Raw genomic sequence first — 56,713 nt, forward strand, 5'->3', positions numbered from 1 at the left:
TTTAAAAAACTGCATGCATCATGTCTTTCTCGATAGTACCCCTAGTCCGGCCAGCCAGCAGGCTATCAGAGCGCTATTTTTTTGCTAAAATAACAAAAACATACATGATTGTCTGTGATGGATTTCATACTATACTCAAGTGCGCCTGTTTTTAGTTTGTATGCTCATTAAAAGATGCGTCGCCTGACCATTTCAAGCGGTTGCTGTCTTGCATATAGCGAATAATAAATAGTGGATGTTTATGCAAGATCTTCTCAAAACTAAAAAATTTCAGTTAACCACGGAGTCCAGCTGGAAACATCTCTGGTCTAAGCCGGTATTTGAGTATCTGCATTCAGATCATTTCAATGGACAACAGTTTCGTAATCTCGAGCATCCTGCTCGGGCGCACAGTCGTTTTGACTTATATAAATGGCTCATTACCCGAAAATCCAAAAACTGGAATATCAATCTCGATGCAGAACGTGCCGAGTTTTTTGCGCGACCGCGTGCATTGCCACAGCAGCGTCCCGATGCGCCTTTAGATGACTGGCAAATCTGGTTTATTGGTCACGCCACTGTGCTCATTCAAATCGGGCCTTATAATTTCCTGACCGATCCGGTCTGGGCTGAATATGCCAGTCCTTCTGCATCCACTGGCCCGCAGCGGGTCATTCCTGCCGGTATTGCGCTAGATGAACTGCCACATATTGATGCTGTGTTGCTCAGCCATAACCACTATGATCATATGGATCTGGCCACACTGGAATGGTTGCATAGCACATTTGAAATGCCAATTTATACCGGACTGGGCAATGCCTGGTATTTGCCAAAGCACTATACCGTGCATGAGATGGACTGGTGGGAAAATGCATTTTTTGAAGAAATCCGCATTGTCTATACGCCGGCACAGCATGCCTCGGGGCGCGGTATGCGTGATCAGAATTGTGCTTTGTGGGGTGGCTTTTCCTTATTGCATGGTCAGGAACATTGTTTCTTTGCCGGAGATAGTGGTTATGCCTCGCATTTTAAAGAGGTTCGCAAGCGTCTGGGTGCGCCCCGAATTGCCTTGCTGCCCATCGGTGCCTATGAGCCGCGTGCACTGATGCGTGCGATTCATATGAATCCGGAAGATGCATTTCATGCACATCAGGACTTGCAGGCCAAATGCTCACTGGCGATTCATTACCGTACTTTCCAGCTCACTGATGAAGATCGGGATGCACCAGAGCATGAATTGCATGAAATTATCAAACATTCTTCCAAGCTGATTAATCCGTTTTACTGCGTACATGAAGGCAAACGGATTATTGTCTAATGGCTTCACGCTGTTCTTGCTTGATGAGTTGAATGGCAAGCACAGAAAGCATCAGCCAAACAGCATTTCACCTATGCCAGAAAATCCAACCAAGACTTTGGCCAGTACCCGCTCAAAGCCCAGGTTTTGCCAGATTGTGATTTCAGCAGGGGACTGAAACAGTATTTTTGGAATCAGTCCTTGATAGAATCAGCGCATTGCCAAGCTTAGCTGAATGTTGCGAAGTGTTTGGGTGAAAACAGGCTCAGAATTCACGAATAGCATTTTCCAGAAAATGGTGTTTATTTTCGCTAGATGGAATCAGGCAATAATCAGTTTTACCAAATAGTTGGTAGCGCTTTAAAGCAACGCCACGATACAGAAAGTCGCGGATAAAACGCGGCACTAAATAGCCTGTACTCATTAAATTCAACGGAAAACCGAGATGCTGCATGACTTTTAACAGGGCAGTGGATTCGGTATAAAGTGTGCCAGCTTGGATGACGAGCATCGTGCTGTAATGTGCAGTGGACATTTGATAATGCTCGAGCAGGGCAACACCTAAAGGGGATTGGGCAGAGACCAGTTTAAACTGTATCTTGTTATCGTATTTAATCAAGAAACGTGCCCAGCCATTACAGATCACACAAACAGCATCAAATAAAATGATGTCGTGTTGTTGAATGATGTCTTCAATATCGTTGCTCATCGTTATATTTTTTCTAGTGACGTATTATTTGTATACTGCTTGATATCACACTAAAAAACCACCCGAGGGTGGTTTTTTATATATCGCTAAGGCAGCTTAAAGCAAGCTGGCTAAGCCTTTGGCTGGATCGGTTTCACGAGCAGCCTGTGCATCTGCCACTGTCATGCCGAGTGCTTGTGCTACGCCTTCGCCATAGGCCGGATCGCAACTATAACAATTGCGGATGTGACGGTATTTAATGAAATCTAGTGCATCACCCATCGCGCCAGCCGTGTTATTAAACAAGGCCTGCTTTTGTTCATCATTCATCAGGTTGAACAGGGCACGTGGCTGGCTGAAGTAATCGTTATCATCTTCACGGAAATCCCAGAAATCGGCAGCACCGGTGATTTTTAGTGGTGGCTCTCTGAATTCCGGTTGCTCCTGCCATTGGCTGAAACTGTTCGGCTCATAATGTGGCAAGGAACCGTAGTTGCCATCCATACGACCCTGACCATCACGACGGTTAGAATTGACCGGACAGCGTGCAGCATTGACCGGAACCTGTGAGTGATTCACGCCGACACGGTAACGCGCGGCATCGGCATAGTTAAATAAACGTGCTTGTAACATCCGGTCCGGCGAGTAGCTGATGCCCGGTACCAGATTGCTGGGTGCAAAAGCCGCCTGTTCCACATCCTGGAAATAGTTTTCCGGATTGCGGTTCAGTTCGAACTCACCGACTTCAATCAGTGGATAATCACCTTTCGGCCAGACTTTGGTCAGGTCAAATGGATGATAAGGAACGGTTTCAGCTTCCAGTTCCGGCATCACCTGGACATACATTTTCCATTTTGGATAATCACCACGTTCGATGGCATCAAACAGGTCAGTCTGGCTGCTTTCACGGTCTTTAGCGATTAATGCTTCAGCTTCAGCATCGGTGAGGTTCTGGATGCCTTGCTGGGTGCGCATATGGAATTTCACCCAGAAGCGTTCATTATTGGCATTGATAAAGCTAAAGGTATGGCTGCCAAAACCATGCATGTGACGATAACCGTCTGGAATACCACGATCCGACATGACAATCGTAACCTGATGCAAGGCTTCAGGCAATAATGTCCAGAAATCCCAGTTATTGGTGGCACTGCGCTTGTTGGTTTTCGGGTCGCGCTTAACGGCTTTGTTCAGATCTGGAAACTTGCGCGCATCCCGCAGGAAAAATACCGGGGTGTTATTGCCGACCAGATCCCAGTTGCCTTCTTCAGTATAGAATTTTAGGGCAAAACCACGGATATCACGTTCTGCATCGGCCGCACCACGTTCACCTGCGACGGTCGAGAAACGCGCAAACATGTCTGTTTTCTTGCCCACTTCCGAGAAGATTTTCGCGCGGGTATATTGGGTAATATCGTTGGTCACGGTAAAGGTTCCAAAAGCACCTGAACCTTTGGCGTGCATACGACGCTCTGGAATCACTTCACGGACAAAGTTGGCCAGTTTTTCATTCAGCCATAAATCCTGAGCGAGTAAAGGTCCACGCGCACCTGCCGTCATACTGTTCTGGTTGTCGACCACAGGCGCACCCGCTTCAGTGGTCAGGTGGGTAACAGGGCATTTTTTAAAATCTTGGCTCATTTTTCCTCTCCAAGTTTTGAATATCTTGTAGCGTTTATCCAGTATTTATAAAATATTGAGTTATCTGCGAAGGGCATCAGGTTTTACTCTATTTTCAATATCTTGATATAAATGCTGTTAGCGCACAAAGTGGAATTCACAGGATATAATTGAGTGATGTTACTCAAAAAATATTTTTGAAGTTAATAAAGTCTAAAATATTGAAAATTAAATGGTTACTTTTTAAAAATAGCCGGTTTTCTACTCTTTGACAATATCAAATTCTCTATATTTTAGATAACTCAAATAATGAATCGGATTAAACGAAAATAACAATCTTCAAGTCCCTCATCTGTTTTTATCAAAGGATCAAACTAATAGATGAATCGTGCTGTTTAAAATAAATCTTATAACTGATTTATTTTAAATGCTTTTTTTGATCAGGTTTTGTCTGTGTGAAAAACATCATGAAATGCTGAATGTAATCAGCATGTTTTCCGGCTATAGTGCTCATTTTTGTATACAGAATATCCTGCTTAAATGGTCTTTATTTTTAAAAAAAGCATTGGCAAATATGCTTGAAAATTGTCCAAAATGGCGTATCATTATTTTCCCACTCGCGTGGAAACTCACTAAAATCTAGTTAAAAGGCGAAAGTACAACATGGCCAAGAAGAAAACAGTCGAGCATGTGGTGATCCATAATTTTGTGGCAAAATACATGCATGAAGTCAACAAAAGTCAGGTTTTTGTAGACCGAAAGAAAAATGCAAAACGTGGCTACAACAAGCACAGACAAGGGCGATATTCCATGGAAGATCGCCCTTTTTTAATGGCAGCTTAAGATCTGTAAGGTGGTTGAGGATGACGCGTTGGCTGTTTGGAGTTGGTTCCAAGTGGAGAGAGCGGGGCAACGGGGCGGTTGCTACGATTTTGTGTATTTTGAGTGGAGCGCCGCGATGAATTTGTTGGCTCATCTCGTATAAAATCATTAAATAATTTATTCAGTCTTCCCTGATTTGGCTGTCCATAATGTGCAGGGTGAGGTTCAGTTCTGGCATGCTGAAAACTGGCAAATTGATCTTTTTGCTGACGATAGAGTTTGGCCGCTATCACAGAGGGATCATTTCGGCCTAAACGCCGTCGCTGGGATGCTGAAATTTCGATGCCCAATAGAGGGGACATTTTAGGCCGATCGGCATAGCCGCTGGCAGGACGTGTATAAGATGAACCGGAATAATCCGCATTTTTCCGGGCCCGCAAGGCAGGTGCAATAATAACAATATAGAACACCGCAATGAGCATGAACAGGATAACCAGAAATTCCATAACCACCTCTACACTCGTCGAGGGACTGGAAAAGTCCCGGATTAGGCACTCACCATACGCGTGGCTGATTTCACCATATCACCCAAACCATGGGTTCTGAAATAATATTCCAGCCAGCTTTTTACCATCAGTGGATTGTCCATTTTTAACACATGCTGTAGCAATTCCTGTGCATCACTCATCGGCACGTGACAAATGGTTTTACGTACCTTCAGGATATTACTCGAACTCATTGACAGGGTATTAAAGCCCATGGCCATGAGCAAAACCGCAGACAGCGGATCACCTGCCATTTCACCGCAGATACTGACCGGTTTTTCATTACGATGACAGTCCTGCACCAGACGGGTCAGGGCACGCAGTACGGCAGGATGTAAATGTGAATAGACATTGGCAACCCGCGGATTATTGCGATCGACTGCCAAAAGATATTGAGTCAAATCGTTAGAGCCAACCGAGAAGAAATCGACCAGTTCGGAAAACTCATCAATCTGATGCAGCACACTCGGCACTTCCACCATGATGCCGAGTTTTGGCTTGTTCACTTTGACCTGTTCTTCTTCCTGAATCGCCGCATGATCACGTTCCAGTAAATAGAGGGCTTCTTCAACCTCACTGACACTGGTCACCATCGGCAACAGAATATGCAGGTTATTCAGTCCGATACTGGCTTTAAGCATGGCGCGAATTTGTGAAGAAAAAATTTCTGGATGGTCCAGGGTAAAACGAATGCCACGCCAGCCCAGTGCCGAATTTTCTTCTTCAATTGAAAAATACGGCAGGTCTTTGTCTGCCCCAATGTCCAGGGTACGCATCACTACCGGTTTATTGGCAAAGTGAGTGAGTTGCTGGCGATAAATCGCGCGCTGTTCTTCTTCGCCCGGGAAGCGGTCGCGTAGCATAAATGGAATTTCAGAACGGTATAAACCAACGCCTTTGGCACCACGTTGCACGCCACGGACCACATCGATCATCAGGCCGGTGTTGACGTATAGTTTTACCGCTACCCCATCTGGGGTAATCGCATCTTTGGTTTCGTACTGACGCAGATCTTTGGCGATCTGTTCTTCTTCTTTTTGAATTTCTTTATAGCGACTGCGCAAACGCCGTGGCGGATTGATGAAGACCCGGCCTTGATGCGCATCAACGATCATTTCTACATCATCCAGGGTATTAATTGGCAGTTCAGTCACACCGACCACAGTCGGAATGCCGAGGGCACGTGCCACAATTACCATATGCGAGTTCATGGCACCTTCAGTGGTGACAATCGCAGCAATTTTATCCACTGGCAGTTCAACCAGAGCTGCAGTGGAAATCTCTTCCCCTATCAGAATACTCTCATCGGTCAGCTCACGATGACTGGCATCAGCTTCCTGTAAACGCGCCAGAATACGGCGGCCCAAGTCTTTTAAGTCTGCCACCCGTTCACGTAAATAATCATCCTGCATCTGGGCAAACTGTGCCACATGACTATCAATCACGATGCGCACTGCACCCTGTGCCCAATGGCCTTCGCGAATGAGCGCCTTGATTTCTGCCGGCAGGGCATTTTCATCCAGCATCCGCAAGAATACGCTAAAGAGGGCGCGTTCTTCGGCCATCAGCGCATCCTGCATCTTGTCATCGAGCGACTGGATTTCTTCACGGACGGAGTTGAGGGCGCTGTCTAATAATTGTAGTTCTTCGCTGATGTCATCGGCTTCACGATCGGGAACGGCGGCCAGATCTGCTGGCGGGTAGAGAATCACGGCACGACCCAGGGCAATCCCGCCTGAACCGGACACACCCTGAAAGGTTTTATAGGCAGGCAGGTTATTTGGCTTGCGGAAGACATCAATATTGCCCACCGCATGGGCATGGGCAATCACGCCAGAGAGCTGCGCGCACAGTGTGACCAGAAATGATTCGGCGGCTTCAGAGAAATCCTGAGATTCTTTATTCTGAACCACCAGCACACCCATGACCTTACGGCGGTACATCACCGGGACGCCCAGAAAAGAGTTATACAGCTCCTCACCGGTTTCAGGCAGGAACAGGAAGCGTTCATGTTTGGGTGCATTGTCCAGATTGACAATTTCTTCACGCTGGCCGACCAGACCCACCAAACCTTCGCCAGTCTGTAACGATACGTGACCTACAGACTCAGCCTTCAGGCCCTTGGAAGCCATCAGCAGATAACGCTGGTTACGTTCATCCAGAAGGTAAATAGAGCAGACATCGACATGCATGGCGTCCGCGACATGCTTGACCATGATATCGAGGGATTCATGCAAACTGGCAGATGCATTGATCTCTTGAACAATACGTCTCAACGTGTCCAGTTGCATATTCGACATAAGGTCTGCTCCGTCTATTCAGAATTTCAGTGATACGTTTATTTATAACAATAGCCGACCAAAAAATCTGCATGATTTATGCGATTTTTTAAGGTTTTTGCTGGGGTAGCTGCTGACACAACTCCACCAGGGCTTTGCGATAAACATCACGTTTGAAATTCACGACTTGACCTAATGGATACCAGTAACTGACCCATTGCCATTGATCAAATTCCGGCGGATCAGACAGATTCAACTGAATATGCTGAACGGGGGCCGTGAGTTTGAGTAAAAACCACTTTTGTTTTTGACCGATGCACACCGGATCGGAGTCCGGTCGTATGTATCGATGCGGCAAACGATAGCGCAACCAGCCTTTGGTTTGCGCGATGATCTGGACGTGTTCGGGCAATAAGCCAACTTCTTCTCTCAGCTCACGATAGAGTGCCTGCTCAGGGGTTTCTCCATATTGGATACCTCCTTGTGGAAATTGCCATGCATTATGACCAATGCGTTTTGCCCATAAAACTTGTCCAGCATCGTTTGCCAAAATGATCCCGACATTTGGTCGGAAACCCTCAGAGTCGATCATTTGGCTACCTAAAAATTGTTTAATTTATACCTTTGCCATCGGGGAGCGTTATTTCTTTATCCAACTCGAAAAAAGCAAAGTTTAAAAATGTTAAAATTGCTATGATCTTAACGAATTTCTATCGACTAGCGGAGATAGATTTACAATTTTTTTCTTAAATTTCAGTTTTTACGAGTATTTTCATGAAATTGGCGCTATTTGATCTCGATCACACCTTGTTAAACACGGATTCGGATCATTCTTGGGGAGAGTTTCTGGTCAGCGAGGGCCTGGTCGATCCGGTGCAGCATCGTGCCATGAATGACAAGTTCTATGACGACTATAAAAAAGGTCAGTTAGACCCCTATGCCTATAATGAATTTGTGTTCCAGTTTCTGACCCAACATGAGCATGCTTATTTAACCGAGTTGCACCAGCTGTTTATGCAAAAGGTGATTCGCCCGCAAATGCGTCCAGAAGGTTTTAAGGCCATTCAACGGCATAAAGACGCCGGTCATGCTCTGGTCGGAATTACCGCGACTTCGGATTTTATTACTGCACCAATTTTTCGTGAATTCGGCATTACTGAAATTATTGCCACCAATGCTGAAGTACTCGATGGCAAATATACCGGAAAAGTGATCAATACCGCGTGTTATCAACAAGGCAAGCTGGTGCGTCTGGAACAGTGGCTGCAAGGTCGCGATGTGACCGAGTCTTGGGCCTATTCAGATTCGATTAATGACCGTTTCTTGCTGGAATATGCCGATCATGCCATTGCGGTGAATCCGGATGACCGCCTTGAAGTTTTAGCCAAAGCGCAGGGCTGGAACATACAGGACTGGTCGATTTAACTGATTGCCTTTTATCCATCTGATTGATCCAGCACAACTTCGGTTGTGCTTTTTTATCTGCCCGAATTCAATGTAAGTGTTAATGTTTTTTCACAGTCCGCTTGCCTCGGACATGTTATGCTCAAAAAACAGGACATGAAAATAATGGAAAAGTTTGAGGTGTAATGCTATGACTCACGTTCGACCGCGTATGACACATCTGTTTCAGCAGCTTGGCTTGGATGCCACTCAGGAAGGCATTGAAAAGTTTATTCACGAACATCAACTGCATAAAGATCTGACTTTACTCGATGCACCGTACTGGTCAGAAGCACAACGTCAGTTTCTAACCGAAAAAATTGCATCTGATGGTTCATGGGCCATTGTGGTGGATCAACTCAATGAATCCCTGCATGAAAACTCAACCAGTGAAGGATGAAATAAAAGCCAATCGAATGATTGGCTTTTTTAGCTTGAAGGCTTTAGTGAGTGCGTCGCCAGATGCTGACTTGCGACAAGCTATGTTGATATTTTCTGGCGGTTTCACGAATAACAAAAGGCACATCCTGAGGCTGGGTCACCAGCTCAAAATGAGCCTTTAATATTTCCGAGATACCCTCTAGCGTAGTGACCTCTCTGTCTGCCTGCTTGAACCCGCCCAGCCATTCATCACGTGCAGTATGTTCTTCCAGCCAGGTATAAGGCGAACTGAGCAGTAGAATTCCACCCATATTTATCCGTTGATGGATCTGCATCAAAAAGTCTTTGGGATGATGCAGCCGGTCAATTAGATTGGCCGCCAGAATAAAATCATAGCCACTAAAATGTGCTTTCAGATTACAGGCATCGGCCTGAAAAAATTCCACTTTAGAGGCAAGCCGATCCAAAGCGAAATCCTTAAGCGAGCAGATTTTCTCTTCGCTTAATTCACCTTCTACGGGGAGCTGATAACGGATTCGGTGACCTTGGGCCAGAAAGACGGCTTGCTGAATAAAGCGTGCAGAAAAATCCAGACCGGTGACCTGATCAAAATAGTGTGTCAGTTCAAAGCTGGCGCGGCCAGTAGCACAGCCAATATCCAGAGCACTTTTACATGCAGTTTCCCGGAAATACGGCTGTGCCAGCTGCACCAATGTTTTGGCAAAATTGGCGATGCCAAAGTATTCGGCGCCGTACTGAAACTCCAGATATTGGGAGACCAACTGGTCACTTTCATACTGTGAAGGAAACTGTTGCAAGGCTTGATCAGAGGCGACATAGCGGAAGCCAGCGTGTTGAAAGAAATGCCGTCTAAAAGCATAACGTGAACTGTGCAGGGCTTCATTGCCTGCTGAAATCCAGGAGCCACCTTTAATAATATTATGCCGTCCATCAAAGGTCGGGGTGCTAAAATCATCATAAAGAGGATGCACCTGAAAGCCATGAAACGGATAGATTGGCGTTTCAGTCCATTGCCAGACATTGCCCTGAATATCATAGAAATCGCCCTGCTGAAAATGATCGACCGGGCAGGAACTGGTGCCATATTTCAATTCGATATTGGCCTGTTCAGGACTGGGTAAATCTGGATCCAGGTCTGAAACCGCATACAGGCGATACCATTCATCTTCGGTGGGCAGGCGGATGGTTTTTTCAAGCTGTTGCGATTTCCACTGACAAAAGGCTTTGGCTTCATGATAATTTACTTCTACCGGCCAATCCCAGGGCATGGGGACTTCTTCCAGCATCAGGCGCAGTGACCAGCCGAGTTCAGTCTTGCACCAAAAACACGGATGAGTCGCTTGTGAAAATTGTAGCCAGCCTAAGCCTTCTTCACTCCAGTAGTGTCCGGTCTGGTAGCCATCTGCTTCGACAAAGGCCAGAAACTCCTGATTGGACACCAGATATTTGGAAGCTGCAAAGGCTGCAACTTCGGCTTCATGCTGGCCGTATTCATTGTCCCAGCCATAAAAAGGATGGTTAAAATCTTTCTGTAGATGTATCTGGCCTTCAGGCACAGCAATCAAACTATTTTCCGGGGCAATGCCGGTAATGATATTGGCACGCCACTGCGGATGCTGGTGTACATGTTCTAAAGCATGCTGACGAATCAGCACCGATGACGTTTCCAGATGAATCCGTTCATGCTCGATGCCCATAATCAGCGTCCACCACGGATTGTGCCAGTTTAAGGGCAGAGTCAATGGGGCATGTTCAAGAATGTTTAAGATCAGGGCACGCACCTGATGACGATAATTGCGGACTTCCTGCACACTGGGCCAGTCATAATGTACTTCATCCAGATCGTCCCAGCTCATCTCATCTACACCGATTGCAAAGATACTTTCAAAATGTGGATTCAGGCGTTCGCTAATCAGCTTGCTGAGCAGCAGTTTGTTGACAAAAAAAGTGGCAGTATGCGCAAAATAAAAAATCAGCGGATGACGCAAATTAATTGGCTTGATAAAAAAAGCATCTTCATGCTTGAGGCATTCAAATAACTGCTCATAGGTATCAAAGGTATTCAGGAAGTAATCACGTAGGCTGTGTCGCGCTGTCTGTTCGTCGGCAAAATCAAGCGCAGGTGTAGGCAACAGCATCGGTTTGGCCGAAAGCCATAGGCTGCTGGCATTTGTTTTATCTTGAGAGAGGGGTTTTAGGGGAGAATCGAGCTGCATCCGTCAGGCTCCATCGAATAATTTTAAGTATTCCTCTGCATCGCAAAAGAATAGATTTATCTTAAAAATACGCGAAAGAAATCCCCAGATGGGTGTATTTAGGTAACAAAATGCTGCACTGTTTTGAATGCAGCATTTTTAGAAATGAATTAAAGAGGCAGGGAACTACTTTGCATAAGTTGAACCAGAGCTTGCGCCGCTTTGGACTGAGTACGACCCGGATGCCAGACCATGCCCAAACGGCGGTTCATTTCCAGATTGATATCCAGCTGATGCAGATCGTGATTGACCAGAGTTTTTGGCAGCACAGACCAGCCGAGACCAATGGATACCAGCATGCGGATTGATTCCAGCGGATTATTGCTCATACTGACTTTTGGTTTAATGCCCTGTTTTTCAAACTCGGCTAAAGTAATCTGCGAAGTGTAGGTTTGTGAAGACGGCAGCAGGCTCGGGTAATTCAGCAAATCTTCCAGGCACAGATTTTTTTGCTGGGCCAGTGGATGAAAGGGTGCAACTACAAAGACCAGAGGATCATTCCAGATGGTGACATAATTCAGACGTGCATCGCCCCGTGGCGGCAAGGTTAAAAATGCCAGTTCCAGATCGCCGGCAATGACTTGTTCGTGCGCCTGCTCGGAATCGACAAAATGTACATCCAGCCTTACATCCGGATATTCTTGTACATAGCGGCGCAAATGACTTGGAAGATGATGCAGGCCAATATGATGGCTGGTGCCGATTTTCAATTTTCCCTGTACCTGACCCTGTTCATGGCTCAAGGTATAATGAATATCACCGAGTTCATTCAGCCAGTTTTTCACTTTAGGCAATAGCGAATGCGCGGCATGGGTGGCTTGTACACCACGTCCGGCGGATTCAAACAGTTTGACCCCAAAATATTCTTCCAGACTGTGAATACGTTTGGTGACGGCAGGCTGGGTAATAAAAAGCTGATCTGCGGCCAGAGAAATCGAACCAGTTTCCATGACTTTTACGAAGGCTTCAAAAGCTGCGAGATTCATCTTAATCACCTATAAAGAATTTTTATGTGTAATTATATTATTGTTATTTTTTAAGAATAAATCAAAGCATAATTCGCTTGTTTGTATTGCATTGCTGCATTACTAAACATTTTCAAAGCCTTGGGATTTAAATAGCGTCAAAAAAAGACCCTCTTGGATGAGATGGTCTTTGGTCAGGAACATCGACAGAAAAGATCAGGCGGTGATGTCCTCATTCTGCTGTTCGATATTGCGCTCCCAAATTTTTTCGTGGAAGAAGAACGCAACTGCCTGTACTGTGGGTTCCAATAAACTTAAGGCAATTGCCATGGCCAAACTGCCAGTCACCAAATAACCGACAATCATCGCCACCGTGATGTGCATAATGTAATAGCTGAAGGTCTTTTTAAACATACGCTGATTATTGTCTACAAAACGTTGGATATGTGCCATGTCGAAGTTCCTCAAAATATAAATCTCTGTCTATGCAGGAATAATAATAATTCTCATTTAATTTGTAAAAACGAATATTTTTAATAAATTGATCGGAAAAGTAGATTTGTGGGAATGCAGCGAAATCATGATTTTATTCAGCTTTTGAAAGATTCCAAAAAGTTTTTTAACTAATAAAAATGATAAATTAGATTTATGTGACAGCAGCGATATAATCAAAATCAGAGCAAGAATTTACCCAGTCCAGTGGAGTACATCGACATGGCAGGCGCAACCCAAACAGCAAAAACATTATATGATAAATTGTGGGATGACCATTTAGTAACACAACGTGATGATGGTTCTGCCTTACTGTACATCGACCGTCACTTATTACATGAAGTAACGTCGCCACAGGCATTTGAAGGTTTACAATTGGCCGGGCGCAAGCCATGGCGTTTAAGCGCAAACATTGCTACACCAGATCATAACGTACCCACCTCGAAAAAAGAGCGTGAACAGGGTGTTGCCGGCATTGAAGATGAAACTTCGCGCATTCAGGTACAAACCTTGGACGACAACTGCAAGACCTTTAATATTGTTGAATTTGATATTAATGATATCCGTCAGGGGATTGCGCATGTGGTTGGGCCTGAGCAAGGTTTAACCTTGCCGGGCATGACCGTGGTCTGTGGTGACTCACATACTGCGACCCATGGTGCTTTCGGTTGTTTGGCGCATGGTATCGGTACTTCAGAAGTTGAACATGTATTGGCGACCCAATGCCTGGTTCAAAAGAAGATGAAAAACATGTTGGTACGCGTTGACGGTCAGTTGGGTCAGGGCGTGACACCGAAAGATGTGGTCTTGGCGATTATCGGCAAGATTGGTACAGCAGGGGGTACTGGTCACGCGATTGAATTTGGCGGTCAGGTGTTCCGTGACATGTCGATCGAAGGTCGTATGACCGTTTGTAATATGGCAATCGAAGCCGGTGCACGCGTAGGTATGGTCGCCGTCGATGACAAAACCATCGAATATGTTAAAGGCCGTCCTTATGCACCGACTGCAGAACAGTGGGATCAGGCTGTTGCTTACTGGAATACTTTACATTCAGATGATGACGCATACTTTGACACGGTTGTTGTATTGCAAGGTGAAGAGATCGAGCCGCAAGTGTCTTGGGGAACCTCTCCTGAAATGGTGATTCCAGTGTCTCAGGCAGTACCGACTTTGCAACAAGCCAAAGACGAGGTACAACGCAATGACTGGAACCGTGCTTATCAATATATGGGTTTAAATGCCGGTCAGGCCTTGGCTGAAATTCAATTAGACCGTGTCTTTATTGGCTCATGCACCAACTCGCGTATTGAAGATATTCGTGCTGCGGCTGAAGTGATCAAAGGTCGTAAAGTTGCGGCAAGCATCAAGCAGGCGATGGTGGTTCCAGGTTCGGGTCTGGTCAAGGCCCAGGCAGAAGCTGAAGGCCTGGATAAAGTGTTTGTAGAAGCCGGCTTTGAATGGCGTGAACCAGGTTGTTCAATGTGTCTGGCAATGAATGCTGACAAGTTACAACCGGGCGAGCATTGTGCATCGACGTCTAACCGTAACTTTGAAGGTCGTCAGGGCAATGGCGGTCGTACGCATCTGGTCAGTCCTGCAATGGCAGCCGCCGCGGCAATTGCCGGTCACTTTGTTGACGTGCGTAGTTTCTAAAAATCCCCCTCAGTCCCCCTTTTAGAAAAGGGGGAAGTTCCCCTCTTTAATAAAGAGGGGGTTAGGGGAGATTTAAAGTGATGACATTCTTTAGGAATAAAGACAATGAAAAAATATACCGTTGAACAAGGTATCGTTGCACCATTAGACCGGGCCAATGTCGATACCGATTTAATTATTCCAAAACAGTTTTTGAAATCGATCAAACGTAGTGGTTTCGGTGCGAATTTATTTGATGAATTGCGTTATCTGGATGAAGGCTATTTGGGTCAAGACAACTCAAAACGACCTTTAAACAAGGATTTTGCATTAAACCAACCTCGTTATCAAGGCGCGAGCATTTTGATTTCACGTGCCAACTTTGGTTGTGGTTCTAGCCGTGAACATGCGCCATGGGCATTGGAGGAATATGGTTTCCGTACCGTGATAGCACCAAGCTATGCCGACATTTTCTATAACAACAGCTTTAAGAATGGCATGTTGCCTGTGATTTTGTCTGAAGAGATTGTTGATCAGTTATTCAAAGAATGCCTTGCAACTGAAGGTTATCAACTCACCATCGATTTGGACGCACAAGAAGTACGCACACCAAATGGTGAAAGCTTTCAATTTGAAGTCGATCCATTTCGTAAGCATTGCCTGTTAAATGGTCTGGATGATATTGGTTTAACTTTACAAGCTGCGGATGACATTCGTGCTTATGAGGAAAAAACCAAACAATCACGTCCATGGGTATTTGCCGAAATTCAGGGCTAAATCAGCGAAAATTGTCATAGCATGACTGCGATGCCCTTGCTAATATCGGAAGATTATTGGGTTTTTTGATTGGGTAAGACAGACATTATGGCGAATTATTGGAAACAGTGGCTTGCTTTAAGTACGGTGTCGGTGCTGATGACTGCATGTCAAAGCATCGATACCATGAAGCTCAAACATGCCAAAGAAAATGCCGAAAGCAAAAACAATGCGTTGATTTACTGTAAAGGAACATCGGATTGCCAGTTCGAGCGCTTAAACCAGACCATCATTGTCAATAACGACAATGGCCGCCTCAGTAATGAGGCGCGAAAGCAAAAACTGGTACGTTTGCAGGCTAAGAATTTGAATCAGGCCAATCCGATTTACTTGTCAGTACCCGCAGGACAGCATGAATTAGTCGTCCGTTTTTATCCAATCAGTAAGGATAAAGCGGAAATTTTACATGTGTTTCATCGCTTTCAGGCCAACAAAACTTATATCTTGAAAATGTTCCGCGACCGTAGTGCGCGTAGCAGCAGTTTATTAAATGCCTCTGCACCTGATCCGCTTTGCGTGGATTTGTTGCAAGAGCAAAAAACCATTCGTCGTTTTTGCAAACCTTATAATGTGGTCAACGGCATTGCAGAGTTTGTAGAAAAGAAAATTTAACCTTTGTCAGGTCTGAATCTGACGCTTTAAACGGAAAATCTCATGTCTAAACAAATTTTGATTTTAGCTGGTGATGGCATCGGTCCTGAAATTGTCAAAGCGGCAGAGCAGGTACTGGATCGTGTAAATGAAAAATTTAATCTCGATTTGACATGGGAACAGGGTTTACTCGGTGGTGCGGCAATTGATGCCCACGGTTCACCATATCCTGAAGTGACCTCAGAACAGGCCAAAAAAGCCGATGCAATTTTATTGGGCGCCGTCGGCGGGCCAAAATGGGATACGATCGAGCGCTCAATCCGTCCGGAACGCGGTTTATTAAAATTACGTAGCGAACTGAACCTGTTTGCCAACTTGCGCCCAGCGATTCTCTATCCACAATTGGCTGATGCTTCAAGCCTGAAACCTGAAATCGTGGCAGGTCTGGATATCCTGATCGTGCGTGAATTGACGGGCGGTATTTATTTCGGTCAGCCACGTGGGATCCGTGAATTGGAAAATGGCGAGAAGCAAGGTTATAACACGGATGTGTATTCAGAATCTGAAATCAAACGCATTGCCAAAGTTGCCTTTGAAATGGCGAAGCTGCGCGGTGCCAAGGTCTGTTCAGTGGATAAAGCCAACGTACTTGAAGTCACTGAGTTGTGGAAACAAACCGTTACTGCGTTGAAAGAAGAACAGTATCCAGAAATTAACTTGTCACATATGTATGTCGACAATGCTGCGATGCAACTGGTGCGCGCGCCAAAACAGTTTGACGTGATTGTCACCTCTAACCTGTTCGGTGATATCTTGTCTGACGAAGCAGCGATGCTTACCGGTTCAATCGGCATGTTGCCATCGGCATCTCTGGATGAAAATGGCAAGGGCATGTATGAGCCTTGTCATGGTTCTGCACCAGATATCGCCGGTCAAAACCTGGCAAATCCATTAGCAACGATTCTTTCAGTAGCGATGATGCTGCGTTATACTTTCCGTGAAGAAGCCGCTGCTAAAGCGATTGAAGATGCAGTAGGCCAGGTCTTGGATCAAGGCTTGCGTACGGCGGATATCATGTCTGAAGGCATGCAAAAAGTCGGTACGGTGGAAATGGGTCAAGCAGTCGTTGCTGCATTGAACTAAGCCTGTTTCTATCATAAAAAAACGCAGCCTTGAGCTGCGTTTTTTTATGATAGAAATTTCAAAGCTTAAACGGCTTAACAGGTTCGGCCTGTGGTGCGTACCGCGGTGGCAATATTATCTTTGAGTAAGAAGGTGATTTTACATTGCAATTTGACGTCATAGCCGCCGGTAGGGCTTACTGACACTGGAATAGGTACAGTGCCTGTCCCTGTGGCAGGAAACTGCGCTACAGGCAAAGGAATGCTAATGGGGCGTTGTACCACATAGCTTAATTGCTTGGCGCTGCGTTCAGGCCCACTGATCTGCTGGTAACCTAAACGTTTTAGATCCAGAGTTTGGTCGATCAGTTGGCTGCTTTGCCCAATGAACTGTTGTAAATAGGTATCACGCTGTGCAGCAGTCGTTGAGGAGGTGGTGCTGCATGCACTAAGCAAACTCAATGCTGTACAGTATACTAAAATCAGTGTGAACTTCATGAGCTGTCCTCACACCAAATAAAATGAGTGTAAGCGCATTCCATGCAAAAATACTGTTGTGATTTGATACACGGTAGAAGTTTAGCGTATTGAGATTGATCCCTGATTTAATCCGATCCAGGCTTTGAACTCGATGAGTACAGCTTAACAAGCTCTACCGATAAAGCGAATCGCCTGAACAATTTCAGCTTTCAAGTCAAACCAGATTTGGCATTTCATCTCAATGTTATAATCACCATTTGGGGGCATCGGCATTGGTGCACCGATCGAGATGCTCTGACTAATATTCGGTGTGCCCATCGGAATATTCATGTCCCGAAAAATAGTGTAGCTGAGAAATTCTGTGGTTTGAATCGGTTGCTGGGAGGTCTTGAATCCCATGGCACGAAGATCCAGCTGGCTACGAACCTGTGCGGCAGTTTGACCCACATAAGGTTGTAGAGACTGATGCAGATACTGATTGCCGCCGGTAGCGTATGCAACGAGAAACCAGCTGGAAAGTAGGTACAAGCATTTCATATTCATTGTTTTTATACATATTGTTTTTAATTCAATGAATAGTCGTGAATTTATAGACCTGTGTCAAATTATTTTACTGATTGATAAATAATTCAAGTAATAAAAAAGCCACTAAAAGTGGCTCTTGCTTGCGCTAAAACTTAGCGTGCACGATATGTGATACGACCTTTAGTCAAATCATAAGGTGTCATTTCAACCTTCACACTGTCGCCCGTTAAAATACGGATATAGTGTTTACGCATTTTACCAGAGATGTGGGCAATCACTTCGTGACCGTTCTCTAAACGTACACGGAACATAGTATTAGGAAGCGTCTCGGTGACAACGCCTTCGAACTCGATGAGTTCCTCTTTATTGGCCATAGCCTACCTGAATGAATAAATTGGAAAGGCGCAAATTATAGTCAATTTTTTTGCAAAATACAAGACGAAACGGGCGTTAGACTGATCATCTGCCAGTAAAATAGGCGAACTGTCACGATAATTTTTTTAACTAAAAAGACACCTGTTTCTGTTGTCAGTTTGGTCAATCACAGTTAATCTAAAATTAATCTTTTTAAGTATAAATGAAGTACATACAAGGAAGGCTTTTGAGTGAGTCAGCTAACGGATGCATCAGTCGTATTGCGTTTAGGCTATCAGGCGATTCGTCGTGCGGGGTTGCCAACAGAAGAACTTTTGACCAAAGCAGGAGTGGCTTTAAATCAGGTAGAAGCCAATGACCGTACTCCGCTGAGTGCCCAGTATGCCTTTTGGGTGGCGGCAGAGGAAGTCAGCAAGGATCCGGATATTGGATTGCATCTGGGTGAACACCTGCCACTTTATCGTGGTCAGGTCATTGAACACCTGTTTGTTTCATCTGAAAATTTTGGTGAGGGACTGAAACGTGCTTTGGCTTATCAGCGACTGATCAGTGATGCATTTGCTGCCAAATTGGTGATTGAAGATGATCGCTGCTATTTAACCAATGGTGAACAGCCTTTTGCTGAGAGTCTGGTCAATCGTCATTTTACTGAATGTGCCATGTCAGGCGTCCTACGCTTCTTTAAATTTATTACCGAAGGGCGTTTTGAGCCAATTTATATCGATTTTAATTTTTCCAAAGGGGCACCTGACGAGGAATATTTCCGGGTTTATGAGTGTCCGGTCAGTCTAGGTCAGAAAGAAACCCGGTTGTATTTCGATCCGACTATTCTGGAATTTCCGCTGTGGCAGGCTGAACCTGAGCTGTTGCAGTTGCATGAGCAACTGGCGATTGAAAAGCTACAGGAACTAGCAAGATATGATCTGGTCGGTGAAGTACGTCGTGCGATCGGCTCTACTTTGGAGAGTGGCGAAACCACGCTAGAAACGGTAGCAGCCCAACTGAATATCACGCCACGGCGTTTGAGAACACAACTGAGTGAGGCACATACCAGTTTTCAGCAGATTCTCTCGGATTATCGCTGTCGTTTGGCCAAGCGTTTGCTGGCGAGTACCAGTGAGAGCGTCGAGCGGATTGTCTATCTGACCGGCTTTTCCGAGCCAAGTACCTTCTACCGGGCTTTTAAGCGCTGGACCAATGAAACGCCGGTAGAATATCGGAAGCGGAAGCAGCGTTAAACGACCTCCCTAAGTCCCTCCTAAAAGGAGGGATTTTTCATTACCGTATTTTCGTAGGGTTGTAGTTCCTCCCTTTAGCAAAGGGAGGTTAGGAGGGATTTAAAAATTAAGCTTTTAATTCGGCATATTCAGCCAATGCGGCCCTAAGGGGAATTCCGGTAATTCAAACTGCGCCGGATAGTCGGCATGAATAAAATACAAACCATCTGCTGGCGCAGTTACGCCTGCGGCTTTACGATCTTCGGCAGCGAAAATACTATCAATATGGTCGGCAGCATACATGCCCTGACCAATTTCCAGTAAACAGCCCATAATATTTCGCACCATATGATGCAGGAAGCCATCGGCTTGAATATCGAGTACCAGATATTGACCATGCGGGATCAGACGGCAATGACTGACATGACGAATGGGTTGATTGGACTGACAGGCTGCAGCGCGGAAGCTTTCAAAATTATGCGTGCCTTCAAACTTTTTTGCAGCCAGCATCATCTGTTCAACATCAAGTGGTGCATAGACATGGGTGACCTGTTTATACAGCAATGCCGGGCGCACAGGATGGTTGTAGACCACATAGCGGTAGCGGCGCGCCTGCGCCTTAAAACGGGCATGAAAGCTGTGATCCATTTCTTTGATCCACTGGATCGAGATATCTTTAGGTAGCTGGCTATTGCAGCCCATTAGCCAGCCACGTTCAGAACGCACGGCATCAGTATCAAAATGTGCCACCATATTGGTTGCATGTACCCCGGCATCGGTACGGCCGGCACCATGCAGGCTAATCGGTTGATCGGCAACTTTGCTCAGAACCTTCTCAATGGTTTCCTGTACGCTTGCAACTCCCGGCTGTTGAGTCTGCCATCCCCGATAATGCATCCCACAAAACTCAATTCCCACCGCAAAACGCTGCATAATGACCTCAAAACCTTATTGATCGTACCAATGACGATGCCATTGCTCTACAGTGTCGTATTGTAAATACATTTTCAGGGCTTTTGCATACAGATCCGCATGTCCATAACTTTCATTCAGCAAAATTTTGCAGTGATTCACCCATTCAGCAATGGCATAGCGCTGATCCGTCGCACCAAAAGGCACTTGGGTGGTCAAGACGGAAATACAGCCCTGCTCATACAGTTGATCAATGAATGCAATCATGGCGTCATTGACCGCCAGGTTGCCAGTGCCAAAACCTTGCAGAAATAAAAAATGTGGTGGTCGAGCCAATAGGTTGTTCAGGTTGTTCAGCTGCTGGGTCAGATCAACCGGCTGCATCATGATGCTCATGCAGCTGAATTCAGCCGCTTTCGCAATATCTTCAGCTTCGATCTGATAACACGCTTGACTGGTTTGGATTGCGATATTGGCATCAAGACCTGAAAAGGCATTTAACTCGGTAGTATGCTGTTTCAGTGCAGTCTGCGCATGTAGCAGCTGATGATGGAATGCTAGATACACCCCGGCGTTAGATTCGCTGACGGAATCTAGTGCAAATTTCAGGTTATCCAGGGCATCACTAAATTCACGCTGTTCATTGCCTTGAGCATTCAGCAGGGGATATTGGCTACCGGTCAGCACCACATGCGCCGAGTTTCCAATAAAATGTGCCAGTACTGCACTGGCATAACTCAGCGTATCTGTACCGTGAATAATCACAAAATGCTGAATCTGTTGCGATTGCAATTGCTGAATAAATTGCACCAGTTGCAACCAGTCGGTTGCTGTGCAGGCACTGCTGTCCTTAATGGCGGGTGCATGGTGGCATTCGACGAAATATTGCTCTGCAAGTATCTGTTCGAGCTTGGGAATAAATAAATCCGCAGACATCGGGGCAAGTGGGTCTCCCACGCAGCCGAATGTGCCACCCATATAAATTAATGCAATATTTTTCATCATAAAAAAAGCAGCCAACCCTTGACTGCTTTAGTGTAAATCGAAATGCATCAAGATGCGATTTGATTCAGTAATTGCTCTGCGCGTTGCTGTTGCTCGGCCGTATATTCAGCTTCTCGCTCTGCAATGATCTCACGTGCGGCAACATAGGCACCGAGCTGAATATATTGCTGCGCAAGATCCAGATTCAGACTGGCCTCATTGATGTCCAGTAATTCCGGGAAAGATTGTACCAGTGGATCATGCTGGTCTGTGGCTGTTTGAACTGATGTAGCAGGAATGTCGAAAGTAACACCTGTTGCAGCAGGTTTAGCTTCTGCATGATCTAATTTAAAGTCTAGGCCTGATGAAAGGTCTGTCTGTGTCGCAGATTCACTCACAGGTGCAGCAGCAGAAAGACTAGACAGATCAAACTCAATTGCTGGTTCTGAGGTTTTTTCGGCGACAGGCGCTGGAGTTTCTATAGAAAATGAGAAATCCAGAGGTGTAATTTCTTCAGTGGTGGTTGGTAACTGTTCATTATTGACCTCTAATTTGAGATCGAAATTAGGAATTTGGCTCTTGCCAATCTGGGTATTAAAATCTGTTTCTGGACTATTCGGTGTGATAGAAGAAACAACCTCTGGTGTTGCTGTCTCAACTTTAAGAGATTCAAAGTCAAACTGAACTTCATTGCTAGCTTTTGATGCTGGCTCAGTAGGGGTGTCTTTAGTAAAGCTACTCGTAGAATTGAAATCAAAGCTATTGCTCTCTTCGAGACTCGTCTTTTTCTCTATTGGAGATGCAAATCGAGTGCCAGGTGTAAAATTGAACTCAAGAGGCGCCTGTTCTTCTTTTACCGGTGTAATTTCTTGCTGTAACTGCTCAAAGATCAAATCAGATTTTGTATCTTCAGAGCGTACAGACTGTGTCAGAGCATCAAAATCAGTTGTATCAGATGTAGGGGTTGCAGGTAGAGAGGCTTGCTTGGTCTCAGTCTCTTTTATCTTTTCGTAAACAGTTCTCTTCTCTTCAGCCTGAGCGAGTATATCGTCAATACTCAGCGCCCGAATATGATTGATCAGCTGTGTAATGGCAAAATCATCTTTTTGTAAGATATGAATATCTAATAGCAAAAGATAGAGCTCATGCTGGGAATTGTCGCGATTCAGTGCCTGGTTAATCTGGGCCTCAGCCGCGAAGAAATTGCTTTCCTGAATCAGGCCTTCAATTTTTTTGCGAGTTTCAGGAGACAGTGGAACTACAGCTTTGTTTTCAACACCGCTTGATTGAACCACTTTGGTCTTTTGCGGGGTAACTTTGGTAGCCGTGCTTGGTTTTTGGGACTTCAGCGTTTTAGTTTTTGCTTTATCTGATTCTTGAGCATCCTGTCGTTTTTTGACGACAATTAATACGATGATCAATATCACTAATGGAATCACATAAATCAGCATGTTTTACCCCTTGAGGATAGAGTGTATTCAATGTTCACTCATCCCAATAAATCGTCATGTGTAACTTTTAATTAACTGGCTTCTTATCTGCTTGTTGGGCTTTAAGCTGTTGTTGCAGCTGGGCCAGACGCGCATTTAATAATTGAATTCTGTGATCCTTCTGATTGAGTGCCAATTCTAATTCAGTTACGTTTCTCTGTAATTTAACGGTTTTTTCTCGGGCTGTCATAACTTTTAATGACAATTCCTTTGATGTTTGATTGCGTTCTGTGTTCTGGTTTGCAGAAACTTGCCCGGAATCGCGCTGGTTCTCAGCCACTAGGCTCATTTCTGCCTGATTCAGGCGGTATTTAGTCTTGCCAGTAGGCTTAGACGGTAGCTCGGTTTGCTTTGCCGCAGTGACTTTAATAGGCGCAGGTGTAGGATGAGTCGTATTTAAGTTCAATGCAGCACCTTTACGTAGACGATTGGCATTTCCTCCAATAAAAGCATGCTCATTGTCTTTTTTAATTTGTTGCATGACTTCATTGACCGGGCGCTGCTGCTGTTGAGCAATTCGTGAGGCAATTCCCCACAGTGACTCATTGGATTGAACTACATAAGTAGGTTGAGTCTGATTCGGAGTTGCTTTGACTGGTGAAGCTTTTGTATTAACTGGAGCTGGAGTTTTCACCGGATTAGTTGATCCAGTTGATTTTCTGGCTTGTTCCTCAGCAAATTTTTTCACCAATGGATCACTGGAAGCAGTTTGATGATCAGAATGGGACTCTACAGCTTTCTGCATATTTGCTTTATTTGGTGCTGATGCACTTTGATTTGCTGGTATCGTACTGGTTGGTTTGTTTGTAGTCGAGGCTGCTGCAGGAGCTGGCGATGCAAGAGTTGCTTGTGAGGTCTTTACTGAATCTGAAAGCACCGCTGCAGTTTTAACTGGGGCTTGAGTATCGGGCGCAGTTACAGATTCACTTTTCAGTACAGGAGCGATCGCTTGCGTCTGAATCGCTGGACTTGATGTCATTACAGCTGGCGCAAATGCAGTTTTAGGAATGGAAGTGTTCGATAATGTAGGTGGTGCTGTGTGTTGCAATGCCAACGGCTTTTCTAAAACCGCTGGCTTGTTTAAGGCTGCGGAAGCTGCTGTACTGTAATGGCTACTTACGGGTAAGTTAAGTGCAATATCTTTTTCACTGACGACGACAACTGGTGCAAGCGGGCGTTCATTCTGTTTGAGACTGGCTTTTAATAAATCGGTTTTAGCTTGTAAGGGCGTACGGATATGTTGCAGACGTGCAGCACTGCCTTCCTTGATTTTGACAATAATATTCAGCTCGCGTTCTGTCATGGGGCGAGAAGAAGTAATAGTAATGACCCCGGTGCCGTTATTGCTGCGCCGGGTAAAAAAGTTCAGATGACCAGGTGGCTGATGCGATGCACCAATTGACATTAAATCTTCAGGTGAAGCCAGACTGACTTCAATCGGCAAATTGATATCAGACTGCCGAAAAGTCATTTCTGCGTAGAGTAATTCCCCAGGGGCAGACTGAATCTGAACCGGATCTACATTAATCGCATAAATATTTTGTGAAGCGACAATGGCTAAAATGGCAAGCTTTAATTTGTTATATACAGTCATCTTAATCGTGAGCTCAGTCATTATCGCATAGCGAAAATTATAGATTAACGGGATGTTTCTTTTTTGTAAAATACTTACGCAATAGTTACATAAAAAAGCCGATCAATAAAGATCGGCTTTTTGTTTTATATCCATCTCGGGATATTAAACGTTTTTCTCGGGATATTAAACGTTTTTATAATCAATCAGGATGCGCAGCATACGGCGTAATGGTTCAGCAGCGCCCCAAAGCAATTGGTCACCGACAGTGAATGCCCCCAGGTATTCTTTACCCATGTTGAGCTTGCGCAGACGACCCACTGGAACCGATAAGGTACCTGTCACTGCAACTGGAGTCAGGTCAGTCATCGAGGCTTCACGGGTATTCGGAACCACTTTAGACCAGTCATTGGCACGTGCAATGATGTCTTCGATTTCATCCAGAGGTACGTCTTTACGCAGTTTTAGCGTCAATGCCTGAGAGTGACAACGCATGGCACCAATACGCACACAGTGACCATCAATCGGCACGATCTGCTGGTTGCCCAGAATCTTGTTGGTTTCAACCTGACCTTTCCATTCTTCTTTCGACTGGCCGCTTTCCAGTTGCTTGTCGATATAAGGAATCAGTGAACCAGCCAAAGGCACACCGAAGTTACTAGATGGGAAGCCTTCACCGCGTTGTAATTCAGCAATTCTCGAATCGATATCCAGAATTGGAGAGCGTGGATCATCGAGTAATTCTTTGGTGTTATTGTATAAATAACCCATACCGCTGATCAGTTCACGCATGTTTTGCGCACCCGCACCAGACGCTGCCTGATAGGTCATAGACGTTGCCCATTCCACCAGATTGTTCTGGAACAGACCACCTAGACCCATCAACATCAAGGAAACCGTACAGTTACCGCCAACAAAAGTTTTGGTGCCTTTTACCAAACCGTCTTTAATCACATGCATATTGACCGGATCAAGTACGATGATGGCTTCATCATCCATACGTAAGGTCGATGCTGCATCAATCCAGTAACCATTCCAGCCTTCAGCTTTCAGTTTCGGGAAAACCTCAGAGGTATAGTCGCCACCTTGACAGGTAATAATGACATCCATCTGCTTCAGACTGTTAATATCTGATGCATCCATAAGTGCTGGGGCAGTCTTACCACCAAATGCTGGCGCTTCACCGCCTGCATTACTGGTAGAGAAATAAAATGGCTCAAAATGAGCAAAATCATTCTCTTCAACCATACGTTGCATTAGGACGGAACCGACCATCCCGCGCCAACCGACCAGACCTACTCTCATGTCACTTTGCCTCGGTGCGTTAAAAATTCTAAAGGGATTCGAGTGTATCAAAAAGGGACTCAACTGCAAGTGCTACACAATCAAAACATCAATATTCTTGAGCGAAATATCTGCTTTATGATACATACAAAATTGATAACGTCATTTTTCTTTCAGAAAAAATAATAACTTAATTAAGAGCACGCTTTATGATATGGGTTATCCAAATTGTGGCAATCATTGTCATTTGGTTAAGTTTCTGGTCACTGATCCCACGCGATGAATGGTGGATTCGAGGTGCGGATTTTCCACGCTTACAAATTCTGGTCTTGGGCTTTATTGCCTTTGTGCTGTTTTTGGTGGTGGAGCATCCCTGGACTGTCTTGAATCAGCTGATTTTTGTGGCCCTGATTGCGGCTTTGGCTTATCAGCTAAAAATGGTATTGCCCTATACCTTTATCTGGAAAAAACAGGTCAAGCAGGTCAAACAGGATCAACTGGATCCGCAGCGGCAAATCTCCCTGATTGTTTCGAACGTACTGACCACCAATACTCAATATCATCGACTGATTGAACAGATCCAGACCCATCAGCCAGACTTGGTGTTAACGCTGGAAACGGATCAAACCTGGCAAAATGAACTGTCGGTGATTGAAGCAGATTATCCTTATCGTGTGCCTGTGCCTTTGGATAACCTGTATGGCATGCACCTGTATAGTAAACTGGAACTTCGCAATACCCAGGTCAAGTTTATTTTAAGCGACGAGATTCCGTCCATTCATACCACAGTGATTTTAGGCTCAGGACAGCCGGTGCAGCTGTACTGCCTGCACCCGAAACCACCGAGCCCAACTGAAGCCAAGGATTCTACTTTACGTGATGCGGAATTGTTAATTGTCGGGGATCAGATCAAAGATTTAGATGAAAGTTGCATCGTCATGGGGGATCTGAATGATGTGGCCTGGTCTCGTACTACGCGGCTGTTTCAGCGCATTAGCGGACTGCTGGATCCACGCGTCGGACGTCATTATGTAAACACCTTTCATGCAGATTATCCTTTTTTTCGCTGGTCGCTCGATCACGTATTTCACAGTACCGATTTTGCTCTGGTCCATATGGAGCGTCTGCCCCATATCGGTTCTGATCATTTTCCGGTTTTTCTGGTTTTACAAACCGGTCGGGTCTTTGAGCATATTCAGGAAGAATTGGAGCAAACCGATGAAGATGAGCAGGAAGCACAAGAGGCCATAGAAGAGGGGATTCAGAAAGCAGAGAAAGAGGAAAAAATAGTGACCGATGAAATTGCCATGGCTTATAAAGATGGCGGCAAAATCTCTTAACTTTTTAAGAGAAAAGTGTAAGAGATTGCTTACATCAGTTTGCGCTTCTTGCGGATGGGCAATCATGAGCAATCCAGGTATTCTAGGTTTATCAGCACAGGGAGTCGAGAAAGGATATTCTCATAAGGAAGACGAAGCTGAATGAAAACATCATGGATATGATGCTGAAAGGGAAATCACAAAAAATAGAACCAATTATAATAGATGAAAGCACAACCTCATTAACCCGGGTTTTACAGGATGTAGAACCCGGGTTAAATTATTTTCAGAGTGAATTTTTTTAAATATTTAATTGATTATTAAAGATAATTTTAGGTTTAAAGCTATATTTTTACAGTGCAGAATGGAAAATGTTATTGCCAGTGATGACTCAGTGAATGGATCAGAAATACTTCAGCTCTATCGTGCCAATCCATGGTCTGGTCACTGCACGTATAAATGGTCAGCTGGTCGGACTGGCGAATGCGATTTCAGATGGCTCTCTGGGGGTGTATTTCCCACACTTATTGATTGATCCGGACTGGCAACGACAAGGCATTGGTCGGCGGATCATGTAAAAATATGTGGTAATGTTATTCAGGATTTCATCAGCAGATTTTAGTGGCCGATCAGCAGACAATAGGATTTTATCAGGTCTTAGGCTTCATGCGTGCGGGACTAACGAAAGCTATGTAGATCTATCAAGGTACAGATCATCAACAGGATTTTAAACTATAGGAGCTGTAGCGATTTAAAGTCTAGGATCAAACAGATTTAGTAAATTTCCTTATAACCTTCAGGGCGAGTTTTAAAACGGCGGTGGAACCACATATATTGGGTCGGTGCGATGCGTAGCTGCTGTTCAATTATCAGATTCACGCGAGTAGCATCCTCGACTTCATTCTCACTAGGGAAATTCTCCAGTGCCGGTTCAATCAGTACATGGTAGCGTGGATTTTTGATATCGCCATGACGATAGAAATATAAAGGAATCGCAGCAGCTTTGGTCATTTTCAGTAAACGACGGTGCGCGGTGACGGTTGCCGCCGGTACACCAAAGAAAGGTGCCATCACCCCTTGTTTTAAACCATAATCCTGATCCGGACTGTACCAGATTGCATGGCCTTTTTTTAGATTGCGCACCAGACCACGCATATCATCATGATCAATTTGATGGGCATAAATCGTGGCGCGACAACGGTAAATCAGCATGTCCAAAAGTGGATTATTCTGTGGGCGATACACCACATCCGGTTCAAAATATTGTGCACACAGATATCCACCAGCATCCAGTAAGGTCGAATGCGTGCCTAGTAACAGCATACCCCGGCCTTCGGCTTGAGCATTCTGAATATGTTCCAGTCCTTCAATACTGACGCGATCCTGAAACCATTTCGGACTGTACCAGGCATTTAAGGTCTCAAAAACCCCCAGCATTTGATCGATAAAAACCTGACGCGCATTGTCCTGTATCTGCTCGGCAGACCATTCAGGAAAACAGACTTCCAGATTGCGCAGTGTGGTGTCGCGACGTGAGGGCAGATACTTAAAAGACAGATGGCCCAGCAGATAGGCCAGACGATACTGAATGGCCCACGGTAAAATCGCCAAAACCATCAGGAAAATAATACCCAGCCAATTGCCCCAGTATCGAGGTAACAGGAATGACCATTGAAATTCGCCGGGTTGATATGCAGGCTGGGTACTCATAGAACAATATAGGGCTAAAAGATTAAGTGCAGTCTAACAGAGAAGATTCTTGAAATAAAAAAAAGCATCTGTACGAATACAGATGCTTGAGCAAATACTCGTGGAATATTTAACCGTTGCTAAGATTATCCAGCTCTTCCCAACGTTCCAATTTTTCCAGTAACAATTCATCAATTTCTGATAAACGCTGAGACAGTTGCATGGCTTTATCGGAATCACTGACAAATAAAGAGCCATCAGCCAGTTGTGTATTGATCTCGGCTTGCTCTTTTTCCAGCGCTTCCATTTCAGCCGGAAGTTGCTCGAGCGCGCGTTGATCTTTGTAGCTGAGTTTGACTTTTTTGGCAGCAACGGGTGCGGCTTCAGCTTTGGCCATGGCTTTTTTCACGGCACTTTTTTGATCGACCACGGTTTGATCCGGACGCTGTTCAAGATAATCCTGATAACCACCGACATATTCGTCGATATTGCCTTTACCATCAAAGACCCAAGTTGAGGTCACCACGTTGTCCATAAAGGCACGGTCATGCGAGATCAATAACAAGGTGCCTTTGTAGCCACCGAGCATTTCTTCCAGTAACTCTAGGGTCACCATATCCAGATCGTTGGTTGGTTCATCCATCACAATCAGATTCGATGGTTTCAGCAACAGTTTCGCCAGCAAGATACGGTTGCGTTCACCACCAGACAACGCTTTGACTGGGGTACGTGCACGTTCTGGCGAGAACAGGAAGTCTTGTAAATAGCTATAGATATGACGACGGTTACCATTCACATCCACGTGGTCAGAGCCTTCAGAAACGTTATCTTTGACCGACTTTTCCAGATCCAGTGCATTACGTAGTTGGTCGAAATAGGCTACTTCCAGCTGTGTACCGGTTTTCACCGTGCCGCCATGCTCAAGCTCGCCCAGAATGGCTTTAATCAGTGTGGTTTTACCGACACCGTTATCACCGACCAGACCGATACGGTCACCGCGTAAAACCAGTGCCGAGAAGTTGTTAATGATCGGTGCATTGTCACCGAATTTCACACTCAGGTTCTCAATCTCAAAGACCAGTTTGCCGGAACGGTTGGCATCCTGAGTCGCCATCGCCACTTTACCTTGTTGCGAACGGCGCGCTTTGGATTCTTCACGCAGTGCTTTTAGAGCGCGAACACGACCTTCGTTACGGGTACGGCGTGCTTTGATGCCCTGACGGATCCAGACTTCTTCTTCCGCCAGCTTTTTATCAAACAGCGCATTCTGCTTTTCTTCAGCTTCCATTTGCATGGCTTTGAGTTCTAAGTAACGTGAATAGTTACCTTCATAACTGCGCAATTGACCACGATCCAGTTCCACAATACGGGTGGCGATGCTATCGACAAAGGCACGGTCATGCGAAATGAATAACAGAGTTAAATTGTTTTGATCGAGCAGGAATTTTTCCAGCCACTCGATACTTTCAACATCTAAATGGTTGGTCGGTTCATCCAGTAATAAGACATCTGGCTGAGTCAGCAAGGCACGTGCCAATAGGACACGACGCTTACGACCACCCGACAAATCGGCAAGATCTGCATCTGGGTCCAGCCCCATTTTGCTTAAAATCGAATTGACCTTGGTTTCCAGCGCCCAGCCATCGAGCTGGTCCATTTTGTGTTGCAGATTGCCCATGCGGTCACAAGCGTCCATATCGCCCAGCACACAGGCTTCACTGGCTGCATGGTAGGCACGCAAAACTTCCGACGCTTCACCGGCACCGTCAGCCACGATATCCGCCACTCGGCCTGAGTCCATCGGTACATCTTGCGCCAGCATCGAAATCGTGATGCCATTTTGTAATGAAACTTCGCCGCTATCCGGCAGTAAACTTCCTTCAATCAGCTTAAGTAAGGTAGACTTACCCTCACCATTACGGCCAATCAAACACACTCGTTCGCCGCGCTCCAAGTTAAAATTCGCGCCGTTGAGCAGGGCGGGTCCACCAAACGCAAGTTGGACATCCCTAAGGGTAATATAGGCCATAATGTTTCCTGAAATCCCCAATGAGGACTTTAAATGACTAAACAACAAAATCTAAATGATCAGGCGTCATTTTCCGCACCCATTGAAGATTTGCAAGTGCGAATTGCATTTTTAGACGATTTAGTTGAACAGTTGAATGATCAGGTGGCTAAACAGACTCTGGAAATTGCCGATCTGAAAAAGCAAATGAGCCTGTTATATCAACGTGTTGAGTCCTCAGACCGCTCTGAAGGAATTGCGGATTTTGATCCAGTTGCTGATCGTCCGCCACATTATTAATTTGCAAGCAATCATTTAATAAAACCCTTATATTTGATAAGGGTTTTTTATTGCAGCTGCTATTTCACCGATGATTCGATTCATTTAATCAGCTCTCAGCCTGGAATCTAGCGATTTCTGACCTGCTTGCAGCAAGATCAAATATGTAATCTTCCACTCGGTTGGAATCTGGTAAATCCGCTGCAACCCGAATATTCACCATGAAATTATTTGACCTTTCACTCACTTCCTACTCTAATACTGGCTTTCAGGTACATTTCAGAAGCTTGTCCCATGCATCCAAAAGTTGTTCTACTCGACCTCGAAAATAATTTTCCGACGGCCAAGTTACTGCGTGAAATTGTGACGCATTATTCCAGCCTGTATCTGTTTAATTGTGCCGGAACATTTGAATTTTCATTAGAAGATTTAACCGAGCTGGCCGGCTGGATTGCGAGTGGACAGATCATCATTCTGGATACACCTGAATCGCCCCAGAAAGAATATGAATATGCGGTCATTGTCGGTCAGCTGATGGCGCTGTTGGAGCCGGAAACCGAAGTCGAGTTGATCTCGGCGATGGACAGCAGCGAGATGTTGCAGCAGATGCTGCAAGTCTCTGATATTAAATGTAGCCTGATTCAGATTCAGCCCGATGAAGTCTCTATTCCAGCAGAGCATGTTAAAAATTACCTGCCTAGTCTGGAGGCGATCCGCAACAAACCGGCCTTGCAACTGGTGAAAAAGTACTGTGATGCTCTAGGGAAAATGAGTGGTAAGCCAAATACCTTGGAAACCTTAAAAAATTCAGTTGCCAATATTCTGCACGTCATGCCCGTGAAGGCCCAGCATGTGGTCGGCATGCTGATTAACCTGAAAATCGTCAAACGCTATGATGAGCAGATCAGCTTCCGTAAAAAAGTCCTGAAACAGTGGCTACAGCTCAATCTGGATGAACAAGATCCGCTTGAAAATCCAAAACTGGATCAGGTCATGTCCCGGCTCAAAGTTGATGATGCTCCAGTTGAGGCATTGCAAACTCCAATTCAGTCAGCCCAGCAAGACCTGTTTAAAAACTTTAACCGGATTGATCCAGTGCAACTGGAAGTCGCACGTAAACTGCGCGAACTTCAGGGCGACAAACCCAAGGATATTTATGAATTACGTGATTTGCTAGAGCAGCTCTTTCCTCAATCGGATATCCGTCTGCTGCTGAAAGAGCTAATTGAGAAGGGTTATATTTACTGGAATGGTCACGAAGTTTTATATAGTCATGAAATGTTCTTGAATTAATTTTATCGTGCAAACTTGCGTTTTATATTGTGCTTATGCAACTCTAATAATAGAACATAAAGGTTGAACTATGGAAAACACTGGAATTTGGGTAGCGGTGATCATCATCATTTTTGTCATGGGGTCAATTTTTGGCTTACGTGTCAGCCCAAGAGAAAAAGCGCTTGGCATCATGCGTGACAAAGCCCGCAAAATGGGTCTGCATCCACGTTTGGTGGTTGCACCCGACTGGACCAAAATTCCAAAGGCCACTGAAAGTCGTGCCAGTATGGTTGCGTACTACAGCGTACTCATGCCAGATGCGCGTTTACCCTTGATGCGTGCCCGTGTTGTCGATAATAAACTCGAAATTGTGCAGGGTGATGAGAAATTTAAAGATTTTCCCATTGCATTAAAAGGCATTTATGCTATTGATATGCAGGCCAACTGTGTCGGATTGTATTGGGATGAACATGCTGATTTAAGAGCAGCCCAACTCGACGATATCAAAGCACTATTACACGCTTTGGCTGAACTTTAATTTAGAAATAAACAGGATTAACGGTTAATTATGGCGAACGCTCCTCGGTCCACATCAAAAAGCAGCACAGCAAAGTCTCCCGACGCTGGAAGTAAGCGTGCCTTAGTGATTGTGGAGTCGCCTGCAAAAGCGAAAACAATCAATAAGTACCTTGGTCCAAACTACATCGTAAAATCATCAGTCGGTCATGTCCGTGACTTGCCAACAGGCGGCTCTGCCAAATCGACAGAGAAAAAGCCGGCGACACGCACCAAACTGACAGATGAACAGAAAGCTGAAAAATCACAGAATGCGTTGATTAACCGCATGGGTGTCGATCCGGAACATGACTGGAAAGCCAAATACGAAGTGCTTCCTGGCAAAGAACATGTGGTTGCCGAACTGAAAAAACTGGCAGCGCAAGTCGATGAAGTCTATCTGGCAACGGATATGGACAGGGAAGGGGAAGCGATTGCCTGGCATTTAAAAGAAGTGATTGGCGGCGATGAGTCACGTTATCAACGTGTGGTCTTCAACGAAATTACCAAAAATGCCATTCAGGAAGCCTTTAAGCATCCTTCACGTCTGGACACCAATAAAGTCAATGCCCAGCAGGCACGCCGTTTCCTGGACCGCGTGGTCGGCTTCATGATTTCACCACTCTTGTGGGAAAAGATTGCCCGTGGCCTGTCAGCCGGTCGTGTACAGTCGGTTGCGGTGAAACTGGTGGTTGAACGCGAACGTGAAATTCGGGCCTTTATTCCTGAAGAATACTGGCAGGTGTTTGCCGATACCAAATCGAAAAAAGATGACATCCGTCTGGAAGCAGTCAAGCAAAATGGCAAGACTTTAAAGCTTCGTAATAAAGACGAAACGGATGCACTGTTAAACCTGATTAAAGATGCGGATTATACCGTTTCTGCCCGTGAAGATAAGCCAACCAAAGTCAATCCAAGCGCGCCCTATATCACGTCAACGTTGCAACAGGCGGCCAGTACCCGTCTCGGTTTTTCTGTGAAGAAAACCATGATGCTGGCACAGCGCCTGTATGAAGCCGGTTTCATTACCTATATGCGTACCGACTCGACCTTCCTGAGTGATGATGCGGTAAGCATGGTCCGTGGCCATATCGAATCAGAATTTGGTGAGAAGTACCTGCCGGCCAAACCCAACCGCTATGGCAATAAAGCCGGCGCGCAAGAAGCGCATGAGGCAATCCGTCCATCTACTGTGAGTCTCAAAGGTGACAGTCTGGTCGGTGTGGAGCGTGATGCACAGCGTCTCTATGACTTGATCTGGCGCCAGTTTGTGGCCTGTCAGATGACACCGGCTGAATACCTGTCTTCAACCATTTTAGTCAATGCCAATGGCGTAGAACTGAAAGCCAAAGGCCGGACGCTGGTCTTTGATGGTTTTACCCGGGTGCGTGGTGCCAACAAAGCGGATGACGATATTCTATTACCGGCAGTGAAAGTCGGTGAAGTGCTGAAACTTCAGAAGCTTGATCCATCTCAACATTTCACCAAGCCACCAGCTCGTTTTACTGAAGCCTCACTGGTCAAAGAACTCGAGAAAAAAGGCATTGGCCGTCCATCGACCTATGCTGCAATTATCTCGACCATTCAGGATCGTGGTTATGTGAAGCTCGATAACCGTCGTCTCTTTGCCGAGAAGATGGGTGAGATCGTCACCGACCGTCTGGATGAAAACTTCAATAACCTGATGAACTACGCCTTTACCGCAGATCTTGAAGGTCAGCTAGATAAGGTGGCAGATGGTGAGCGTAACTGGAAAGAGCTGTTAGACAGCTTCTACGGCGATTTCAAGCAGCGTTTGACTACGGCACAAGGCGAGAACGGTATGCGCCGTAATCAGCCAGTGGAAGTGGACGCGGTACATTGTAAAGAATGTGAGCGTCCAATGCAGATTCGTACCGGAACCACAGGCGTTTTCCTGGGCTGTTCTGGTTATAACCTGCCACCGAAAGAACGTTGCAAGGGAACCTTGAACCTGACCCCAGTCGAGTCTCTGGCTGCACTGTCTGATGATGATGCGGCCGAAACCGCTGACCTGATGTCGAAGAAACGTTGTCCGGTGTGTGAAACGGCAATGGACAGCTATGTGATTGATGGCGGTCGTAAACTGCATGTCTGTGGCAATAACCCGGACTGTGATGGTTATGAACTCGAAGAAGGAGAGTTCAAGATCAAAGGTTATGATGGCCCAACCATTCCATGCGACAAATGTGATGGCGAAATGCAGCTTAAAACGGGTCGTTTTGGGCCATACTTCGCCTGCAACAGTTGTGACAATACCCGTAAAGTATTAAAGAGTGGTCAGCCGGCACCTCCGCGTGTCGATCCGATCAAGATGGAACATTTACGCTCGACCAAGCACGATGACTTCTTTGTGCTGCGTGATGGTGCGGCCGGCCTGTTTCTGGCGGCCAGCAAATTCCCGAAAGTGCGTGAAACACGGGCACCGAAAGTTGCCGAGATTCGCTCTGTGGCTGAACAGCTGGATCCGAAATATCAGTTTATCTTGCAAGCGCCTGATGCAGATCCGGAAGGTAACCCGACTTTGGTGAAATTCAGTCGCAAGAACCAATCGCAATATATTGGCTCTGAAAATGCGGAAGGCAAGCAAACCAAATGGTCTCTGGTTTACCAGAATGGAAAATGGGTTGAAGCCTAAATAAAGTTTAAACTTAAAAAAATGCTGACGAAAGTCGGCATTTTTTATTTATGATGTGTCGATATTTTAAAAAAAATAAATAAGGTTGCTTGGGGATATGTGGAAAAAGATTCGGATTCTGATTTTATTAAGTATTTTATTGATCGTTGCAGTCAATGCCTATCGTGATCAAAATCAGAACTGGTCAAAGCCGGTCATGGTTCTGTTGCATCCGATTAATGCAGATGGATTACCGACCACACAGCAATACATCCAGCAACTGTCAGTTCAGGATCTAGAAACGGCAAGAGACTTTCTACAAAAATCAGCACAGCAATATCGTAATCAACCCACTTATTTTTATTTTAATTTGGGTCGTGAGCTTAAAGTTTTACCGCCTAAAGTCCCTGAGCAGGCCTCAATTTTCGATACTGTTGTATGGAGTTTAAAGTTTCGATTTTATGCCTGGAAACAGCAACAGAGTTCGGACCCTTCTGCCAGTCTGACCCTGTTTTTAAATTATTATGATCCGGCACAAACCCGGCAATTAAAGCATTCAACTGCCTTGCAGAAAGGCCGGATTGGATCAGTGAATTTATTTGCCTCTCAAAAGCAGTCTGAACAAAATAAAATTGTTTTGGTACATGAGTTACTGCATGCCTTTGGTGCCAGTGATAAATATGATCTGGCCACAGGTCAGCCGATTTATCCAATAGGTTATGCATTTCCAGATCAGCAACCTGTGTTCCCACAAGCCAAGGCAGAACTGATGGCAGGACATATCCCGCTGTCCGAAACCACGAGTAAAATGCCGGGATCTCTGGATCAGACCCTGATTAATGAGATCACAGCAATTGAGTTGGGCTGGAAATAAAGACTTGTAGATTCTCTTGGATTTATCCAGAATCTAGACTTTATTGATAGATAAAAATAACCATATGCTGCTTACTTTTGTTCTTGCTCCAGATTCCTTTAAAGAAAGTATGCGTGCTGAACAAGCCTGTCAGGCCATGCAGCGTGGCATTCAAAACGTGTTGCCTGATGCTTTGTGCATTCATGTTCCTATGGCGGATGGAGGGGAAGGCACGGTCGATACACTGATCTCAAGTTCAAAAGGACAGCGCATTCCCTGTGAAGTGACAGGGCCATTGCCTGATCAGCGCATCCAGACGTATTTTGGCGTAATTGATGCAGGAAAAACCGCAATCATTGAAATGGCCAAAGCCAATGGCATAGATCTGCTGGAAGCTGCAAGGCGTAATCCTCTGCTGACCTCAACCTGTGGCACAGGAGAAATGATCAAGTCTGCGCTCGATTTAGAGGCCAGTAAAATCATCATTGGCTTAGGTGGCAGTGTGACGAACGATGCCGGTGCGGGAATGATACAGGCCTTAGGCGCTCGGTTTTTAGATGCCCAAGGATTAGAAATACAGGTTTGCGGTGGAAACCTAGATCAAATCATAGCAATTGATTTATCCGAACTGGATTCACGGCTGGCGGATATTGAAATTATCATTGCATCGGATGTGAATAATCCGCTGTGTGGACCCAATGGTGCTTCAGCGATCTTTGGCCCACAAAAAGGTGCGACACCGGAAATGGTCAAGCAACTGGATCAAAACCTCAGTCATTTTGCCGATCTGGTTGCTCGGCACATTGGACGTGATCATCGTCATGTTGCAGGTGCGGGTGCGGCAGGTGGACTCGGTTTTGGCTTAATGGCATTCACAGCTGCTTCTATTCGATCAGGCGTGGAACTCATCATTCAGCAGACAGATTTAGCCAATAAAATAGCTCAAGCCGATTATGTTCTGACCGGTGAAGGCAAGCTTGATCATCAAACTAAATTAGGCAAAACCCCGTTTGGCGTGGCACAAGTAGCACAAAAATTCAATAAACCGGTGCTTGCATTTGCTGGACTGGTGGGTGATGGGATTGAGTCACTATATGAGTCTGGATTTAGTCAGATTATCGGGATTAATCCACCAGATTTTAGCCTGGAAGAAGCCTTAAAAAATGCGGAAGTGAATCTGGAAAAAGCAGTGTCCAAAACAATTAAAAATATTGAGGAACAGCGTATTTAGTTTTCTTTTACAAGATCGTCATTGCTGCACAAGCTTTACGTAATGGCAGATAATAATGCATAAGCAGATCTTGCTTTGCATGAATGAGAAGCACTGCTTCGCAAGGTAACAAAAATCCTTTGCTGGATTGAGGGTATGTTCCTATATCTCAATCCAGCAGACGGCATCTATGCTGTCGACCCTATAGCAAACAAATCAAGAGATAAAATTTGCTGCTGTTTCAGGGCGGATGAAAAGCCATAATTATAAGAGCGATCTGCTAAACTACAGCCATCCACAAAAAGATGAGTGAAAATGAGTTTAGCCAACCTGATTGATGAATTAAATCCCCAACAAAAGCAAGCAGCGACCACAGAAACAAAACATAGTCTGGTGCTGGCCGGGGCAGGTTGTGGCAAAACCAAGACCATCGTGGCACGTGCAGCTTACCTGATTGAGCAGGGTGTACCCGCCAACCAGATTCAGATTCTGACCTTTACCCGCCGTGCAGCCAGTGAAATTGTAGCGCGGGTGGAATTAGCCTTGGGGGATCAAGCCAAAGGTCTGCGTGCCTCGACTTTTCATACTTTCTGTATGTATCTGTTGCGCCGTATTCCGAAGGCCTTTGGTCTGGAACAGTTCTCGATTATTGATCGTGATGATCAGTTGATGATGTTCCGTCTGATTCGTGGCCGTGATGACAAAAAAAATCCTAATCATTTGCCCAAGCCACAAGAACTCTGCGATTTATATTCCTTTGCACGTAATACCCGGCAGAAGCTCAGTCTGGCGCTGGAAAAGCAGATGCCGGAATATCTGGCCTTAAAAGACCAGATTGCCGAGATCATGAAGGAATATGAAGCATGCAAACAGGCGCGCAGTTTTCTGGATTATGACGATATTCTGGCGGTGGTGGCGACAGCTTTGGCACAATCAGAAGGTTTGGTCGATTATGTGGCGTCAATCTGTCGACATATGCTGGTCGATGAAATGCAGGATACCAATCCATTGCAATGGGCTTTGTTGGAGCCACTGAAAGACCGGATCAGCCTGTTTTGTGTCGGCGATGATGCCCAGTCGATTTATGGTTTCCGTGGCGCAGACTTTGAAAATATTCATCATTTCAAAGAACGGGTACCAGATGCGCAGATTTTTAAACTGGAAAAAAACTACCGCTCGACCCAGGAAATTCTGGATCTGTCCAACTGGCTGCTGGATCAGTCTGAAATCAAATATGACAAACGTCTGGAAGCTTATCGTGGCGAGGGTGTAAAGCCGCGCATGCATATATTTCCGAATGAGTTTGATGAAGCCAAATGGATCGCGATTGATATTAAAGAGCGTCATTATTTACAGGGCAGCAAATGGGGCGAACATATGGTACTGGTGCGTTCCAGTTTTGCTGCGCGGCATATTGAAGCGGCCTGTATCGCGGCCAATGTACCGTATCGATTTATTGGCGGTATGAAGCTGCTGGAAACGGCACATGTCAAAGATTTACTCAGCATGCTGCGTGTGGTCGCCAATCCGCTGGATGATATCGCCTGGATGCGTTTCTTGACCCTGTGGAATGGTGTCGGTGATGTCGGTGCAAGCAAGTTGGCGCAACACATTTTGCTGGAACCTGAAATCGATAAAATCTCCGATAAACTGGAGAAATTTGGCAAGATACCTCTAAATGCGATTCTGATCATGAAGCAGATGAGCGCGCTGAAAGGCGAAGTGCAGGCCTGTGTCAGTCTTGCGATTCAGGCAATTGAAACACAACTGGCAGAGAACTATAAAAAAGACTGGCCACGTCGTCAGGGTGATTTTGAACTGGTGAAACAACTGGCCTCCAAGCATTCACAACTAAGTGAATTTTTAGAGGAATATGTGCTCGATCCAGTGTCGATTTCGGAAATTGAACGCCAGTCCGATCATGATGTGGTGACCCTGATTACCATTCATTCAGCAAAAGGCACCGAACAGAATGTCTGTTATGTGGCCAATGTCACGCCGGGAAATTATCCGCATGCACGCGCCCAAGGCGACTTTGATGATGTTGAAGAAGAACGTCGTGTGCTGTATGTGGCGCTGACCCGAGCCAAAAATGAATTGATTCTAACCAAACAAAATCTGAATCACTGGGCGCGGGAAACGGTCGATGCGCAGGGACGTAAAGTCGCAAGTTATTTCTTGAATGATCTCACCCGGCATTTATGCACCACGGAAACCCATTACAAAACCCGGCAGCAGACCGTGAAAAGTGCCTTAATTGAACGTCAATCGATTAATTTAGATTTTGGCATTGATCTCGATTAAACTATAGCAAAGTTGTTGCATACAAAAAGTAGAGTAGGCGCGTGCTTTTTGATATTTTTTGCCTATCTTCTTAAGGTTATCAGATGAAAATTTTAGTTCGTAATTTAGAACGTACGGTCACAGAAGCCGAGTTGCTGAAGTTGTTCCAGGAATATGGCACAGTGAATACTTGTACTTTGGTGCTCGATGCGGCAACCGGGAAATCAAAAGGTTTTGCCTTTGTAGAAATGCCGCATGCACGTGAAGCCATCAAAGCCATTAAAGGCCTGAATACTTTGCGCTTGCACGGACATGGAATCCGGGTAAAACAAGCAGAAGATAAGCCCGAGGCTTAAACTGGAAAAGGAGCACTTGATATGCTCCTTTTTTATGGCTGAAATTTAACCTTGTTGTGCTCATGGTTGTACTCGTGCAGGCAGTTAGATTTTCTGGATTTCAGTACTGGATGGATTCAGTTTAAACATGTTTTGATTGCGAAATGAAAGCGAACCTTTTACTTTATAAAAGCCAAAATTTGTTTAAAACCTTAGGAAATATCAATGACCCGTGTTGCTCGCTATCATGCGGACCGTACCAATCAAAAACTGTATTTTGCCCGTCTTGCCTGCCAGCAGGCAGAGCAAACCGAGCATGTGCAACAGGCTCAGGCACAACGTGAGGCGACTGTATTTCATTTACATGGTGCTTTATTGGCATTTTTGCAGGAACTGGTGCGTTACTATCGCCTGAATGATGCCAATCCGACGCTGAAATCGATCGAAGAACTAATGGCAGCCAAAGGCCAGATTTCACCCGAAGTAGCCGTATTACAACACTTATCCAAGAGCGGTTTCATTGCTGAACTGAAACGTGCCTATCGTCTGTGCCAGTATGCGCCTGAACCGAGTACACCGGAACCCGAAGACGAAACCTCCTCAAATCTCATCATTAAAGTCACACAGTCTCCACAAGCATGGTTACCTGATCCTGCTATATTAAGAGAATGGCATCGTGACATGACACAACTCATCGATGGTTTTCGCAATGAGATGATTGAATTTTAATCGGATCGACCGTACTTGAAATTAGAATTTTTAACCCTATATTAATTACTCTAATGATGCAAAGTGCACCCGGCTCTTTGCCACCATGTTGAACATGGAGGATATATGTCTATAGAACAGTTGAAAGACTTATTTGGTAATCAAGACGCGATTTTAGAACTCGTTCAACTTGAAGGTGGTGCCTTGGCTTTACGCAATGCAGGTTCGCATAAACAGCCTTTGGTCATGATTCAGTTTAATGACGAGGTGAAGGCTCTACTCGGAGAGCAGACGCCTGTGATTGCGCAACAGATGATTCAGGCGGCCCTGTATGGCTTGCTGGAACAGCAGGTCAATGAATGGCAGGCAGAAGTGGTAGATGAAGAGCCGAAGTATATGAGTTAAGATTACAATGTATTCAAAAGCACACTATCGGTGTGCTTTTTGATTTTAAAGGGTTGGGGGTGAGTTAGATTTTAGGTACGAGCTCAAGGTTAATTTCAAGAAATGAAAACCTCGTTTCTTTGATTTAAATCCTGATGATTTGAAGTCAGCTTATTACAAAAAATCTTGTGATTATGCATAAAAAGTTGCCACATTGGGCAACTTTTTTTATGCAAAGAAATTTAATGAGAAGGGGTATGCTGATGCGCAATCTCGATCTGGTTTAAAATATGATTACTCATATTTTTCGCCATTTCTTCTTTGGCATAATACACCGCGCCGATATTATCACGACGGATCGCTTCAGCTTCTTCCTTGCTTTCGGCACAGACCAATACCTGAATTTTCGGATTCAAGGTCTTGGCAATATCTACAATTCTATGAATATCGATGATATCCATAGGGGAAATGACCAGTAAGCGCGCATGTTGAATATGTGCCTGGATCAAAACACCAGCTTCAGTCGCAGCGCCTGAAACCGCGGCAATGCCTTTTTCACGCAGATTTTCGACAATATCGCGGTTTTCTTCTGCAATAACCACCTTGATATTTTCTTCCATTAATGAGCGGGTAATACGACGCCCCACTTCACCATGACCAATCAGCACCACCTGATCACGCAAGTAATCCTGTGAAACTTCATCGGGTAACATCGCCAAGGGATCACCACTGCGTTCCAGTAAACGTGCCAGGGTCGAGCGTTCCCGAATCCATTTTTGTACCGGTTCAATCGCGGAGAAGATAAAGGAGTTGAGAGTGATCGAGACCAATGCGCCCGCCAGAATCAGGTTTTGACCTTCTAGTGAAAGCAGATTCAGTGACACCCCAAGTGCTGCCAAAATAAATGAAAATTCACCAATCTGTGCCAGCGAAGCGCCAACAGTCAACGCGGTATTGATTGGATAGCGGAAGAACAATACCAGTGCCATTGCCGCCAGAGTTTTACCAATCAGAATAATGCCGACGACTGTCAGCACATGGAGTGGCTGTTCCAGTAAAATACGCGGATCAAACAGCATGCCGACAGAAACAAAGAATAAGATTGAGAAGATTTCACGCAGCGGCAAGGTTTCTTGTTCCGCGCGATGACTGAAATCTGACTCTTTCACCACCATCCCGGCAAAGAAAGCCCCCAGCGCCATAGATACCCCAAAAACCTTATAGGCCCCAAAGGCAATCGAGATGGCCGCAGCGACCACAGTCAGGGTAAACAGCTCACGAGAACCCAGACGTGCCACGACTTGGATGATCATCGGCACCAGACGTTTACCAATAATCAGCATAAAGGCAATAAAGCCTGCGACTTTCAGCAGGGTAATGCCTAAAGTGGCCCAGATATTTTCATCGCTCGCACCTTCAAGTGCTTGTCCGCCTAGAAGTAAGGCAGTGGCCGGCAATAATACCAAGGCCAAGACCATGACCAGATCTTCGACCAAAAGCCAACCGACGGCAATCCGGCCATTAATTGAATCGAGCAGACCACGATCACCGAGTGCTTTGAGTAGAACCACCGTACTGGCACAGGATAGGCTTAAACCGAATACGAGCGCAGAGCCAAAGCTCCAGCCCCATAACATCGAGACTCCCACTCCGAGCAGAGTGGCGACTGCAATTTGCAAAATTGCACCGGGCAATGCAATCCGCCGCACCTGCATCAGATCACTTAGCGAGAAATGCATCCCGACCCCGAACATCAGGAACATGACACCTAATTCTGCCAGCTGGTTGGCCAGATGAATATCGCCGACCACACCGGGTGTATTGGGACTAATCAGAATGCCGGCCACCAGATAGCCGATAAGTGGAGGGAGGCGCAGACGTGCAGCGATATAGCCAAAAACTAGGGCTAAGCCAAAACCAACAGCCAATAATATAATGAGTTCTACGTCATGTGGCACTAAATACTCCTTTAGTTAGGTTTGCTGGGAAATAAGCACAAAAAGTGCCAAAACATGTAGAAAGTTTATCAAGTGGGGTAAAAAAAATGCAAAAAAAAACGACCTGAAAGGGTCGTTTTTTTTAAAAAGCCAAAATTATTTGATTTTAGCTTCTTTGAAGATTACGTGTTGACGGATTTTTGGATCAAATTTTTTGATTTCCATTTTTTCCGGCATAGTACGTTTGTTCTTAGTCGTGGTATAGAAATAACCTGTACCAGCTGAAGAAACTAAGCGAATTTTATCACGCATGGTTCAGACTCCTTAGATCTTTTGACCTTGAGCACGTAGGTCAGCAACAACCTTTTCAATGCCCAATTTGTCGATAATACGCATACCTTTAGTGGTTAAACGAAGACGTACAAAACGTTTTTCGCTTTCTAACCAGAAACGGTGGTGGTGCAGGTTCGGCTCGAACCGGCGTTTAGTTTTGTTGTTGGCGTGTGAGACGTTGTTACCAACGACTGGACGCTTGCCGGTAACTTGGCAAACCTTAGACATGGTGTAACTCCATTGATTTAGCCAACAGCAAATCTGTATGGCCAGTCAAAAATAAACGGATTGAAATCATTCAAGGGGCGTTTTATATCAAAAATGCGCTTAAAAGACAAGCGATTTTCGTCAAAACGCAGCACGAGCTATATCGATAGCTCATGCCTTGATCATTTAACGGAGAAGTGTCTTCGAAATCAGCTTGTGAATCGGTTTATTGAACGGCGGCAGAATGTATTTCAAGCTATACAGCTTGGGATTCGACATTACCGAGCGTTCATGCGACAAACTGAAGAAGCCTTCTGGACCGTGATATTTCCCCATACCTGATGCACCGACACCCCCAAATGGTAGATCGTCTTGTGCAACATGGGTTAATACCGTATTTTGCCCGAAATGCCCTGAATGGGTACGCTGTGCGACATAATCGGCACGCGCTTGATCAAAGTCGAAGTAGTATAAAGCAAGTGGGCGTGGACGGCTATTAATAAAGTCGATAACTTCATCAATTTGATCATATTCCATGATTGGCAGCAGTGGACCAAAGATTTCATGCTGCATGATCTGCATGCTTGGTGTGACATTGGTCACAATGGTGGGGGCAATTTTACGCAGATCAGCGGAATTTTCATGGCGCGGATTGATTTCAATAACATGAGCACCCTGTTCACGTGCATCATCCAGATAGCCTTGCAGACGGTTGTACTGTTTGTCATTCACAATCGAGGTGTAATCCTGATTATGGGTGATATCCGGATACATACTTTCTACGCAGGCTTTAAAATGATCAATAAATTCTGCCGTCTTGCCACGAGGCAGGAACATATAGTCCGGTGCGACACAGGTTTGACCGGCATTCCAGAGTTTGCCCACCGCAATCCGCTGTGCGACATCACGCAGATCAATTGATGGATGTACCAGGACTGGAGACTTGCCCCCGAGTTCCAGAATCACCGGAACCAGATTTTCTGCTGCGGCTGCCATCACGGTTTTACCCACAGCAGTCGAGCCGGTAAAAATCATTTTGTCGAAGGCTAGACGACAGAAGGCATCTGAGATCACACCGCCACCATTAACCACTGCGACCAGTTCTTTCGGAAAGGCTTCTGCCAAGGCTTTTTCAAGCACTTCACCAAACGCAGCCGATGCGCTAGAAATCTTGATCATGGCGTGGTTGCCGGCAGCCAATGCACAAATGAGTGGGCCAATGGACAGCAACAATGGATAGTTCCACGGTGCAATAATCCCAATCACGCCCAAAGGCTGATATTGCACCCAAGCTTTGGCCGGTTGATGAATAATGCCGACATGGCGCTTGGAGGGTTTCATCCATCGGGTCAAGTTTTTGCTATAATATTTGATATGTTCCAGACAGGTGAGCAGTTCACCAATTTTGGTTTCCCCAATCGAGCGGTTACCATAATCTTGATTAATTGCCTCTGCAAATTGATCTTGATACTTAACTAAGATACGCTTAAGTCGAGCTAAACGATCGATGCGTTCCTTTGCCGTCGGCAAAGGATAGTTTAAGTAAGCATGTTTTTGTTGTGCCAAAAGCTCATTTAAGTATTGGCCATCAAAAAAATGTGGTGTCATTGATATTGTTTTTGTGTGACTGTTCATGCCGCACTACCATTATTCAAAAATCGATTAATTAATTTTTAGAGCAAATACTCTAATTAGTCAAGTGACTTTGTGTGTTAGCCTGCTAATGCACGAACTGAATGGTTATTTTAGGATGTCCCAAACCAAAACCTTAAAAACTAAAGAGCGTATCTTGCAGCTCAGTTTGCAGCTGTTCAATGAACGTGGCGAACGCTCTGTGACCACCAATCATATTGCGGCTGAACTCGGGATGAGCCCTGGTAACCTGTATTATCATTTCCGTAATAAGAATGAAATTATTAAAGAACTGATGGAGGAGTACCAGCAGCAAACTCTGGAAATGCTGGCGCTGCCGGATGATCGTGCTCTGGATGCCAATGACAAGATTCATTATTTTCAGGTACTGAGCAGTCAGCTGTGGGCTTATCGTTTCCTGCATCGCGATGTCTATCATCTGGTCGAAAATAACGAAGATTTCCGCAAGATGTATCCACGCTTTGCCGGCGAGGTGATGCAGCAAGGTCAGAAAATCTATAAGGCTTTTGTGAATGCTGGCTTGATGGACATGACCGATTCAGAAATTGAAGCACTGATCATTAACCTGTGGATTGTACTGACCAACTGGACCAACTTCCTATATATGTCAGGTCATCTGACCGATTCCAATACGCTGGAAGAAAAATGGGTCTGGCAGGCACTCCGTCAAATGGTGTTCCTGGAAGGGGCCTATTTACGCGGTGAAAGCCGTCAAACTTATGAAGGTTTGCTAAATAGCCTAGGTTCTTCGGAACTTTTTGCCAGCCTGTCATCTGCAAAAAACACAGAAGTCGAGTCGCCTATTCAGAATATCTCGGAAACGCGCTAGAATACTCGGCTTATTTTAAATTTAACTGATTAGTGACTTAAACCAACATGAATATGACGACTGCTAACACCGCACGTTTATTGATTACTTGTGAAGACAAGCCGGGCATCGTGCAGGCTGTTTCGAGCTTCTTGTATCATCAAGGTGCCAATATTACTGCGCTTGACCAATATGCGACAGCAGCGCAGGGCGGCCGTTACTTCATGCGCGTTGAATTTGAACTGGATCATCTGCAAAGCCGTAAAGAAAGCATTACCCAGACTTTTGCGGTAAATGTCGCAGAGCGTTATGGCATGCAATGGCGTCTGGCTCTGGTCAGCGATGTGAAGAAAGTCGGTATTTTGGTGTCTAAGGTCGATCATGCCTTGCTTGAGCTGTTATGGCGTCATGCCCGTGGTGGTTTGCCATGTGAAATTACCAAGGTGGTATCGAATCACGAGACTTTACGCGAAGCGGTTGAAAACTTTGGGATTCCATTTGAAGTGGTGCCGGTGACCAAAGACAACAAGCCTGAAGCCTATGCAGAAATTGACCAGTTAATGCAGGGCAATGACCTGTTGGTATTGGCGCGCTATATGCAGATTCTAGATGAAGAATTTGTAAGCAAGTGGGAAATGAAAGTGATCAATATTCACCATTCATTCCTGCCCGCATTTGTCGGTGCAAATCCGTATAAACAGGCGCATGAAAAAGGTGTCAAGCTGATCGGTGCGACTGCACACTATGTCACTGCCGATCTGGATCAGGGCCCGATCATCGAGCAGGACGTAGAACGTGTCAATCATGACTTTACCGTTGAACAGTTGCGTGAACTCGGTCAGGACGTAGAACGTAATGTACTGGCACGTGCAGTGAAATGGCATCTGGAAGACCGTATTATTGTCGATGGCAATAAAACTGTGGTGTTCCAATAAAACTTGCATCCCTATTTAAAAAGGCATACTTTTAGTGTGCCTTTTTTGTTTTGATGCAAAAAAAGTCAGTGAAAGGCATGATTAGTAGTTGCAAATGAAAACACTTCTCATTTATTATTGGCGTACTTTAATTGTGCTAACCGATGAGCTTGATTGTTTGTTTCACATCATCTCCTCAAGGTAATAGATTTAATGAGTCAAGTTGCTGCTCCCATGACACCTACACCGCCCAACAAGATGAAAAAGAAAGTCATCTCGATTCTGGCGGCCGTGTTCGTCGGACATGTGGGCCTATTGTGGGCAGTGAGCCAGATGGACGCACCGGAGCTCAAGCCTGTAGAGAAAGAGCCGCTTAAAGTGCGCTTTGTAAAATTGCAGGAAGCACCCAAACCTTTACCGCCAAAGCCGAAGGTCGAGCCACAAAAAGAGCCACCTAAGCCTAAAGAAGTCAAAATTGTCGATAAACCGCTGCCACCACCACCGAAAAAAGTAGAAAAAATCGAGCAGGTGAAAAAGGCTGAAGCGCCAAAAGTAGTCAAAGCACCACCCGTTGAAGCAAAACCAACCCCAAGTCCGGTCGTGCCGACAGTGGTCACTGAAACTAAAGTTAAACCGGCACCTGCTCCAGTCGCGCCACCTGCGCCTGTGGCACCGCCAGCACCTGCTGCGCCGCCATCCCCGAAAAGTGTATCGATTGGTGGGGGCGTATCCTGGCAGCGTTCACCAAAAGTCTCGCTCTCTGCAGGTGAATTAAAATCAGCCTGTTCACTAGTAGTAGACGTTTCAGCGAATGAGCAGGGTAAAGTGGTTTCTGCAACTGCACGGAATTCAAGTTGTAGCCCGGCAGTAACGCGCAAAGTAGAAGCCGCGGTACGTCGTGCACAACTCACCAAATATGTTGAAAATGGTGTGGCTTATCCAACCCGTGTGGAACAGCCTTTCGATTTTCAGGTTAAATAACGGCTCACCCATTAGGAGTTCGAATATGAACTTTTCAGTTTATTGGCAACACGCTGATGCAGTCAGTAAAACACTGTATTTCGTGTTATTGGCAATGTCGATTGCGACATGGACCATTTTTGTGCTGCGTTTGATGGGCACTCGCCAGCTTAAACAAGTTGCTTATACCCAGCTGTCTCAAGCATTGGAGCAACTGAAAACCAAATTGGCTCCTTTGGGCTTTGAACAGCGTAAGGCAGTGGCAGAACAGGCATTGTTACGTCAGATTTCAGCCGAAAAAGCCAATGCTGAAAAAGGGGTATCCGTCCTCGGTACGATTGCTTCGATTTCACCATTTGTCGGTTTGTTTGGTACCGTGTGGGGTATTTTCCATGCGCTGGTTGCAGTGGGTAAAAGCGGTCAGGCTGGTCTGGCACAAGTGGCAACCCCAGTCGGTGAAGCCTTGATCATGACGGGTCTAGGCTTAGCCGTCGCGATTCCTGCGGTACTGGCTTATAACATCTGTGTGCGTTTCAATCGTGGTTTGGCGCATGAGTTACAAGATCAGGCACATGGCTTGTTGATTGACACCATGTTGCAACAGGAATCTGCTGCAAAAAAGTCTGATGAAAAAGTAACACAACAGAGTTTAGTGGGAGGTCAAGCTTAATGGCTTTTCAACTGGGTGAAGACAACGATGTAGGTATGAATGAGATGAACCTCATTCCCCTCATCGACATTATGTTGGTATTGATGATCATCTTCTTGGTGACAGCGACCGTTGCGAACCCATCAATTCCATTAACCTTGCCACAAACCACTGCGGAGATTATTGATCTGCCGCCTGAAAATGTCACAATCAGCATCAATGCGGAAGGTGAGATTGCCTGGAATGGCAATGTCCTGACCCTAGACGAATTGCAGACCCGTTTTAATGAAGCAGGTCAGACCGAACGTCAGCCGACGATTGTGCTGAAAGCAGATAAAGAATCCCGTTATGACACGGTAGCTCAAGTCATGTCGCGTGCGAGTGGAGCCGGACTCAGCGATATTGCCTTTGCAACCGATAACTAAGATTCAGCTAACAAAAAAAAGCGACTGATTTCAGTCGCTTTTTTTATCCCCATTTTTTTATGCAAATTAATGGGTTTTTAACAAAGTCATAAATTTACTGCGTAATTTATTCAGTTTTGGCGGAATGGCAAAATTGCAGTAACCTTGGTTTGGATTTTTCGCAAAGAAATTTTGGTGATATTCCTCAGCAGGATAGAAGGTCGGCATCGGGCTGAGTTCAGTCACAATAGTCAGGCCTTCATTTTTTAAAGCATCCATGGCTGCTTCTGCCTGAGTTTTTTGTTCAGCATTCAGATAATAAATCACGGAACGATATTGGGTGCCGACGTCATTGCCCTGACGGTTCAAAGTGGTTGGATCATGCGTCGCAAAAAACACCTCAAGGAGCTGGGCATAGCTGATCTGGTTTTCGTCGAAATCAACCAGAATAACTTCAGCATGGCCGGTTTCACCGCCGCATACGGCCTCATAATTTGGCTCAGTGGTATGACCGCCGGCATAGCCACTCAGGACTTGCTGAACGCCCTGAATTTGTAAAAATACCGCTTCGGTACACCAAAAGCATCCACCACCAAAAAGTGCTTGTTGCATGGCTGATTCCTCATTCGATTGAACTGGGCTGATGGTTAAATCCTGGCCCATCAGTATGAAAGATAAAAAAGCCCGCCAATACAGGCTTTTTGTAGGGAAGTCTTAACGTGGCTGAACTGCACTTTCCAGCTGAATTAACACATTACCATGACGATCCAATAGTTTTAGGGTTTTACCAAATACCTGATAATGCGTCACCTTGGCTAAAGCTTCATTAAATTTTTGATCAAGCTGATCATTATGCATACAGGCCATGCGTGTTGTTGCCATCTGGCTTAAATTCAAAGTATCTTTGCCCGCCGTATAGCTGCCCATGATCCGGTTACAACCATCTGAACCGGAAACACGCTGGGTGCTGGCATCAAATTGCAGACTTGGAAGATGAGGTGCAGTAGCTGCGGTCTTGATTTCAGTATTGCCAATCTGTGTGGCAATCCAGGTGCGATTTTGCAAAAGTTGTAAATGATTCGTGGTTTGTGTGGTGGCGGTATTCGGCACGGTTTCGCAGCCCATCACAGCCAATACCGAACCCAATAGGGCGATTGCAGTTAATTTTTTTAGCATGAAAGATACTCTGATTATTGACTAGCTATTTGTATATAAACAAAAAAATGACTCAGGTTCCAGTTGATTTTGTATCTTTATTTACAGTGATAAAAACGCCAGTTAATGTGTCTGAGGTGCAGGCAGGCCTTGACGAAGTCGCTGCGAATATTCCTGGCTGGACAGATCGGCGCTCTGTTTGACTCGTGGATTCACATGCGCCCGTTGGTACCAGGTGTGCATATCCCAGGATTGATCCAGCACTTTCAGATCATAGAGATAATTCGGTAAATAGCCGGACGCTAACAGTCGATAATCTGAAGGCAATTGTTGTTGCGATACTGCCTGAACCATATCAAAGACCAGAGTGGTGCAATTACTGGTCAGGGTGTTATACCACTTGGGTTCTCTGGCCAATTCATCGGCCTGGGCCAGATATTCTTTGAATAAGGCTTTGGCCTGAGCTTGTGGCATATTTACCGGAAAGAAATACACCTGCTCCCCGCGAATATTACTACGTGTATACACAATATCTTTTTCGTCCGATGCCACCAGACTCAATTCATATTTACGGAAAAACCCACCAATTGCAGAAAACTCTTCATGTTTTTCCTTGCGGATTTCAATCGAGAAAGTGAGAGGTTTTTGATTGGCAAAATCGAAGCTGACCAGCGTGTGGGCAATTTTTGGACCCATCCAGTAGGAGGTAATGATATTCACCCCGCTAATCTGGTTCAGGTCAAAACTGCGGCTTTCCCAACGTTCGATATAACGACCATCAGCTTGCCAGTCAAAGTTCCGGATATTGTGCAGGGTGATCTGATCGCCTTGTTGTTCATAATGCAACAACTGAGCCACTTCAGGATTCCACTCCCGATCCTGACGCGCTTGCAGACTAAAATAGCCCAGCAGACAAAACAGAAAGACCAGAAGATATAGAATGCTATCGACTTTACGCGAGATCAGGTGCCGGGTGAAGTAGATCCCGAGTACCAGCAGGGAAAAGGTTAACCAAACACCAATCAGGATCAAGCTGCCAATCTTGCCGAGAGGTTGCTGAACCCAGAGCATCAGGCTGAGCCACAGACTCGACAGAATGACAAAGAGGATAAACAGGCTACCCAGCAGCCACAGAATCCAGTGCTTGGAAATATATTCGCGTCCCTGCATAGTCACTTTTTCATGAGAAATAGACTTTATTTTCTGTAGGTTGCAAACTCAAAAGCAATCCCGGTTTTGTCGTCAATATGTTGCTCGGTCGCGACTTTTTTAAATTTTGCCGGAATTTCAGGATAATAGGCATGACCTTGTACATCCAGGTTGACATGGGTCAGTTCCAGACGGTCGGCAATGTCCATGGTCTGTTTAAAGATTTCACCGCCACCAATAATGAAAATAGACGTCGGTTTTTCTGAGTTTTGCACATCAGTAACTACCTGAATAAGCGCATCTTCAATGTTATGAGCAACTTTAGTGCCTTGAAAAGACCAGTCAGGATCACGGGTAATGACCCAGTTCACGCGTTTAGGGAGCGCACGTCCCATCGATTCAAGGGTCTTGCGGCCCATGACAATCACACCGCCCTGAGTGATTTCTTTAAAATGCTTGAGATCGGCTGAGATATGCCAAGGCAGGTCATTGTCCTTACCAATACAGCGCTGCTGATCCATTGCAACGACATGAACGACTTCTAAATCCTGAAATGCCATACCTACACTCAAAAACAAATAAAAATTTGCTCCTATTAAAATGCAAAATCCCACTTTAAGCAAAGTGGGATTTTGATTTTCTTTGGTTTGGGAACATTTACACTGCAACGGGTGCCTTAATCCCCGGATGTGATTCATAACCAATAATTTCAATATCTTCAAATTTGAAGTCGAACAGGTTTTTGATTTCAGGATTCAATTTAAGTTGGCACAGGCCCAAGGGCTCACGGCTGAGTTGTAATTGCGCTTGCTCGAAGTGATTACTATACAGGTGTGTATCGCCACCGGTCCAGACAAAATCACCGACCTCCAGCTCACAGACTTGCGCGATCATATGTGTCAACAGGGCATAGCTGGCGATATTAAATGGAACACCGAGAAAAACATCGGCGCTACGCTGATACAGCTGACAAGACAATTTGCCATTGTGGACAAAGAACTGGAACAGGGTATGGCAAGGCGGTAATGCCACTTGGCCCGCTTCATTCGGATTCCAGCCAGATACAATCAGACGGCGCGAATTCGGATTGGTTTTAATTTCATTAATCAACCATTTGATCTGGTCAAAACCATCCTGATTATAGCTATTATCTGCATTTTTGCTGGCACCAAAATTACGCCACTGGTGACCGTAAACTGGCCCCAGTTCACCTTCAGGGCGGCCAAAACGTGCGGTCTGTTCGGCGGTTGCCCACTCATCCCAAATCGAAACTTTATGATCTTTTAAATATTGAACGTTGGTGTCGCCTTTTAAAAACCATAATAATTCAATCACGATAGAACGGAAATGAACTTTTTTGGTGGTAAGTAAAGGGAAACCTTGGGAAAGATCGAAGCGCAGCTGATGACCAAATACCGAACGTGTCCCTGTACCGGTACGGTCGCCTTTATCACCGCCGTTGTCGAGAATGTGTTGTAAAAGGTCAAGATATTGGCGCATAGGTCTCTCTATTTAAATCTGTTGAAAATCGCCGTTTTAACAGCAGTATAGATTATTTCAAAAATAATTTGCTGTCGAAAGGGACAATTTAAATTGCGCATATCATAGCATTTTTTGATGAGCTTTCATCGCTCAAACCAGAATAAAAAAGACCTCCTGATAGAGGTCTTTGTACAGTAAATTAAGCCGTTTTATGGCCAGTATGCACGGTGTGAATCAGATCAGACAAGTCATAACCTAAGGACTCTGCATAGCTTAAATATTCACGTTGAGTGGCTTCATCTAAAGTTGTCCCGCGATGTAGCAGCCATAAGTATTCTTTACCAGGTTCGCCCACAAGGGCCGTCTGATAATCCGGATCGATTTTTAATACCCAGTAATCGCCCTTGGTAAACGGGATCCAACGCAGGCCTTCGGGTAAAAAGCTGACTTCAAGCTTGGCATGTTCTGCATCAACGATGCTGGCTTCAGCAATGGCTTCATCGAGCTTGCCATCGCCATCCAGACAGCGGTTCTGCACCCGAACTTTACCATTTTCATTCAAGCTATATACCGCAGAAATATCAGTGCTGTCTTCGGGCTGGTGTTTCATTGGCAAACGTGCAATTTCATACCAGGTACCTAAATATTGTTCTAAATTAAAATTTGAAACAGTGGCTAAATCCTGAGTCATTTTTTCTTCTCCGTTTAGTTCAATATTTAAAAATGCCGAATTAGTTTAATACGAGATTTGCGGCTAAAAATGATGTAGTCCTGTAGTGAAATGTTATCTTGGAATAGCGCTTTGCAATGCATTAAATATGCATACCAGATTGCCGAAAAAATAGATGAAGAGGATGCTTATACAGATATGTTCAGACTTTATTCGTTGTTTGAGTCTTATTTGCTTTACAATTTTTTTATAAAGATGATTATTTTTGTAATTACAATAGAAAGAAAGGCTTAATTTAAATGCTGTAAAAATAGACAAATTTGTTTACATTTTTTATGTGAAAAATAACATTTATCCGGCTAGTATCCTTCGCTTGTTAACAATATGAAAGCCTAAGTTGCAGGCGAGGAGCGGTTGGTAAGGCATGATCTATGATCATCAGGTGAACATGAGCGAAGTTTATGCTCCTGTGCAAGCGAATATCATGGTGCGTTCCCAATCGGAGCAAAGACCTAAAAAGCCAACGCAAAAAGCCACTGTCCGTAATGCTTCAGGCGCAGGCAATGGTCAGCGTATTAATATCGAGAAATTTACCAGTTATCTGCAAGGCATTACCCGAAATACCAGTACACAGAAATGTGCGCGCAGTATTCGTGTCGGTCTGCAATCTTCGGGTGCGAAAATTGTCAATCATCCCGTGGCTGCAGCGGATTGGGGAAATACCCTGATGCAACTGGGTTATAAGAAAATTAATGCTTCTTTTGATCGGCCGAAAAAAGGCGATATCTATATTATTGACCGTACTCAGGGACATAAATATGGACATATCGCGGCTTATTCAGGTAGTGCCTGGGTATCGGATTTCAAACAGCGAGATCATGCGGTTTATCGCAATAAAAACGTGACTTATAGTTACTATCGTCTGGAAACTTACTTCTAAGAAAATACTGCGAAGTGATCAGTCCTCAAAACGCTTCGCACGGCTTTCATAGATTGAAACGATAAATAATCCAATCGCGGCAAAGCCAAGACATTGCAGACCCCAGGCAAATTTGCCCCATTGTTGGTGCTGTTCAGGCAAATAGCCAAACAGGGTAATTAAGGCAATGATGGGAATCACCCGGCTCAAGGCGCTAAAGCCATTTGCATAGGGATTGGATTTCGAAATTTTCAGGCGGAAATGGTGCAGTAAATGCACGACAATCCCAATCGCTAAACTCACCCCAACAAATACCGGATCTAACTGGGCCACAGTCGATGCTGCATAAATCAAAATACAGGTCACGATGATGACCATCAGCTTGTTTTGACGGCTACAACGTTCGGAATACCAGAACTCAAGCATGGGGTGAACCCGCATCTGATTTGTTCTGATTGAGCAGCGACAATGGTGAAAACAGGCAAATCGCCAGTGCCATAAAGGCAATACCTTGTGCACCCGGAATCAGGATTTCGCCCTGTTGCATGTTCATAAAAACTAAAGCAATCAATAAGGCAATTGGAATCCAGGTCAGTAATCTATACAGCAAACCGGTCGGGTTTTTGTTGGCAAAGTGGATTTTGCAGTAACGGCAGATCAGAAAAACAATGCCGGTACCGACAAACATCAAAATTGAATCTAAGGGCAGTGGTTCCATCCAGTACAAGCCTGCAGCTGTTGCTGCAATCACAATAAAGATCAACAGTTTTTTGAGAACAGATACCTGCGGATTAAACCAGAACTCAAGCATAATGATGAAGAAATCGAAAAGATAATCGGCACTTTAGCATATTTTGGCTATAAAAAAGCGAGGCCTGTGCCTCGCTCAATTAAGCTGGTTTTAACTGTTTTTCTGTGGCCCCCAGTCATAGATTTTCTTTTGGTAGGCATACCACATCATCCACAAGCCAATCAGGATCATTGGCAGGCTCAGGAATTGGCCCTTGCTCATCCAGCCAATAAACAGCTGACCATTGTCCGGTTCACGGAAGAATTCAACCACAAAACGTGCCAGACCATAGCCAATCAGGAACAGCGCAGATACGGCCATACGCGGACGCGGCTTGGAGCTGAACCACCATAGTACAATAAATAGAATTAAACCTTCACACAGCGCCTGATACAGTTGTGAGGGATGACGTACCAGTTGCAGCGGATCGGTCGGGAAGATCATGCCCCAGGCAAAGTTTGGATCGCTGACCTGACGGCCATACAGTTCGCCGCCAATAAAGTTACCAATCCGGCCAAACATCAGACCTGTGGGTACGCAAGGCGCGACAAAATCCAGGGTCTGGAACCAAGTCATCTTGTATTTCTTGCACCACCATAACATGGCCAGAATGACCCCGAGGAAACCGCCGTGGAAACTCATGCCACCAGTCCAGATCTGGAATAGCCATAGAGGATCGGCCAGGAACTGGGAAAAACCGTAAAAGAAGACATAACCGACACGGCCACCGATGATCACACCGAGTGCGCCGAAGAAGATCAGGTCAGAGACCATATCTGGTGTCCAGCCACGCTGTTTGGCGCGAAACGTCGCCAATCCCCAGGCAAATAAAAATGCCAGTAAGTACATCAGTCCATACCAGTGGACTTGTAAGGGCCCGAGCGAAATCGCGACGGGATCAATATTGGGATAGGTGAGCATTCCTGTTCCTTGTGATTCTGTTTTGCACAGATTTTAGCTGAAAGCAAAGAAAAATGTTGTACATTCAATGTGTAAAGATCGAGAGCGTAAATTATGTGTATCGTGGCATTGGCGTGGCGGGTGCTGGATCAGACCCCATTATGTCTGATTTCAAACCGGGATGAGTTCTATCAGCGGCCTACACAGGCGCTGTATGAATGGGAAAATAGTCCGATTATTGCCGGACAGGATCTACAGTCAGGCGGTACCTGGATGGGAGTGACGGCTGCAGGAAGATGGGCGGTGATTACCAATTTCCGGGATGGACAGGACAAAGGGCATTATCCGACTTCACGTGGACATATTATTCAGGACTTTTTAAATTCTGACTTAACGCCTATTCGCTTTGCTCAAAATCTGGAGCAGCGGCAATGTGATTATGCCGGTTTTAACCTGTTTGTCG

The 56,713-nt window shown here is 45.2% G+C and carries 59 protein-coding genes and 1 pseudogene (1 of these 60 only partly in view); 28 read left to right on the top strand and 32 right to left on the bottom strand.

The window, feature by feature from the left end; translation table 11 throughout:
• The first annotated feature begins 241 nt into the window (after positions 1-241).
• Positions 242-1,297: an MBL fold metallo-hydrolase gene (locus tag FTU44_RS06015; RefSeq protein ID WP_074383975.1), complete on the top strand. Its 1,056-nt coding sequence runs from the start codon at positions 242-244 to the stop codon at positions 1,295-1,297.
• A gap of 54 nt (positions 1,298-1,351) precedes the next feature.
• On the opposite strand, the pseudogene FTU44_RS15290 reads toward FTU44_RS06015, so the two are convergent.
• The 3 genes and pseudogenes from FTU44_RS15290 to FTU44_RS06030 all read right to left on the bottom strand — a co-directional run.
• A pseudogene (locus FTU44_RS15290) lies at positions 1,352-1,552 on the bottom strand (DoxX-like family protein); the annotation flags it as partial.
• Positions 1,542-1,985, bottom strand: coding sequence for a thiol-disulfide oxidoreductase DCC family protein (locus FTU44_RS06025; protein ID WP_179999111.1), 444 nt, complete (start codon positions 1,983-1,985; stop codon positions 1,542-1,544). The gene FTU44_RS06025 and the pseudogene FTU44_RS15290, both read right to left, overlap by 11 nt.
• Before the next feature lie 96 nt (positions 1,986-2,081).
• On the bottom strand, positions 2,082-3,602 hold the full coding sequence (locus tag FTU44_RS06030; RefSeq protein WP_005095448.1) for a catalase: 1,521 nt from the start codon (positions 3,600-3,602) through the stop codon (positions 2,082-2,084).
• Positions 3,603-4,244: 642 nt separating this feature from the next.
• Between FTU44_RS06030 and FTU44_RS06035 the strand changes: the two genes are divergently transcribed.
• Positions 4,245-4,424, top strand: a complete 180-nt coding sequence (locus tag FTU44_RS06035) for a hypothetical protein (protein ID WP_159516202.1) — start codon at positions 4,245-4,247, stop codon at positions 4,422-4,424.
• On the opposite strand, the gene FTU44_RS06040 is transcribed toward FTU44_RS06035, so the two are convergent.
• The 3 genes from FTU44_RS06040 to FTU44_RS06050 form a co-directional block, all read right to left on the bottom strand.
• Entirely contained in the window at positions 4,421-4,909 is a 489-nt protein-coding gene (locus FTU44_RS06040) for a hypothetical protein (RefSeq protein WP_159516203.1), read from the bottom strand. The genes FTU44_RS06035 and FTU44_RS06040 overlap by 4 nt on opposite strands.
• 41 nt (positions 4,910-4,950) lie before the next feature.
• Positions 4,951-7,248, bottom strand: a complete 2,298-nt coding sequence (ptsP, locus tag FTU44_RS06045) for a phosphoenolpyruvate--protein phosphotransferase (protein WP_005172856.1) — start codon at positions 7,246-7,248, stop codon at positions 4,951-4,953.
• Between the two features lie 88 nt (positions 7,249-7,336).
• Positions 7,337-7,819, bottom strand: coding sequence for an RNA pyrophosphohydrolase (locus tag FTU44_RS06050; RefSeq protein WP_005095455.1), 483 nt, complete (start codon positions 7,817-7,819; stop codon positions 7,337-7,339).
• 182 nt (positions 7,820-8,001) lie between these two features.
• Between FTU44_RS06050 and FTU44_RS06055 the strand changes: the two genes are divergently transcribed.
• Together FTU44_RS06055 and FTU44_RS06060 are read left to right on the top strand one after the other, a co-directional pair.
• The gene (locus tag FTU44_RS06055) at positions 8,002-8,652 is read left to right on the top strand and encodes an HAD family phosphatase (protein WP_005095456.1); all 651 of its coding nucleotides are present in this window, start codon (positions 8,002-8,004) and stop codon (positions 8,650-8,652) included.
• Positions 8,653-8,821: 169 nt separating this feature from the next.
• Positions 8,822-9,070 (top strand): DUF2789 family protein, encoded by a 249-nt coding sequence (locus tag FTU44_RS06060; protein ID WP_005095458.1) that lies wholly within the window; start codon positions 8,822-8,824, stop codon positions 9,068-9,070.
• A gap of 43 nt (positions 9,071-9,113) precedes the next feature.
• Here FTU44_RS06060 and ovoA read toward each other — a convergent pair whose 3' ends face one another.
• The 3 genes from ovoA to FTU44_RS06075 form a co-directional block, all read right to left on the bottom strand.
• Complete coding sequence (gene ovoA, locus FTU44_RS06065; protein ID WP_180049824.1) at positions 9,114-11,288, bottom strand: 5-histidylcysteine sulfoxide synthase; 2,175 nt, start codon at positions 11,286-11,288, stop codon at positions 9,114-9,116.
• A 149-nt stretch (positions 11,289-11,437) separates the two neighbouring features.
• On the bottom strand, positions 11,438-12,313 hold the full coding sequence (locus tag FTU44_RS06070; RefSeq protein WP_005095462.1) for a LysR family transcriptional regulator: 876 nt from the start codon (positions 12,311-12,313) through the stop codon (positions 11,438-11,440).
• A gap of 195 nt (positions 12,314-12,508) precedes the next feature.
• Positions 12,509-12,745, bottom strand: coding sequence for a DUF2061 domain-containing protein (locus FTU44_RS06075; protein ID WP_005172852.1), 237 nt, complete (start codon positions 12,743-12,745; stop codon positions 12,509-12,511).
• A 261-nt stretch (positions 12,746-13,006) separates the two neighbouring features.
• Here FTU44_RS06075 and leuC point away from each other — a divergent pair, with 261 nt between their 5' ends.
• The 4 genes from leuC (at position 13,007) to leuB (ending at position 16,969) form a co-directional block, all read left to right on the top strand.
• Entirely contained in the window at positions 13,007-14,440 is a 1,434-nt protein-coding gene (gene leuC / locus FTU44_RS06080; protein WP_180049826.1) for a 3-isopropylmalate dehydratase large subunit, read from the top strand.
• Between the two features lie 105 nt (positions 14,441-14,545).
• Positions 14,546-15,196, top strand: a complete 651-nt coding sequence (gene leuD / locus FTU44_RS06085) for a 3-isopropylmalate dehydratase small subunit (protein ID WP_005095469.1) — start codon at positions 14,546-14,548, stop codon at positions 15,194-15,196.
• Between the two features lie 87 nt (positions 15,197-15,283).
• Complete coding sequence (locus tag FTU44_RS06090; protein WP_179999107.1) at positions 15,284-15,847, top strand: hypothetical protein; 564 nt, start codon at positions 15,284-15,286, stop codon at positions 15,845-15,847.
• Between the two features lie 42 nt (positions 15,848-15,889).
• Positions 15,890-16,969 carry a 3-isopropylmalate dehydrogenase gene (gene leuB, locus FTU44_RS06095; protein WP_180049828.1) on the top strand — a complete coding sequence of 360 codons (1,080 nt, stop codon included), beginning with the start codon at positions 15,890-15,892 and terminating at the stop codon, positions 16,967-16,969.
• A gap of 74 nt (positions 16,970-17,043) precedes the next feature.
• Here the strand turns inward: leuB and FTU44_RS06100 are convergent, their stop codons facing one another.
• From FTU44_RS06100 to infA, 3 genes are all read right to left on the bottom strand, one after another.
• The gene (locus FTU44_RS06100) at positions 17,044-17,445 is read right to left on the bottom strand and encodes a hypothetical protein (RefSeq protein WP_180049830.1); all 402 of its coding nucleotides are present in this window, start codon (positions 17,443-17,445) and stop codon (positions 17,044-17,046) included.
• A gap of 144 nt (positions 17,446-17,589) precedes the next feature.
• Positions 17,590-17,970: a hypothetical protein gene (locus FTU44_RS06105; protein WP_180049831.1), complete on the bottom strand. Its 381-nt coding sequence runs from the start codon at positions 17,968-17,970 to the stop codon at positions 17,590-17,592.
• A gap of 134 nt (positions 17,971-18,104) precedes the next feature.
• Positions 18,105-18,326, bottom strand: a complete 222-nt coding sequence (infA, locus tag FTU44_RS06110; protein WP_001284370.1) for a translation initiation factor IF-1 — start codon at positions 18,324-18,326, stop codon at positions 18,105-18,107.
• 231 nt (positions 18,327-18,557) lie between these two features.
• On the opposite strand from infA, the gene FTU44_RS06115 reads away from it, so the two are divergent.
• Positions 18,558-19,565 carry an AraC family transcriptional regulator gene (locus FTU44_RS06115; protein ID WP_180049833.1) on the top strand — a complete coding sequence of 336 codons (1,008 nt, stop codon included), beginning with the start codon at positions 18,558-18,560 and terminating at the stop codon, positions 19,563-19,565.
• A gap of 114 nt (positions 19,566-19,679) precedes the next feature.
• Here FTU44_RS06115 and truA read toward each other — a convergent pair whose 3' ends face one another.
• The 5 genes from truA to asd all read right to left on the bottom strand — a co-directional run bounded on the left by truA (position 19,680) and on the right by asd (position 25,808).
• A complete protein-coding gene (truA, locus tag FTU44_RS06120) occupies positions 19,680-20,477 on the bottom strand; it encodes a tRNA pseudouridine(38-40) synthase TruA (RefSeq protein WP_180049835.1) in 798 nt (265 codons plus the stop codon).
• A gap of 15 nt (positions 20,478-20,492) precedes the next feature.
• On the bottom strand, positions 20,493-21,461 hold the full coding sequence (locus tag FTU44_RS06125) for an asparaginase domain-containing protein (protein ID WP_180049837.1): 969 nt from the start codon (positions 21,459-21,461) through the stop codon (positions 20,493-20,495).
• Between the two features lie 47 nt (positions 21,462-21,508).
• Positions 21,509-22,891: a fimbrial protein FimV gene (locus tag FTU44_RS06130; RefSeq protein WP_180049839.1), complete on the bottom strand. Its 1,383-nt coding sequence runs from the start codon at positions 22,889-22,891 to the stop codon at positions 21,509-21,511.
• A 67-nt stretch (positions 22,892-22,958) separates the two neighbouring features.
• The gene (locus tag FTU44_RS06135; RefSeq protein WP_180049841.1) at positions 22,959-24,545 is read right to left on the bottom strand and encodes a hypothetical protein; all 1,587 of its coding nucleotides are present in this window, start codon (positions 24,543-24,545) and stop codon (positions 22,959-22,961) included.
• A gap of 144 nt (positions 24,546-24,689) precedes the next feature.
• Positions 24,690-25,808 carry an aspartate-semialdehyde dehydrogenase gene (gene asd, locus FTU44_RS06140; RefSeq protein ID WP_100329275.1) on the bottom strand — a complete coding sequence of 373 codons (1,119 nt, stop codon included), beginning with the start codon at positions 25,806-25,808 and terminating at the stop codon, positions 24,690-24,692.
• A gap of 188 nt (positions 25,809-25,996) precedes the next feature.
• On the opposite strand from asd, the gene FTU44_RS06145 reads away from it, so the two are divergent.
• Positions 25,997-27,127 (top strand): endonuclease/exonuclease/phosphatase family protein, encoded by a 1,131-nt coding sequence (locus FTU44_RS06145; RefSeq protein WP_100357555.1) that lies wholly within the window; start codon positions 25,997-25,999, stop codon positions 27,125-27,127.
• A gap of 377 nt (positions 27,128-27,504) precedes the next feature.
• Positions 27,505-27,684 carry a GNAT family N-acetyltransferase gene (locus FTU44_RS15190; protein WP_228730805.1) on the top strand — a complete coding sequence of 60 codons (180 nt, stop codon included), beginning with the start codon at positions 27,505-27,507 and terminating at the stop codon, positions 27,682-27,684.
• 196 nt (positions 27,685-27,880) lie between these two features.
• Here FTU44_RS15190 and FTU44_RS06155 read toward each other — a convergent pair whose 3' ends face one another.
• Entirely contained in the window at positions 27,881-28,816 is a 936-nt protein-coding gene (locus tag FTU44_RS06155; protein WP_179999095.1) for a lauroyl acyltransferase, read from the bottom strand.
• A gap of 109 nt (positions 28,817-28,925) precedes the next feature.
• A complete protein-coding gene (locus FTU44_RS06160; RefSeq protein ID WP_005095500.1) occupies positions 28,926-30,824 on the bottom strand; it encodes an ATP-binding cassette domain-containing protein in 1,899 nt (632 codons plus the stop codon).
• A 33-nt stretch (positions 30,825-30,857) separates the two neighbouring features.
• Between FTU44_RS06160 and FTU44_RS06165 the strand changes: the two genes are divergently transcribed.
• From FTU44_RS06165 to FTU44_RS06210, 10 genes are all read left to right on the top strand, one after another.
• Positions 30,858-31,103: a SlyX family protein gene (locus FTU44_RS06165; RefSeq protein ID WP_005095502.1), complete on the top strand. Its 246-nt coding sequence runs from the start codon at positions 30,858-30,860 to the stop codon at positions 31,101-31,103.
• A gap of 273 nt (positions 31,104-31,376) precedes the next feature.
• Positions 31,377-32,375 carry a hypothetical protein gene (locus tag FTU44_RS06170; RefSeq protein ID WP_180049843.1) on the top strand — a complete coding sequence of 333 codons (999 nt, stop codon included), beginning with the start codon at positions 31,377-31,379 and terminating at the stop codon, positions 32,373-32,375.
• Between the two features lie 70 nt (positions 32,376-32,445).
• A complete protein-coding gene (locus FTU44_RS06175; RefSeq protein ID WP_005095506.1) occupies positions 32,446-32,895 on the top strand; it encodes an ammonium transporter in 450 nt (149 codons plus the stop codon).
• A gap of 30 nt (positions 32,896-32,925) precedes the next feature.
• Positions 32,926-35,568, top strand: coding sequence for a type I DNA topoisomerase (gene topA / locus FTU44_RS06180; protein WP_180049845.1), 2,643 nt, complete (start codon positions 32,926-32,928; stop codon positions 35,566-35,568).
• A gap of 97 nt (positions 35,569-35,665) precedes the next feature.
• Entirely contained in the window at positions 35,666-36,421 is a 756-nt protein-coding gene (locus FTU44_RS06185; protein ID WP_005172813.1) for a hypothetical protein, read from the top strand.
• A 64-nt stretch (positions 36,422-36,485) separates the two neighbouring features.
• Positions 36,486-37,631 (top strand): glycerate kinase, encoded by a 1,146-nt coding sequence (locus FTU44_RS06190; RefSeq protein ID WP_180049847.1) that lies wholly within the window; start codon positions 36,486-36,488, stop codon positions 37,629-37,631.
• Positions 37,632-37,925: 294 nt separating this feature from the next.
• Entirely contained in the window at positions 37,926-39,914 is a 1,989-nt protein-coding gene (locus FTU44_RS06195) for an ATP-dependent helicase (RefSeq protein ID WP_180049849.1), read from the top strand.
• An 83-nt stretch (positions 39,915-39,997) separates the two neighbouring features.
• Positions 39,998-40,249, top strand: a complete 252-nt coding sequence (locus FTU44_RS06200; RefSeq protein ID WP_005095517.1) for an RNA-binding protein — start codon at positions 39,998-40,000, stop codon at positions 40,247-40,249.
• A 204-nt stretch (positions 40,250-40,453) separates the two neighbouring features.
• A complete protein-coding gene (locus FTU44_RS06205; protein ID WP_180049851.1) occupies positions 40,454-40,957 on the top strand; it encodes a DUF6586 family protein in 504 nt (167 codons plus the stop codon).
• A gap of 105 nt (positions 40,958-41,062) precedes the next feature.
• Positions 41,063-41,341, top strand: a complete 279-nt coding sequence (locus FTU44_RS06210; RefSeq protein WP_004278462.1) for a hypothetical protein — start codon at positions 41,063-41,065, stop codon at positions 41,339-41,341.
• A gap of 221 nt (positions 41,342-41,562) precedes the next feature.
• Here FTU44_RS06210 and FTU44_RS06215 read toward each other — a convergent pair whose 3' ends face one another.
• The 4 genes from FTU44_RS06215 to FTU44_RS06230 form a co-directional block, all read right to left on the bottom strand.
• Positions 41,563-43,278 (bottom strand): cation:proton antiporter, encoded by a 1,716-nt coding sequence (locus FTU44_RS06215; protein WP_180049852.1) that lies wholly within the window; start codon positions 43,276-43,278, stop codon positions 41,563-41,565.
• A 135-nt stretch (positions 43,279-43,413) separates the two neighbouring features.
• On the bottom strand, positions 43,414-43,569 hold the full coding sequence (rpmG, locus tag FTU44_RS06220) for a 50S ribosomal protein L33 (RefSeq protein ID WP_001205031.1): 156 nt from the start codon (positions 43,567-43,569) through the stop codon (positions 43,414-43,416).
• A 12-nt stretch (positions 43,570-43,581) separates the two neighbouring features.
• Positions 43,582-43,818 (bottom strand): 50S ribosomal protein L28, encoded by a 237-nt coding sequence (gene rpmB / locus FTU44_RS06225; RefSeq protein ID WP_000048256.1) that lies wholly within the window; start codon positions 43,816-43,818, stop codon positions 43,582-43,584.
• Between the two features lie 165 nt (positions 43,819-43,983).
• Positions 43,984-45,432 (bottom strand): coniferyl aldehyde dehydrogenase, encoded by a 1,449-nt coding sequence (locus FTU44_RS06230; protein ID WP_005172791.1) that lies wholly within the window; start codon positions 45,430-45,432, stop codon positions 43,984-43,986.
• 115 nt (positions 45,433-45,547) lie between these two features.
• Here FTU44_RS06230 and FTU44_RS06235 point away from each other — a divergent pair, with 115 nt between their 5' ends.
• The 5 genes from FTU44_RS06235 (at position 45,548) to FTU44_RS06255 (ending at position 49,206) form a co-directional block, all read left to right on the top strand.
• Positions 45,548-46,279, top strand: a complete 732-nt coding sequence (locus FTU44_RS06235; RefSeq protein ID WP_034608773.1) for a TetR/AcrR family transcriptional regulator — start codon at positions 45,548-45,550, stop codon at positions 46,277-46,279.
• Between the two features lie 47 nt (positions 46,280-46,326).
• Positions 46,327-47,193 (top strand): formyltetrahydrofolate deformylase, encoded by an 867-nt coding sequence (purU, locus tag FTU44_RS06240; protein ID WP_005095527.1) that lies wholly within the window; start codon positions 46,327-46,329, stop codon positions 47,191-47,193.
• Positions 47,194-47,385: 192 nt separating this feature from the next.
• Positions 47,386-48,153 carry a TonB-dependent receptor gene (locus FTU44_RS06245; RefSeq protein ID WP_180049854.1) on the top strand — a complete coding sequence of 256 codons (768 nt, stop codon included), beginning with the start codon at positions 47,386-47,388 and terminating at the stop codon, positions 48,151-48,153.
• Between the two features lie 25 nt (positions 48,154-48,178).
• Positions 48,179-48,802 carry a MotA/TolQ/ExbB proton channel family protein gene (locus FTU44_RS06250; RefSeq protein WP_005095531.1) on the top strand — a complete coding sequence of 208 codons (624 nt, stop codon included), beginning with the start codon at positions 48,179-48,181 and terminating at the stop codon, positions 48,800-48,802.
• Positions 48,802-49,206, top strand: a complete 405-nt coding sequence (locus tag FTU44_RS06255) for a biopolymer transporter ExbD (RefSeq protein ID WP_005172785.1) — start codon at positions 48,802-48,804, stop codon at positions 49,204-49,206. The genes FTU44_RS06250 and FTU44_RS06255 overlap by 1 nt, the downstream gene beginning before the upstream one ends.
• Positions 49,207-49,272: 66 nt before the next feature.
• Here the strand turns inward: FTU44_RS06255 and msrA are convergent, their stop codons facing one another.
• The 6 genes from msrA to FTU44_RS06285 all read right to left on the bottom strand — a co-directional run bounded on the left by msrA (position 49,273) and on the right by FTU44_RS06285 (position 53,662).
• A complete protein-coding gene (gene msrA, locus FTU44_RS06260) occupies positions 49,273-49,797 on the bottom strand; it encodes a peptide-methionine (S)-S-oxide reductase MsrA (protein ID WP_074384166.1) in 525 nt (174 codons plus the stop codon).
• A 102-nt stretch (positions 49,798-49,899) separates the two neighbouring features.
• Positions 49,900-50,361, bottom strand: a complete 462-nt coding sequence (locus FTU44_RS06265) for an META domain-containing protein (protein WP_074383989.1) — start codon at positions 50,359-50,361, stop codon at positions 49,900-49,902.
• A 102-nt stretch (positions 50,362-50,463) separates the two neighbouring features.
• A complete protein-coding gene (locus tag FTU44_RS06270; protein WP_180049856.1) occupies positions 50,464-51,510 on the bottom strand; it encodes a DUF4105 domain-containing protein in 1,047 nt (348 codons plus the stop codon).
• A 26-nt stretch (positions 51,511-51,536) separates the two neighbouring features.
• Positions 51,537-52,049, bottom strand: a complete 513-nt coding sequence (locus tag FTU44_RS06275; protein WP_180049858.1) for a dihydrofolate reductase — start codon at positions 52,047-52,049, stop codon at positions 51,537-51,539.
• A 97-nt stretch (positions 52,050-52,146) separates the two neighbouring features.
• The gene (thyA, locus tag FTU44_RS06280; protein ID WP_005095540.1) at positions 52,147-52,989 is read right to left on the bottom strand and encodes a thymidylate synthase; all 843 of its coding nucleotides are present in this window, start codon (positions 52,987-52,989) and stop codon (positions 52,147-52,149) included.
• Between the two features lie 181 nt (positions 52,990-53,170).
• Positions 53,171-53,662: a lipocalin family protein gene (locus FTU44_RS06285; RefSeq protein ID WP_180049860.1), complete on the bottom strand. Its 492-nt coding sequence runs from the start codon at positions 53,660-53,662 to the stop codon at positions 53,171-53,173.
• A gap of 403 nt (positions 53,663-54,065) precedes the next feature.
• On the opposite strand from FTU44_RS06285, the gene FTU44_RS06290 reads away from it, so the two are divergent.
• Positions 54,066-54,581 (top strand): hypothetical protein, encoded by a 516-nt coding sequence (locus FTU44_RS06290; protein WP_005172772.1) that lies wholly within the window; start codon positions 54,066-54,068, stop codon positions 54,579-54,581.
• Positions 54,582-54,599: 18 nt separating this feature from the next.
• Here FTU44_RS06290 and FTU44_RS06295 read toward each other — a convergent pair whose 3' ends face one another.
• The 3 genes from FTU44_RS06295 to lgt all read right to left on the bottom strand — a co-directional run bounded on the left by FTU44_RS06295 (position 54,600) and on the right by lgt (position 56,271).
• On the bottom strand, positions 54,600-54,986 hold the full coding sequence (locus FTU44_RS06295) for a hypothetical protein (RefSeq protein ID WP_100355644.1): 387 nt from the start codon (positions 54,984-54,986) through the stop codon (positions 54,600-54,602).
• Positions 54,979-55,371, bottom strand: coding sequence for a hypothetical protein (locus FTU44_RS06300; RefSeq protein ID WP_004729514.1), 393 nt, complete (start codon positions 55,369-55,371; stop codon positions 54,979-54,981). The genes FTU44_RS06295 and FTU44_RS06300 overlap by 8 nt, the downstream gene beginning before the upstream one ends.
• Before the next feature lie 90 nt (positions 55,372-55,461).
• Positions 55,462-56,271: a prolipoprotein diacylglyceryl transferase gene (gene lgt, locus FTU44_RS06305; RefSeq protein ID WP_180049862.1), complete on the bottom strand. Its 810-nt coding sequence runs from the start codon at positions 56,269-56,271 to the stop codon at positions 55,462-55,464.
• A gap of 93 nt (positions 56,272-56,364) precedes the next feature.
• Between lgt and FTU44_RS06310 the strand changes: the two genes are divergently transcribed.
• Positions 56,365-56,713 carry the start of an NRDE family protein gene (locus FTU44_RS06310; RefSeq protein ID WP_180049864.1) on the top strand. Its footprint extends 434 nt past the window's final position, so only the first 349 of its 783 coding nucleotides appear in the window; it begins with the start codon at positions 56,365-56,367; its stop codon lies beyond the right edge, outside the window.

It is taken from the genome of Acinetobacter sp. YH12105, from assembly GCF_013419095.1.
Classification (GTDB): Bacteria; Pseudomonadota; Gammaproteobacteria; order Pseudomonadales; family Moraxellaceae; genus Acinetobacter; species Acinetobacter pseudolwoffii.

What these genes read in the sequence shown, in the direction of transcription:
- FTU44_RS06015 (WP_074383975.1), top strand. Translation starts at nt 242, where the DNA reads ATGCAAGATCTTCTCAAAACTAAAAAATTTCAGTTAACCACGGAGTCC.
- FTU44_RS06025 (WP_179999111.1), bottom strand. Translation starts at nt 1,985, where the DNA reads ATGAGCAACGATATTGAAGACATCATTCAACAACACGACATCATTTTA.
- FTU44_RS06030 (WP_005095448.1), bottom strand. Translation starts at nt 3,602, where the DNA reads ATGAGCCAAGATTTTAAAAAATGCCCTGTTACCCACCTGACCACTGAA.
- FTU44_RS06035 (WP_159516202.1), top strand. Translation starts at nt 4,245, where the DNA reads ATGGCCAAGAAGAAAACAGTCGAGCATGTGGTGATCCATAATTTTGTG.
- FTU44_RS06040 (WP_159516203.1), bottom strand. Translation starts at nt 4,909, where the DNA reads ATGGAATTTCTGGTTATCCTGTTCATGCTCATTGCGGTGTTCTATATT.
- ptsP (WP_005172856.1), bottom strand. Translation starts at nt 7,248, where the DNA reads ATGTCGAATATGCAACTGGACACGTTGAGACGTATTGTTCAAGAGATC.
- FTU44_RS06050 (WP_005095455.1), bottom strand. Translation starts at nt 7,819, where the DNA reads ATGATCGACTCTGAGGGTTTCCGACCAAATGTCGGGATCATTTTGGCA.
- FTU44_RS06055 (WP_005095456.1), top strand. Translation starts at nt 8,002, where the DNA reads ATGAAATTGGCGCTATTTGATCTCGATCACACCTTGTTAAACACGGAT.
- FTU44_RS06060 (WP_005095458.1), top strand. Translation starts at nt 8,822, where the DNA reads ATGACTCACGTTCGACCGCGTATGACACATCTGTTTCAGCAGCTTGGC.
- ovoA (WP_180049824.1), bottom strand. Translation starts at nt 11,288, where the DNA reads ATGCAGCTCGATTCTCCCCTAAAACCCCTCTCTCAAGATAAAACAAAT.
- FTU44_RS06070 (WP_005095462.1), bottom strand. Translation starts at nt 12,313, where the DNA reads ATGAATCTCGCAGCTTTTGAAGCCTTCGTAAAAGTCATGGAAACTGGT.
- FTU44_RS06075 (WP_005172852.1), bottom strand. Translation starts at nt 12,745, where the DNA reads ATGGCACATATCCAACGTTTTGTAGACAATAATCAGCGTATGTTTAAA.
- leuC (WP_180049826.1), top strand. Translation starts at nt 13,007, where the DNA reads ATGGCAGGCGCAACCCAAACAGCAAAAACATTATATGATAAATTGTGG.
- leuD (WP_005095469.1), top strand. Translation starts at nt 14,546, where the DNA reads ATGAAAAAATATACCGTTGAACAAGGTATCGTTGCACCATTAGACCGG.
- FTU44_RS06090 (WP_179999107.1), top strand. Translation starts at nt 15,284, where the DNA reads ATGGCGAATTATTGGAAACAGTGGCTTGCTTTAAGTACGGTGTCGGTG.
- leuB (WP_180049828.1), top strand. Translation starts at nt 15,890, where the DNA reads ATGTCTAAACAAATTTTGATTTTAGCTGGTGATGGCATCGGTCCTGAA.
- FTU44_RS06100 (WP_180049830.1), bottom strand. Translation starts at nt 17,445, where the DNA reads ATGAAGTTCACACTGATTTTAGTATACTGTACAGCATTGAGTTTGCTT.
- FTU44_RS06105 (WP_180049831.1), bottom strand. Translation starts at nt 17,970, where the DNA reads ATGAATATGAAATGCTTGTACCTACTTTCCAGCTGGTTTCTCGTTGCA.
- infA (WP_001284370.1), bottom strand. Translation starts at nt 18,326, where the DNA reads ATGGCCAATAAAGAGGAACTCATCGAGTTCGAAGGCGTTGTCACCGAG.
- truA (WP_180049835.1), bottom strand. Translation starts at nt 20,477, where the DNA reads ATGCAGCGTTTTGCGGTGGGAATTGAGTTTTGTGGGATGCATTATCGG.
- FTU44_RS06125 (WP_180049837.1), bottom strand. Translation starts at nt 21,461, where the DNA reads ATGATGAAAAATATTGCATTAATTTATATGGGTGGCACATTCGGCTGC.
- FTU44_RS06130 (WP_180049839.1), bottom strand. Translation starts at nt 22,891, where the DNA reads ATGCTGATTTATGTGATTCCATTAGTGATATTGATCATCGTATTAATT.
- FTU44_RS06135 (WP_180049841.1), bottom strand. Translation starts at nt 24,545, where the DNA reads ATGACTGAGCTCACGATTAAGATGACTGTATATAACAAATTAAAGCTT.
- asd (WP_100329275.1), bottom strand. Translation starts at nt 25,808, where the DNA reads ATGAGAGTAGGTCTGGTCGGTTGGCGCGGGATGGTCGGTTCCGTCCTA.
- FTU44_RS06145 (WP_100357555.1), top strand. Translation starts at nt 25,997, where the DNA reads ATGATATGGGTTATCCAAATTGTGGCAATCATTGTCATTTGGTTAAGT.
- FTU44_RS15190 (WP_228730805.1), top strand. Translation starts at nt 27,505, where the DNA reads ATGGATCAGAAATACTTCAGCTCTATCGTGCCAATCCATGGTCTGGTC.
- FTU44_RS06155 (WP_179999095.1), bottom strand. Translation starts at nt 28,816, where the DNA reads ATGAGTACCCAGCCTGCATATCAACCCGGCGAATTTCAATGGTCATTC.
- FTU44_RS06160 (WP_005095500.1), bottom strand. Translation starts at nt 30,824, where the DNA reads ATGGCCTATATTACCCTTAGGGATGTCCAACTTGCGTTTGGTGGACCC.
- FTU44_RS06165 (WP_005095502.1), top strand. Translation starts at nt 30,858, where the DNA reads ATGACTAAACAACAAAATCTAAATGATCAGGCGTCATTTTCCGCACCC.
- FTU44_RS06170 (WP_180049843.1), top strand. Translation starts at nt 31,377, where the DNA reads ATGCATCCAAAAGTTGTTCTACTCGACCTCGAAAATAATTTTCCGACG.
- FTU44_RS06175 (WP_005095506.1), top strand. Translation starts at nt 32,446, where the DNA reads ATGGAAAACACTGGAATTTGGGTAGCGGTGATCATCATCATTTTTGTC.
- topA (WP_180049845.1), top strand. Translation starts at nt 32,926, where the DNA reads ATGGCGAACGCTCCTCGGTCCACATCAAAAAGCAGCACAGCAAAGTCT.
- FTU44_RS06185 (WP_005172813.1), top strand. Translation starts at nt 35,666, where the DNA reads ATGTGGAAAAAGATTCGGATTCTGATTTTATTAAGTATTTTATTGATC.
- FTU44_RS06190 (WP_180049847.1), top strand. Translation starts at nt 36,486, where the DNA reads ATGCTGCTTACTTTTGTTCTTGCTCCAGATTCCTTTAAAGAAAGTATG.
- FTU44_RS06195 (WP_180049849.1), top strand. Translation starts at nt 37,926, where the DNA reads ATGAGTTTAGCCAACCTGATTGATGAATTAAATCCCCAACAAAAGCAA.
- FTU44_RS06200 (WP_005095517.1), top strand. Translation starts at nt 39,998, where the DNA reads ATGAAAATTTTAGTTCGTAATTTAGAACGTACGGTCACAGAAGCCGAG.
- FTU44_RS06205 (WP_180049851.1), top strand. Translation starts at nt 40,454, where the DNA reads ATGACCCGTGTTGCTCGCTATCATGCGGACCGTACCAATCAAAAACTG.
- FTU44_RS06210 (WP_004278462.1), top strand. Translation starts at nt 41,063, where the DNA reads ATGTCTATAGAACAGTTGAAAGACTTATTTGGTAATCAAGACGCGATT.
- rpmG (WP_001205031.1), bottom strand. Translation starts at nt 43,569, where the DNA reads ATGCGTGATAAAATTCGCTTAGTTTCTTCAGCTGGTACAGGTTATTTC.
- rpmB (WP_000048256.1), bottom strand. Translation starts at nt 43,818, where the DNA reads ATGTCTAAGGTTTGCCAAGTTACCGGCAAGCGTCCAGTCGTTGGTAAC.
- FTU44_RS06230 (WP_005172791.1), bottom strand. Translation starts at nt 45,432, where the DNA reads ATGAACAGTCACACAAAAACAATATCAATGACACCACATTTTTTTGAT.
- FTU44_RS06235 (WP_034608773.1), top strand. Translation starts at nt 45,548, where the DNA reads ATGTCCCAAACCAAAACCTTAAAAACTAAAGAGCGTATCTTGCAGCTC.
- purU (WP_005095527.1), top strand. Translation starts at nt 46,327, where the DNA reads ATGAATATGACGACTGCTAACACCGCACGTTTATTGATTACTTGTGAA.
- FTU44_RS06245 (WP_180049854.1), top strand. Translation starts at nt 47,386, where the DNA reads ATGAGTCAAGTTGCTGCTCCCATGACACCTACACCGCCCAACAAGATG.
- FTU44_RS06250 (WP_005095531.1), top strand. Translation starts at nt 48,179, where the DNA reads ATGAACTTTTCAGTTTATTGGCAACACGCTGATGCAGTCAGTAAAACA.
- FTU44_RS06255 (WP_005172785.1), top strand. Translation starts at nt 48,802, where the DNA reads ATGGCTTTTCAACTGGGTGAAGACAACGATGTAGGTATGAATGAGATG.
- msrA (WP_074384166.1), bottom strand. Translation starts at nt 49,797, where the DNA reads ATGCAACAAGCACTTTTTGGTGGTGGATGCTTTTGGTGTACCGAAGCG.
- FTU44_RS06265 (WP_074383989.1), bottom strand. Translation starts at nt 50,361, where the DNA reads ATGCTAAAAAAATTAACTGCAATCGCCCTATTGGGTTCGGTATTGGCT.
- FTU44_RS06270 (WP_180049856.1), bottom strand. Translation starts at nt 51,510, where the DNA reads ATGCAGGGACGCGAATATATTTCCAAGCACTGGATTCTGTGGCTGCTG.
- FTU44_RS06275 (WP_180049858.1), bottom strand. Translation starts at nt 52,049, where the DNA reads ATGGCATTTCAGGATTTAGAAGTCGTTCATGTCGTTGCAATGGATCAG.
- thyA (WP_005095540.1), bottom strand. Translation starts at nt 52,989, where the DNA reads ATGCGCCAATATCTTGACCTTTTACAACACATTCTCGACAACGGCGGT.
- FTU44_RS06285 (WP_180049860.1), bottom strand. Translation starts at nt 53,662, where the DNA reads ATGACTCAGGATTTAGCCACTGTTTCAAATTTTAATTTAGAACAATAT.
- FTU44_RS06290 (WP_005172772.1), top strand. Translation starts at nt 54,066, where the DNA reads ATGATCTATGATCATCAGGTGAACATGAGCGAAGTTTATGCTCCTGTG.
- FTU44_RS06295 (WP_100355644.1), bottom strand. Translation starts at nt 54,986, where the DNA reads ATGCTTGAGTTCTGGTATTCCGAACGTTGTAGCCGTCAAAACAAGCTG.
- FTU44_RS06300 (WP_004729514.1), bottom strand. Translation starts at nt 55,371, where the DNA reads ATGCTTGAGTTCTGGTTTAATCCGCAGGTATCTGTTCTCAAAAAACTG.
- lgt (WP_180049862.1), bottom strand. Translation starts at nt 56,271, where the DNA reads ATGCTCACCTATCCCAATATTGATCCCGTCGCGATTTCGCTCGGGCCC.